Source organism: Herminiimonas contaminans (genome assembly GCF_015645465.1).
Classification (GTDB): Bacteria; Pseudomonadota; Gammaproteobacteria; order Burkholderiales; family Burkholderiaceae_D; genus Oxalicibacterium; species Oxalicibacterium contaminans.
The window spans coordinates 1-57,671 of the sequence record NZ_JADOEL010000010.1 but is presented as its reverse complement, the minus strand read 5'-3'; the positions used below and the strand labels follow the sequence as shown (position 1 = coordinate 57,671).

Annotated in this window: 56 protein-coding genes, 1 tRNA gene and 1 pseudogene; 14 read left to right on the top strand and 44 right to left on the bottom strand. The window is 54.5% G+C overall.

Annotated elements, in window-relative coordinates:
- Nucleotides 1–228 precede the first annotated feature (228 nt).
- The 10 genes from IXC47_RS12680 to IXC47_RS12635 all read left to right on the top strand — a co-directional run bounded on the left by IXC47_RS12680 (nt 229) and on the right by IXC47_RS12635 (nt 13,400).
- Nucleotides 229–3,159 carry a monovalent cation/H+ antiporter subunit A gene (locus IXC47_RS12680; protein WP_195875849.1) on the top strand — a complete coding sequence of 977 codons (2,931 nt, stop codon included), beginning with the start codon at nt 229–231 and terminating at the stop codon, nt 3,157–3,159.
- A complete protein-coding gene (locus tag IXC47_RS12675) occupies nt 3,159–3,500 on the top strand; it encodes a Na+/H+ antiporter subunit C (RefSeq protein ID WP_124574336.1) in 342 nt (113 codons plus the stop codon). The genes IXC47_RS12680 and IXC47_RS12675 overlap by 1 nt, the downstream gene beginning before the upstream one ends.
- The gene (locus IXC47_RS12670; RefSeq protein WP_195875897.1) at nt 3,500–5,128 is read left to right on the top strand and encodes a monovalent cation/H+ antiporter subunit D; all 1,629 of its coding nucleotides are present in this window, start codon (nt 3,500–3,502) and stop codon (nt 5,126–5,128) included. The genes IXC47_RS12675 and IXC47_RS12670 overlap by 1 nt, the downstream gene beginning before the upstream one ends.
- Complete coding sequence (locus IXC47_RS12665) at nt 5,125–5,616, top strand: Na+/H+ antiporter subunit E (RefSeq protein ID WP_195875848.1); 492 nt, start codon at nt 5,125–5,127, stop codon at nt 5,614–5,616. Before IXC47_RS12670 ends, IXC47_RS12665 begins: the two co-directional genes overlap by 4 nt.
- Nucleotides 5,617–5,627: 11 nt before the next feature.
- Nucleotides 5,628–5,906: a K+/H+ antiporter subunit F gene (locus IXC47_RS12660; RefSeq protein ID WP_124574334.1), complete on the top strand. Its 279-nt coding sequence runs from the start codon at nt 5,628–5,630 to the stop codon at nt 5,904–5,906.
- On the top strand, nt 5,903–6,277 hold the full coding sequence (gene mnhG, locus IXC47_RS12655) for a monovalent cation/H(+) antiporter subunit G (protein WP_175624762.1): 375 nt from the start codon (nt 5,903–5,905) through the stop codon (nt 6,275–6,277). The genes IXC47_RS12660 and mnhG overlap by 4 nt, the downstream gene beginning before the upstream one ends.
- Before the next feature lie 214 nt (nt 6,278–6,491).
- Nucleotides 6,492–9,896 (top strand): DUF748 domain-containing protein, encoded by a 3,405-nt coding sequence (locus IXC47_RS12650; protein WP_195875847.1) that lies wholly within the window; start codon nt 6,492–6,494, stop codon nt 9,894–9,896.
- Nucleotides 9,897–10,072: 176 nt separating this feature from the next.
- Entirely contained in the window at nt 10,073–12,421 is a 2,349-nt protein-coding gene (locus tag IXC47_RS12645) for a Tex family protein (protein ID WP_195875846.1), read from the top strand.
- 57 nt (nt 12,422–12,478) lie between these two features.
- On the top strand, nt 12,479–12,793 hold the full coding sequence (gene grxD / locus IXC47_RS12640; RefSeq protein WP_195875845.1) for a Grx4 family monothiol glutaredoxin: 315 nt from the start codon (nt 12,479–12,481) through the stop codon (nt 12,791–12,793).
- A gap of 1 nt (nt 12,794) precedes the next feature.
- A complete protein-coding gene (locus tag IXC47_RS12635; protein ID WP_195875844.1) occupies nt 12,795–13,400 on the top strand; it encodes a UbiX family flavin prenyltransferase in 606 nt (201 codons plus the stop codon).
- Between the two features lie 15 nt (nt 13,401–13,415).
- On the opposite strand, the gene IXC47_RS12630 is transcribed toward IXC47_RS12635, so the two are convergent.
- The 7 genes from IXC47_RS12630 to petA all read right to left on the bottom strand — a co-directional run bounded on the left by IXC47_RS12630 (nt 13,416) and on the right by petA (nt 18,919).
- Nucleotides 13,416–14,546, bottom strand: coding sequence for a branched-chain amino acid ABC transporter substrate-binding protein (locus tag IXC47_RS12630; RefSeq protein ID WP_195875843.1), 1,131 nt, complete (start codon nt 14,544–14,546; stop codon nt 13,416–13,418).
- Nucleotides 14,547–14,693: 147 nt separating this feature from the next.
- A tRNA-Thr gene (locus IXC47_RS12625) sits at nt 14,694–14,769 on the bottom strand.
- A 27-nt stretch (nt 14,770–14,796) separates the two neighbouring features.
- Nucleotides 14,797–15,312: a ClpXP protease specificity-enhancing factor gene (locus IXC47_RS12620; RefSeq protein ID WP_195875842.1), complete on the bottom strand. Its 516-nt coding sequence runs from the start codon at nt 15,310–15,312 to the stop codon at nt 14,797–14,799.
- Nucleotides 15,313–15,426: 114 nt separating this feature from the next.
- A complete protein-coding gene (locus IXC47_RS12615; RefSeq protein ID WP_124574326.1) occupies nt 15,427–16,038 on the bottom strand; it encodes a glutathione S-transferase N-terminal domain-containing protein in 612 nt (203 codons plus the stop codon).
- Between the two features lie 82 nt (nt 16,039–16,120).
- Nucleotides 16,121–16,885 (bottom strand): cytochrome c1, encoded by a 765-nt coding sequence (locus IXC47_RS12610; protein ID WP_195875841.1) that lies wholly within the window; start codon nt 16,883–16,885, stop codon nt 16,121–16,123.
- A 19-nt stretch (nt 16,886–16,904) separates the two neighbouring features.
- A complete protein-coding gene (locus IXC47_RS12605; RefSeq protein ID WP_195875896.1) occupies nt 16,905–18,311 on the bottom strand; it encodes a cytochrome b in 1,407 nt (468 codons plus the stop codon).
- Nucleotides 18,311–18,919 carry a ubiquinol-cytochrome c reductase iron-sulfur subunit gene (gene petA, locus IXC47_RS12600; protein ID WP_175624755.1) on the bottom strand — a complete coding sequence of 203 codons (609 nt, stop codon included), beginning with the start codon at nt 18,917–18,919 and terminating at the stop codon, nt 18,311–18,313. The genes IXC47_RS12605 and petA overlap by 1 nt, the downstream gene beginning before the upstream one ends.
- 276 nt (nt 18,920–19,195) lie before the next feature.
- On the opposite strand from petA, the gene mscL reads away from it, so the two are divergent.
- Nucleotides 19,196–19,615 (top strand): large conductance mechanosensitive channel protein MscL, encoded by a 420-nt coding sequence (gene mscL / locus IXC47_RS12595; protein WP_303049229.1) that lies wholly within the window; start codon nt 19,196–19,198, stop codon nt 19,613–19,615.
- A 62-nt stretch (nt 19,616–19,677) separates the two neighbouring features.
- Here mscL and IXC47_RS12590 read toward each other — a convergent pair whose 3' ends face one another.
- On the bottom strand, nt 19,678–20,385 hold the full coding sequence (locus IXC47_RS12590; protein ID WP_175624753.1) for a response regulator: 708 nt from the start codon (nt 20,383–20,385) through the stop codon (nt 19,678–19,680).
- A gap of 151 nt (nt 20,386–20,536) precedes the next feature.
- Nucleotides 20,537–21,304 (bottom strand): Nif3-like dinuclear metal center hexameric protein, encoded by a 768-nt coding sequence (locus IXC47_RS12585; RefSeq protein WP_175624752.1) that lies wholly within the window; start codon nt 21,302–21,304, stop codon nt 20,537–20,539.
- Nucleotides 21,305–21,318: 14 nt separating this feature from the next.
- Between IXC47_RS12585 and IXC47_RS12580 the strand changes: the two genes are divergently transcribed.
- Together IXC47_RS12580 and IXC47_RS12575 are read left to right on the top strand one after the other, a co-directional pair.
- Nucleotides 21,319–22,491 (top strand): Do family serine endopeptidase, encoded by a 1,173-nt coding sequence (locus IXC47_RS12580; RefSeq protein ID WP_195875840.1) that lies wholly within the window; start codon nt 21,319–21,321, stop codon nt 22,489–22,491.
- Between the two features lie 17 nt (nt 22,492–22,508).
- Nucleotides 22,509–23,171, top strand: coding sequence for a DUF2461 domain-containing protein (locus IXC47_RS12575; RefSeq protein WP_175624750.1), 663 nt, complete (start codon nt 22,509–22,511; stop codon nt 23,169–23,171).
- A 41-nt stretch (nt 23,172–23,212) separates the two neighbouring features.
- Here the strand turns inward: IXC47_RS12575 and tatC are convergent, their stop codons facing one another.
- The 29 genes from tatC to IXC47_RS12430 form a co-directional block, all read right to left on the bottom strand.
- Nucleotides 23,213–23,959 carry a twin-arginine translocase subunit TatC gene (tatC, locus tag IXC47_RS12570; protein ID WP_230089541.1) on the bottom strand — a complete coding sequence of 249 codons (747 nt, stop codon included), beginning with the start codon at nt 23,957–23,959 and terminating at the stop codon, nt 23,213–23,215.
- A 97-nt stretch (nt 23,960–24,056) separates the two neighbouring features.
- Nucleotides 24,057–24,569, bottom strand: a complete 513-nt coding sequence (gene tatB / locus IXC47_RS12565) for a Sec-independent protein translocase protein TatB (protein ID WP_175624748.1) — start codon at nt 24,567–24,569, stop codon at nt 24,057–24,059.
- A 69-nt stretch (nt 24,570–24,638) separates the two neighbouring features.
- Nucleotides 24,639–24,869, bottom strand: coding sequence for a Sec-independent protein translocase subunit TatA (gene tatA, locus IXC47_RS12560; protein WP_076593136.1), 231 nt, complete (start codon nt 24,867–24,869; stop codon nt 24,639–24,641).
- A 48-nt stretch (nt 24,870–24,917) separates the two neighbouring features.
- Nucleotides 24,918–25,292, bottom strand: coding sequence for a histidine triad nucleotide-binding protein (locus tag IXC47_RS12555; RefSeq protein ID WP_175624747.1), 375 nt, complete (start codon nt 25,290–25,292; stop codon nt 24,918–24,920).
- 54 nt (nt 25,293–25,346) lie between these two features.
- Nucleotides 25,347–25,688 (bottom strand): phosphoribosyl-ATP diphosphatase, encoded by a 342-nt coding sequence (locus IXC47_RS12550; protein WP_175624746.1) that lies wholly within the window; start codon nt 25,686–25,688, stop codon nt 25,347–25,349.
- Between the two features lie 12 nt (nt 25,689–25,700).
- Entirely contained in the window at nt 25,701–26,105 is a 405-nt protein-coding gene (hisI, locus tag IXC47_RS12545) for a phosphoribosyl-AMP cyclohydrolase (protein ID WP_124574313.1), read from the bottom strand.
- Nucleotides 26,102–26,866, bottom strand: coding sequence for an imidazole glycerol phosphate synthase subunit HisF (hisF, locus tag IXC47_RS12540; RefSeq protein ID WP_175624745.1), 765 nt, complete (start codon nt 26,864–26,866; stop codon nt 26,102–26,104). Before hisF ends, hisI begins: the two co-directional genes overlap by 4 nt.
- Entirely contained in the window at nt 26,863–27,648 is a 786-nt protein-coding gene (hisA, locus tag IXC47_RS12535; RefSeq protein ID WP_175624744.1) for a 1-(5-phosphoribosyl)-5-[(5-phosphoribosylamino)methylideneamino]imidazole-4-carboxamide isomerase, read from the bottom strand. Before hisA ends, hisF begins: the two co-directional genes overlap by 4 nt.
- 56 nt (nt 27,649–27,704) lie before the next feature.
- Nucleotides 27,705–28,343 (bottom strand): imidazole glycerol phosphate synthase subunit HisH, encoded by a 639-nt coding sequence (hisH, locus tag IXC47_RS12530; protein ID WP_195875839.1) that lies wholly within the window; start codon nt 28,341–28,343, stop codon nt 27,705–27,707.
- Nucleotides 28,344–28,397: 54 nt separating this feature from the next.
- Nucleotides 28,398–28,994 carry an imidazoleglycerol-phosphate dehydratase HisB gene (gene hisB, locus IXC47_RS12525; RefSeq protein ID WP_175624742.1) on the bottom strand — a complete coding sequence of 199 codons (597 nt, stop codon included), beginning with the start codon at nt 28,992–28,994 and terminating at the stop codon, nt 28,398–28,400.
- Between the two features lie 243 nt (nt 28,995–29,237).
- Nucleotides 29,238–30,059 carry a DNA-methyltransferase gene (locus tag IXC47_RS12520; RefSeq protein ID WP_175624741.1) on the bottom strand — a complete coding sequence of 274 codons (822 nt, stop codon included), beginning with the start codon at nt 30,057–30,059 and terminating at the stop codon, nt 29,238–29,240.
- A gap of 19 nt (nt 30,060–30,078) precedes the next feature.
- Nucleotides 30,079–31,392 carry a histidinol dehydrogenase gene (gene hisD, locus IXC47_RS12515; protein ID WP_175625199.1) on the bottom strand — a complete coding sequence of 438 codons (1,314 nt, stop codon included), beginning with the start codon at nt 31,390–31,392 and terminating at the stop codon, nt 30,079–30,081.
- A gap of 44 nt (nt 31,393–31,436) precedes the next feature.
- A complete protein-coding gene (gene hisG / locus IXC47_RS12510) occupies nt 31,437–32,099 on the bottom strand; it encodes an ATP phosphoribosyltransferase (RefSeq protein WP_175625198.1) in 663 nt (220 codons plus the stop codon).
- Nucleotides 32,099–33,349, bottom strand: coding sequence for a UDP-N-acetylglucosamine 1-carboxyvinyltransferase (gene murA, locus IXC47_RS12505; RefSeq protein ID WP_175624740.1), 1,251 nt, complete (start codon nt 33,347–33,349; stop codon nt 32,099–32,101). The genes hisG and murA overlap by 1 nt, the downstream gene beginning before the upstream one ends.
- Nucleotides 33,350–33,380: 31 nt before the next feature.
- Nucleotides 33,381–33,617, bottom strand: coding sequence for a BolA family protein (locus tag IXC47_RS12500; protein WP_175624739.1), 237 nt, complete (start codon nt 33,615–33,617; stop codon nt 33,381–33,383).
- 69 nt (nt 33,618–33,686) lie between these two features.
- On the bottom strand, nt 33,687–34,442 hold the full coding sequence (locus tag IXC47_RS12495; protein ID WP_195875838.1) for an ABC transporter permease: 756 nt from the start codon (nt 34,440–34,442) through the stop codon (nt 33,687–33,689).
- Complete coding sequence (locus IXC47_RS12490; protein WP_175624738.1) at nt 34,439–35,350, bottom strand: ABC transporter ATP-binding protein; 912 nt, start codon at nt 35,348–35,350, stop codon at nt 34,439–34,441. The genes IXC47_RS12495 and IXC47_RS12490 overlap by 4 nt, the downstream gene beginning before the upstream one ends.
- A gap of 152 nt (nt 35,351–35,502) precedes the next feature.
- The gene (locus IXC47_RS12485) at nt 35,503–35,790 is read right to left on the bottom strand and encodes an STAS domain-containing protein (protein WP_195875837.1); all 288 of its coding nucleotides are present in this window, start codon (nt 35,788–35,790) and stop codon (nt 35,503–35,505) included.
- A gap of 2 nt (nt 35,791–35,792) precedes the next feature.
- Nucleotides 35,793–36,428 (bottom strand): MlaC/ttg2D family ABC transporter substrate-binding protein, encoded by a 636-nt coding sequence (locus IXC47_RS12480; protein ID WP_175624736.1) that lies wholly within the window; start codon nt 36,426–36,428, stop codon nt 35,793–35,795.
- Nucleotides 36,429–36,625: 197 nt separating this feature from the next.
- On the bottom strand, nt 36,626–37,348 hold the full coding sequence (locus IXC47_RS12475; protein WP_175624735.1) for an MlaA family lipoprotein: 723 nt from the start codon (nt 37,346–37,348) through the stop codon (nt 36,626–36,628).
- On the bottom strand, nt 37,345–37,821 hold the full coding sequence (mlaD, locus tag IXC47_RS12470) for an outer membrane lipid asymmetry maintenance protein MlaD (RefSeq protein ID WP_175624734.1): 477 nt from the start codon (nt 37,819–37,821) through the stop codon (nt 37,345–37,347). Before mlaD ends, IXC47_RS12475 begins: the two co-directional genes overlap by 4 nt.
- A gap of 136 nt (nt 37,822–37,957) precedes the next feature.
- Nucleotides 37,958–38,734 carry a lipid asymmetry maintenance ABC transporter permease subunit MlaE gene (gene mlaE / locus IXC47_RS12465; RefSeq protein ID WP_175624733.1) on the bottom strand — a complete coding sequence of 259 codons (777 nt, stop codon included), beginning with the start codon at nt 38,732–38,734 and terminating at the stop codon, nt 37,958–37,960.
- Nucleotides 38,731–39,534 carry an ABC transporter ATP-binding protein gene (locus tag IXC47_RS12460; RefSeq protein WP_175624732.1) on the bottom strand — a complete coding sequence of 268 codons (804 nt, stop codon included), beginning with the start codon at nt 39,532–39,534 and terminating at the stop codon, nt 38,731–38,733. Before IXC47_RS12460 ends, mlaE begins: the two co-directional genes overlap by 4 nt.
- A gap of 154 nt (nt 39,535–39,688) precedes the next feature.
- A complete protein-coding gene (locus tag IXC47_RS12455) occupies nt 39,689–41,152 on the bottom strand; it encodes a glutamate synthase subunit beta (protein WP_195875836.1) in 1,464 nt (487 codons plus the stop codon).
- Nucleotides 41,153–41,254: 102 nt separating this feature from the next.
- Complete coding sequence (locus IXC47_RS12450; RefSeq protein WP_175624730.1) at nt 41,255–45,943, bottom strand: glutamate synthase-related protein; 4,689 nt, start codon at nt 45,941–45,943, stop codon at nt 41,255–41,257.
- A gap of 172 nt (nt 45,944–46,115) precedes the next feature.
- Entirely contained in the window at nt 46,116–46,829 is a 714-nt protein-coding gene (locus IXC47_RS12445; protein ID WP_175624729.1) for an REP-associated tyrosine transposase, read from the bottom strand.
- Between the two features lie 89 nt (nt 46,830–46,918).
- The gene (locus IXC47_RS12440; RefSeq protein WP_175624728.1) at nt 46,919–48,436 is read right to left on the bottom strand and encodes an HDOD domain-containing protein; all 1,518 of its coding nucleotides are present in this window, start codon (nt 48,434–48,436) and stop codon (nt 46,919–46,921) included.
- A gap of 26 nt (nt 48,437–48,462) precedes the next feature.
- Nucleotides 48,463–50,154, bottom strand: a complete 1,692-nt coding sequence (locus IXC47_RS12435) for a putative bifunctional diguanylate cyclase/phosphodiesterase (protein WP_230089539.1) — start codon at nt 50,152–50,154, stop codon at nt 48,463–48,465.
- Nucleotides 50,155–50,601: 447 nt separating this feature from the next.
- Nucleotides 50,602–51,507, bottom strand: coding sequence for a LysR family transcriptional regulator (locus tag IXC47_RS12430; protein ID WP_195875835.1), 906 nt, complete (start codon nt 51,505–51,507; stop codon nt 50,602–50,604).
- Between the two features lie 119 nt (nt 51,508–51,626).
- Here IXC47_RS12430 and IXC47_RS12425 point away from each other — a divergent pair, with 119 nt between their 5' ends.
- Entirely contained in the window at nt 51,627–52,502 is an 876-nt protein-coding gene (locus IXC47_RS12425; RefSeq protein WP_195875834.1) for a pirin family protein, read from the top strand.
- Between the two features lie 60 nt (nt 52,503–52,562).
- Here IXC47_RS12425 and IXC47_RS12420 read toward each other — a convergent pair whose 3' ends face one another.
- The 6 genes and pseudogenes from IXC47_RS12420 to IXC47_RS12395 form a co-directional block, all read right to left on the bottom strand.
- Nucleotides 52,563–53,960 (bottom strand): sigma 54-interacting transcriptional regulator, encoded by a 1,398-nt coding sequence (locus IXC47_RS12420; protein WP_195875833.1) that lies wholly within the window; start codon nt 53,958–53,960, stop codon nt 52,563–52,565.
- A 21-nt stretch (nt 53,961–53,981) separates the two neighbouring features.
- The gene (locus IXC47_RS12415; protein ID WP_195875832.1) at nt 53,982–54,338 is read right to left on the bottom strand and encodes a DUF4282 domain-containing protein; all 357 of its coding nucleotides are present in this window, start codon (nt 54,336–54,338) and stop codon (nt 53,982–53,984) included.
- 45 nt (nt 54,339–54,383) lie between these two features.
- Nucleotides 54,384–56,465 (bottom strand): pilus assembly protein TadG-related protein, encoded by a 2,082-nt coding sequence (locus tag IXC47_RS12410; RefSeq protein WP_195875831.1) that lies wholly within the window; start codon nt 56,463–56,465, stop codon nt 54,384–54,386.
- 21 nt (nt 56,466–56,486) lie between these two features.
- Complete coding sequence (locus tag IXC47_RS12405; RefSeq protein ID WP_195875830.1) at nt 56,487–56,816, bottom strand: DUF3613 domain-containing protein; 330 nt, start codon at nt 56,814–56,816, stop codon at nt 56,487–56,489.
- Nucleotides 56,817–56,860: 44 nt separating this feature from the next.
- Nucleotides 56,861–57,523 carry a tetratricopeptide repeat protein gene (locus IXC47_RS12400; RefSeq protein ID WP_195875829.1) on the bottom strand — a complete coding sequence of 221 codons (663 nt, stop codon included), beginning with the start codon at nt 57,521–57,523 and terminating at the stop codon, nt 56,861–56,863.
- A 30-nt stretch (nt 57,524–57,553) separates the two neighbouring features.
- Nucleotides 57,554–57,671 (bottom strand): annotated as a pseudogene (locus tag IXC47_RS12395) (IS30 family transposase); the annotation flags it as partial.

Genomic DNA, 57,671 nt, shown 5'->3' with positions numbered 1-57,671 from the left:
CAAGGTGCAGGCTGAAAATGAAAGTTTCAATTTCCGCTTGATGCCCCTGCCGCTCATTCTCACGCCAGGGTGACATATCAACCTGCGTCAACAGAATGACGGGCTGAGACACTGATTTTTATCAAATATAAAGGAATACACATCTATGACATACACATCCTGAACTCATCCGGTCGACGGTCGCTGATGTAACCCGACTCGCCATTTCTCCTGATTGTTTTCCTGCGCATGTATAGACTTATTCCAGAATCCTTACTGTTACTCTCCCTCGTCATCGTTCCCTTCATAGGCTGCGTAATCGCCGCCTGCATGCCTGCAAATGCGCGCAACCGCGAATCCTTGCTGGCTGGCGGTGTCGCCCTGTATGGCCTGTTGGTCTCTGCATTCCTATATCAAGAAGTCGGCTCCGGTGAAATCGTGCGTTACCAGGCAGCGTGGCTGCCTATGCAAGGCGTGGATTTTGTACTCAGGATGGATGGGCTGGCGTGGTTGTTTGTCATGCTGGTGCTGGGTGTCGGTTTGCTGGTGGTGCTGTATGCGCGTTATTACATGTCACCGGAAGATCCGGTCCCGCGTTTCTTCGCCTTCCTGCTCGCCTTCATGGGCTCAATGCTGGGCGTGGTCCTCTCCGGCAACCTGATCCAGCTGGTCGTATTCTGGGAGCTGACCAGCCTCACCTCGTTCTTGCTCATCGGTTACTGGCATCATCGTATCGACGCCCGTCGCGGCGCGCGTATGGCATTTACCGTCACCGCCGCCGGTGGCCTGTGCCTGCTGTGCGGCGTACTGATCCTCGGCCACATCGTCGGCAGCTACGATATGGATACCGTGTTGGCAGCTGGCGACAAAATCCGCGCCCATCACTGGTATGTCGCCGCCCTGGTACTGGTCGCGCTGGGCGCACTAACCAAGAGCGCACAATTCCCGTTCCACTTCTGGTTGCCGCACGCTATGGCGGCACCAACCCCGGTTTCGTCCTACCTGCACTCGGCCACCATGGTGAAAGCCGGTGTATTCCTGTTGATCCGTTTCTGGCCTGCACTGTCCGGCACCGAAGAATGGACCTGGCTGATTGCCGGCGCTGGCGTATGTACTTTGCTGATCGGTTCCTTCATCGCGATTTTTCAGCATGACCTGAAAGGTTTGCTGGCTTACTCCACCATCAGTCATCTGGGCCTGATCACCGTGTTGCTGGGCATAGGCTCACCACTGGGCGTGGTCGCAGCCATTTTCCACACGCTGAATCACGCGATTTTCAAAGCTTCGCTCTTTATGGCGGCGGGCATCATCGATCATGAAACCGGCACCCGTGACATGCGCGTACTGCGCGGCCTGCGCCATGCGATTCCGATCACGGCAACGCTGGCGATCGTGGCCAGTGCTTCGATGGCAGGCGTCCCCTTGCTCAACGGTTTCCTGTCCAAGGAAATGTTCTTCGCCGAAACCCTGCATGTAGGCGGCACCGAAAACTGGTGGATGTCGTATGCGGCGGTGGCCATGGGTATTTTCAGCGTCGCTTATTCGCTGCGTTTCATCAGCGTCTTCTTCGGCCAATTACCGAAGGACTTGCCCAAGACACCGCACGAACCGCCACGCTGGATGCGCTTCCCGGTGGAATTCCTCGTATTGCTGTGCCTGATCGTCGGCATCATTCCTGGCCTCAGCGTCAAACCGTTCCTCAATAGCGCCGTGGTTTCCGTACTGGGTGTGCAAACACCTGAATACGATCTCGGCATGTGGCATGGCTTCAACCTGCCGCTGCTGATGAGCTTCATCGCGCTCGCGGGCGGCATCGTGTTCTACATCATCCTGCGTCGCTACTTCTACCTCGCATCGCGTGAAAACGTACCTATCCTGCACCGCCTGAGCGGTGCACAAGCGTATGAATCGACCATGTTGCGTATCTCGGCTGGCGCTGCACTGCTGGTGAAATGGCTGGGCACACGTCGCTTGCAACCACAACTCTTCCTGATGATGGTGGCAATGATAGGTGTACCGCTGCTGATGGTGCGACCATTGCCGGTACTGAATGCAGCTTCGTTTGCGAATGTTGATCCGCTGTTTGCGCTGATGTGGGTTATCGGTTGCGTCTGTGCGCTCGCGGGTGCATGGCAGGCGAAGTATCACCGACTGGCTGCATTGATCCTGGTCGGTGGCACCGGCGTAGTCGTCAGCATGACCTTCCTGTGGTTGTCGGCACCGGATCTGGCACTGACACAGATGATGGTGGAAACCGTCACCGCCGTCCTGATCCTGCTCGGTCTGCGCTGGCTGCCACGTCGTCTGGTACCGCGTGAATTGAATATGCAAATCCCGCGTACGGTCTGGCTGCGTCGTTCCCGCGATTTGATCCTGGCCATCATCGGCGGTGTCAGCATCGCGGCGGTCAGCTATGCGGTCCTGACGCACCCGCAACCGTCCAGCATCGGTGACTTCTTCCTGCTGCGCGCGCTGTCCGAAGGTGGTGGCTCGAACGTGGTGAACGTCTTGCTGGTGGACTTCCGCGGCTTCGATACCATGGGTGAAATCACCGTGCTCGCCATTGTGGCGCTGACGGTCTACGCGCTGTTGCGTCGTTTCCGTCCAGCGCCGGAAAGCATGGCACCACCGGAACAGCAAATCAGCAATATTGACCTGGCCACACGTCAAACCCCGGCCGAACAAGTCGAAGTCGGCTACCTGATGGTGCCTGGCGTCTACCTGCGCTTCCTGCTGCCGTTCATGGCGATGATCGTGGTGTACTTCTTCATGCGCGGCCATAACCTGCCCGGCGGCGGCTTTGTCGCAGGCCTGATCTTCGCGGTCGCCATCATCGTGCAATACATGCTGGCCGGTACCACCTGGGTCGAAACCCATTTGCACCTGCGCCCACTGCGCTGGCTATCGTTCGGTCTGGTCACGGCCTGCTTCACTGGCCTCGGTGCCTTCCTGCTCGGCTACCCGTTCCTGACGAGCCACACTGCACACCTGCATTTGCCTGTACTCGGTGAAATTCATGTCCCGAGTGCCTTCTTCTTTGACCTCGGCGTATTCGTCGTCGTGGTCGGTGCCACCATGCTGATCCTGGTTGCACTGGCCCACCAATCGATACGTAGTCGTCGTCCGCAACAAGGTAGCGCTGCCGAAGCAGCTACCACCAACAAGCGAGGGATCGTCTGATGGAAATTGTTATCTCTCTCGCCATCGGTGTTCTGTTTGGCTCCGGCATCTGGCTCATCCTGCGTCCGCGTAGTTTCCAGGTGTTGACCGGCCTGATGCTGATGTCTTATGCAGTCAATCTCTTCATCTTCATCATGGGTCGCCTGTGGGTGAATCGCCCACCGCTGACCCTGGGTGACGCCATTCCTGATCCGGCGCAGTTCACTGATCCGGTGCCGCAGGCACTGGTGCTGACCGCGATCGTGATCGGCTTTGCTACCACGGCTCTGTACCTGGTTGTCATGATCGGTTCGCGCGGCCTGACCGGCACCGATCACGTAGACGGCGAGGAGACCGATTGATGAAGCTGGAGTGGATACAACATTTGATCGTCCTGCCGGTACTGTTGCCGCTGCTGTGCGGTGCGCTGCTGATACTGGTGAATGAAAGCCGACATCAATTCAAGTTCTTCGTGAACCTGACTTCGGTCTTGCTGCAACTCGCACTTGCCATCGTACTGATCCGGCTGACCGACAACGGCGACTGGATGGATGGCATAGGCGTCTACCTGGCCGCCAACTGGTCGGCACCGTTCGGCATCGCACTGGTCGCGGATCGCCTGGCGGCAATGATGCTCTTGCTGACGGCAATCCTCGCAACTGCTGCCTTGCTGTATTCGATGATGCGCTGGAGCCGCATCGGCGTGCATTTCCACACCCTGTTCCAATTCCTGCTGATGGGGATTAACGGTGCATTCCTGACACACGATCTGTTCAATCTGTTCGTGTTCTTCGAAGTCATGCTGGCCGCTTCCTACGGCCTGGTACTGCACGGCTACAACACGGCACGCATACGCGCTGGCATGCAATACATCGCCATCAACCTGGCAGCCTCGTTGTTGTTCCTGATCGGTGTCGCGCTGATCTACGCCAGCACCGGCACGCTGAACATGGCCGATCTCGCCGCACGCATACCGCAGGTCGATGCAAATGATCTGGTGTTCCTGAAGATAGGTATCGCGGTACTCGCCATCGCCTTCCTCGTGAAGAGCGCAATGTGGCCACTCGGTTTCTGGCTGCCAACGACTTACTCCGCAGCCTCGCCACCAGTCGCTGCGATGCTGGTACTGATGACCAAAGTCGGTGCTTACGTCATCCTGCGTTTGTGGTTGCTGATCTTCTCGCCGGACGCCGGTGCGGTAGCAGGTTATGGCTATGACGCGCTGCTGTGGGGCGGCATGGCGACCATCGTCTTTGGTGCGGCGGGCATGCTGGCCAGTGAAGGCCTGGGACGCATGGCCGGTTACGGCGCGATTGTTTCGTCTGGCACGCTGCTGGCCGTGATCGGTTACGGCCAGGCTTCGCTGGTAACAGCAGGCTTGTATTACCTGCTCGGCTCGACCATGGCGATGGCAGCCTTCGTGCTGTTGATCGAACTGGTGGAGCGCATACGTTCGCCCGGTGCCAATATGCTGGCGCTGACCATGGAAGCGTTTGCGATTGAAGAGAAGCCGGAAGAAACTGCCGGTGTCGGCATCCCGGGCGCACTGGCTTTCCTCGGTCTTGCCTTCGCTGGTTGCGCGCTAATCATCGCCGGTTTGCCGCCACTGTCCGGCTTTGTCGCCAAATTCGGCCTATTCCACGCACTGCTGCATCCGGACGCCAGCAACATCCTCATCAGCTCGACTACCTGGGCCCTGATGACGCTGATCGTGCTGTCCGGCCTTGCCGCAATTATTTCACTGATGCGCTTTGGCGTACGTACTTTCTGGGCCTCCGGCGCGATTGCTTCGCCACGCCTGCACTTGAGTGAAGTCCTGCCTATCAGCGCACTGCTCCTGCTGTGCGTGATCCTGACGGTACAAGCCGGGCCGGTATTCGCTTACCTGGAACGCACCAGCAATGATTTGCATAAACCATCGCAATATATAGACCGGGTTATTTCCGAGCCTGCGGTGCCGAATGCTTCTGTTTCCGGAGGTCGCCCATGAAGCGCTGGCTACCCTCACCGCTGATGTCCTGCATCTTGTTCCTGTTCTGGCTGCTGCTGAATGAAAGCCTGGAAGCATCGACGCTGCTGCTGGGCGCGATCCTGGCGATCGTCATTCCGGTCCTGACGCAGCCTTTACAACCGCTGGGTTTCCCGCGCATCTCCAAGCCGCTGACCCTGTTCCGTTTGCTCGCCATGGCGCTGATAGAAATCGTGCGCTCCTGTATCAACGTGAGCCGCCTGATTTTGTTCACACCGCGTAACAAACTGAATTCGCAATTCATACGCATCCCGCTGGATATCCGTAATCCTTACGGCCTCGCGCTGCTGTCCTGCCTGATCAATTCGACGCCGGGTACCGTCTGGGTAGAGATCTTGCCGGACACCCATGAGCTCGCGCTGCACGTGTTCGACTTGCACGACGAACAGTGGTGGATAGATACCATCAAGACGCAGTATGAGCGTCCGCTGATAGAAGTTTTTGAATAGGAGAATATGACATGACGCTATTGCTGGAACTGTCGGTCAAGTTCGCCTTCCTCTGCATCATCCTGGCGATGCTGTGCTGCACGATACGCTTGCTGATAGGCCCGACCGCGCATGACCGCGTGCTTGCGCTGGACACTTTGTGGATGTGCGCGATGTTGCTGGCCCTGATGCTGGGCATACGCTTCGGCGACCTGATTTACTTTGAAGCGGCGATGATGATAGCCCTGCTGGGCTTTGTCTCGACCATCGCCCTGACCAAATTCCTGATGCGCGGGGAGATCATAGAATGAGCGGATTTGAAACCTTGCCAGCCTGGGCCGCACTGCCGGTGGCGATATTGCTGATCGTAGGCGGCGCTGTCATCCTGATCGGCGCACTCGGCCTGCTGCGCCTGCCCAGCTTTTACCAACGCATACATGGCCCAGCCATTACGGTGACGCTGGGCGCTGGCTGCCTGTTGCTGGCGTCCATGCTGTACTTCACCGTGCTGCAATCGCGCCTGGTGATCCATGAACTCATCATCTCTGCCTTCATCCTGATGACGGCACCGGTGGTCGCCATGCTCATCATGCGCGCCGCCGTCTACCGCGACCTGCGCGCGGGCAAGCGCAATGCCGGAGCCGATGCCGGAGCGGTCTACACCTTCCCGGAAAAAGAGTAAGTCCTCCCGCCCGGGTGCGCACTGCACCCGGCGACCCGCCTCCTTTGCTGCTTTACAGTTGTCAATACCCAGTGTTAACGCGGTTTTAACGCCGTTTTGGCAGCACCTCGACGTTTGCATAAACTCACATAATTACGTATTCAAATCAGCAACATTGCTCTACGGCCGCTGGTAGAATTAACTCACCCTCACTCCCGGCTTATGCTGAACTCCCATGGCTAACCTACGCACTGAGCAGCTGACGCAATCCGTTCGCAAATTCTCGGGCAAACCCGCCGTGCGACGAACCCTGATTGGTTTGCTTGCATTCATCGTCCTGCTTGGCCTGTTCGGCTTCTTTGCGTTGCCAGGCATCATCAAGTCGCAGGCAGAACAAATCATTACGGAAAAGCTGCACCGCCAGACCACTATCGGCAAGGTCGAGGTCAATCCGTATGCGATGCGACTGACCATCCATGACATGAAACTGATGGAGCCGGAAGGCGATGTCACCTTCGCCAGCTTTGAAAAGCTGATGGTCAATGTTTCGTACAAATCATTGCTGCGCTTTGCACCTGTCATCGAACAAGTCCAGCTCAACACACCGTATGTGCATCTGGTACGCAAGGATGCCGCCAGCACCAACATCGATGACATCATCGAACTGATCAACAACCAGCCACCGTCACCGGAACCAGCTCGCTTCTCGGCCTTCAATATCGAAATCGACAAAGGACATATCGAGCTCGACGACAAGACCGCGCAAACCAAACATGAAATTACCGACCTGAAACTGGGCGTACCGTTCATCTCGTCGCTGCCATCGCAGGTCGAAGTCTTTGTCGAGCCTCTGCTGAGCGCCAACGTCAACGGCTCCCCCCTGCTGATCAAAGGTAAAGCACATCCGTTTGCCGATCCGGTGAATGCCGTGGTCGACCTTAACCTGGACGATGTAGACCTGAGCGATTACCTGAAATACGTACCCGGCACGCCGCACTTCAAACTGCCAAGCGCCAAGCTCGATGTGCACCTGACCGCCGATTTCCGCCAGGAAAAAGAAAAAGCCCCGGCCCTGCTGATCAGTGGCAACATCAAACTGAAAGCACTGCAGCTCAACGATCAAAACGACAAATCGATAGTGAAACTGCCTGAACTGGCCGTCACGCTGAATGAAGCCAAGGTACTGAGCGAACGCTTTGAAATCGCCAAGCTGGAAATCAATGGCGTGGAAGCGGACATTACGCGTAATGCGAATGGCCAGTTCAACTTCGACAATCTGCTGACACCACCGACACCGTCCAAAACTGCAGCAGCGAATAAACCTGCCGCCGCTCCTGCCGCACCAGTTCCTGCACCTGCAGAGCCAGTCGCAAAAACAGCCGACAGTGCACCGCCAGCAGACTCGACCACCGCAGCCGCACCGACCAAAGCAGCAAGCAAAGCCCCCGCAGCCTTTACCCTGGCATTAGGCGAACTTGCCATCAACAACGCCGCGCTGCGCTATAGCGACACACAAGGCGAACGCCCGGTAAACGCCAGCATAGAAAAATTCAATCTGGCCGTCAGCAAGGTCGAAGTCGATACCGGCAAGAAAGCGGTCACAGTTGAGGAAGTGTCATCCAACCAGGCCGGTTTCGATTTGCAGCAAGGCAAACCACGCAGCAACGCTGCACCTGCGAAGAAAGCCAACAGTACCGACACACCAGCCAAAACCGCAAGCAAAGCCAACGATGCTCCGTACACGGTAGATATCAGCAAGATCGCCATCAGCAACTGGTCGGCGCGCCTGGAAGACCGCAGCCTGCCCAAAGCGGCGGTCACCACCATCGATCCTTTGACACTGTCGCTGCAAAACCTTTCGACCAAGGCGAATGCGCGCGGCCAGCTCGACCTGAAAGCAGCCGTCAACAAAAACGGACAGCTGGCAGTCAACGGCAGCATAGGCATGACACCTTTGCACACTGATCTCGCGCTCGACTTCAAGAGCGTAGACATCATGCAACTGCAGCCTTACTTCACGGACCAGGTCAACATCCTGCTGACCCGCGCCGACGTATCCGGCAAGGGCAAGCTGCAAATCGACCAGGGTAAAGGCGATGCACTGATAGGCGGCTTCAAGGGTGACCTGACCGTAGGTAACCTCGCCACCATCGACAAACTCAGCAGCAACGATTTCCTGCGCTGGAAATCACTCTACTTCGGTGGCATGGATGTACGTCTCGCACCATTTGCACTGAGCATAGACCAGGTCTCGCTGAGTGACTTCTTCGCGCGTATCATCATCGACCCGACCGGCCGTATCAATCTGCAAGACGTCAAACGCAGTGAGACCGTCGGACAGAAAAGCGTGACCGAGGAAGCCAAACCAGCGACGCCGAATCCGCCGGTAGCTTCGTCCAAAACGGTCGTATTGCCGCCACCGACCAAAGCGGCCAGCGACATCCCGCCGATCAAGATTAAAAAGCTGACGCTGCAAGGCGGACAGATACGCTTTACAGATAACTTCATCAAACCGAACTACACCGCCAACCTGATGAAATTCGGTGGCACCGTCAGTGGCTTGTCGTCGGATCCGAATAGCAATGCAAATGTCGACCTGAAAGGCCAGGTCAACAGCGCACCGCTCGCCATCGCCGGTAGCGTCAACCCGCTGAAAGGTGATTTGACGCTGGACCTGAAGGCCGAAGTGCACGGCATGGAACTGGCACCGCTCTCGCCTTACTCAGGCCGCTACATCGGTTATGGCATCGAGAAGGGCAAGCTATCCTTTGAAGTCGCCTACAAAATCCAGGATCGCGTCCTGAGCGCACAAAACCGTCTGATCCTGGAACAGCTGACACTCGGCAACAAAGTGGAGAACTCAACCGCAGGCGACCTGCCGGTTAACTTTGCGCTGGCCTTGCTGCGTGATCGCAACGGCGTGATCGACATCAATCTGCCTATCGGTGGCTCACTCGACGATCCGCAATTCTCGATAGGCGGCATCATCGTCAAGGTCATCGTCAACCTGATTACCAAAGCGGTGACTGCACCATTCGCGCTGATCGGTTCGTTGTTTGGCGGTGGCGAAGAGCTGTCCAATCTGGAGTTCGCAGCCGGTCGTTCAAATATCGATGACACGGGTGAAACCAAACTCAAGAGCATGGCTAAGATGCTGACCGACCGCCCTGCACTGAAACTCGAAATCACCGGCCGCAGCGACCCTGAAACTGATCGTGAAGGCTTGAAACAGGCATCGATAGATCGCAAAGTGCGCGCCTTGAAACTGAAAGATATGGTGTCGCGCGGACAATCAGGCGACCTCGATAGCCTGACGATTACACCGCAGGAATATCCGGCCTTGCTGAAACGCGTCTACAGTGCGGAAAAATTCCCGAAACCGCGCAATATGATCGGTCTGCAAAAAGATTTGCCAGTCGAAGAAATGGAAAAACTGATGGTGACTAATACCACTGTCAGCGACGATGACCTGACTGCATTGGCGAATCGTCGCGCGCAAGTGGTCAAGGACTGGCTGCTGCAAAACGGCAAAGTCCCGGAAGACCGCCTCTTCATCCTGGCCTCCAAATCCGGTGCTGGTGCGGCGAAAGAAGGAACTGCCAGCGCCAAGGCCAGCCGCGTTGATTTTTCCTTGAAGTAAATCCCAACCGCGCCTGCGATGCTGCATCGGCATCGCAGGCATTCCACCGCAACAGTTGCAAGAGAGAAAACATCCGGCTATACGCGGATATTTTTCTCTGCTGTCAAGACTGGCGCATTCGCATTTATTGCGTATCATCTACCGCTCGTTGCACTTATTTTTCATTCTGATCATTCATGCTGCCTTCAATCGAACAACGTCTCGCCGTCGAACTCGTCGCCAAACCCAACCAAATCGCTGCTGCTGTCGCCCTGCTGGATGAAGGCGCGACCGTCCCGTTTATCGCCCGCTACCGCAAGGAAGTGACCGGCGGCCTGGACGATACGCAATTGCGCCTGCTGGAAGAGCGCCTGCGCTATCTGCGCGAACTCGAAGACCGCCGCGCCGCCATCGTCGCCTCGATCGAAGAGCAAAAGAAAATGACGCCGGCCTTGCTCGAAGCGATCATGCACGCAGAGGACAAAACCCGCCTCGAAGACTTATACCTGCCGTACAAACAAAAGCGTCGTACCAAAGCACAAATCGCAGTCGAAGCCGGACTCACGCCGCTGGCCGATGCGCTGCTGGAAAACCCGGCGCTGAATCCGGAAGAAGAAGCAGCCAAATACCTGAAGCCCGCCTTCACCGTAGACGGCGTGGAGAATCCGGGTGTGGCGGATACCAAAGCCGCACTCGATGGCGCCCGTCAAATCCTGATGGAGCGCTTCGCGGAAGACGCGACCTTGCTGCAAGCATTGCGTGAATATCTGACCGAACACGGCATCGTCGAATCCAAAGTGGTGGAAGGCAAGGAAGACGCAGGCGCGAAATTCGCCGATTACTTCGATTACTCGGAAACCATAGGCACCATCCCGTCGCACCGCGCACTGGCGATGTTCCGTGGTCGCCGCGAAGAGATGCTGAACGTTAACCTGCGTCTCGACAGCGAAGAAGAAAAACCGAAATGGGACGCACCGCATAACCCATGCGAAGGTCGTATCGCATCGCGCTTCGGCATCAGCAACCAGGGTCGTCCGGCGGACAAATGGTTGTTCGATACCGTGCGCTGGACCTGGCGCGTCAAGGTTTTCATGCATCTGGAAACAGAGCTGATGACCAATCTGCGCGAAAAAGCGGAAGTCGAAGCGATCAATGTCTTTGCACTGAACCTGAAAGCCTTGTTGCTGGCCGCACCTGCCGGACCACGCGCCACCATGGGACTGGACCCGGGCTTGCGTACCGGCGTCAAGGTTGCAGTTGTTGACGCGACCGGCAAGGTAGTCGATACCGCCACCGTTTATCCGCATCAACCGCGTAACGACTGGGATGGCACGCTGCACACGCTGGCGCAGCTGGCAGAGAAACACAAAGTCGCACTGATCTCCATCGGCAACGGTACTGCTTCGCGCGAAACCGACAAGCTGGCGCAAGACCTGATCAAAATGCGCCCGGAACTGAAACTGACCAAGATCGTTGTGTCGGAAGCAGGCGCATCGGTGTACTCGGCATCCGAATTCGCTTCGCGCGAATTGCCGGATATGGACGTCTCCATCCGTGGCGCGGTCTCCATCGCACGCCGTTTACAGGACCCATTGGCTGAATTGGTGAAGATCGATCCAAAATCCATCGGCGTCGGTCAATACCAGCATGATGTCGGCCAATCCCAATTGGCACGCTCGCTGGACGCTGTAGTCGAGGATTGCGTGAATGCGGTGGGCGTCGACGTCAACACCGCGTCTGCACCACTGCTGGCGCGTGTATCCGGCCTGAATAACAGCGTTGCGCAAAGCATAGTCAGCTATCGTGATATGAAAGGCATGTTCACTTCACGTGCCGACCTGCGCGCGGTACCACGCCTGGGCGACAAGACCTTTGAGCAGGCAGCAGGCTTCCTGCGCGTGATGTCCGGCGAGAATCCGCTGGATGCATCAGCAGTCCACCCTGAATCCTATCCGCTGGTGGAAAAAATCCTGGCTGATATCAAAAAGGATGTGAAAAGCATCATCGGCGATGAAAAAGTCTTGAAGTCGCTGAGCCCAGCCAAGTACGCAGATGAAAAGTTCGGTATCCCGACCATTACCGACATCCTGAAAGAACTGGAAAAACCAGGCCGCGATCCGCGCCCGGAATTTACCACCGCGACCTTCAAGGATGGCGTCGAAGAAATCAAGGACTTGCGTCCGGACATGATCCTCGAAGGCGTGGTCACCAACGTCGCCGCCTTTGGCGCATTTGTTGACATCGGTGTACATCAGGATGGTCTGGTGCATATTTCCGCCCTGTCCAACACCTTCGTCAAAGACCCGCACACCGTGGTCAAGGCCGGACAAGTTGTTAAAGTGAAAGTACTGGAAGTCGATGAAAAGCGTAAACGTATCGCTTTGACAATGCGTTTATCAGACTCGGCACCAGTCGCTGGCAGCAAACCGGAGCAGCGCGGCGACCGTAATGACAGCCGTCGCCTCTCGCAGCACCAGAACCAGCAGAGCCGCCAACCAGAAGCCGGTGGCGCGATGGCGGCAGCGTTCGCCAAACTGAAGGGATAAGCAGCAAGTTTTCCCGGATTTTCTTATAATGTCGGATTAACCCATAGTGAGGCGGCAATGAGCGACGACGTACAATCCTGGATCAAGGAAACCGTAACCCAAAATCCAGTCGTTTTATTCATGAAAGGCACAGCACAATTTCCACAGTGCGGCTTTTCCGGCAAGGCAATTCAATTGCTGAAAGAAAGTGGCGTGCAGGATCTGGTCACGGTCAACGTGCTGGATGATGCTGAAGTACGCCAGGGCATCAAGGACTTCTCGAATTGGCCTACCGTACCGCAGCTGTACGTCAAAGGCGAATTCATCGGCGGCTCCGACATCATGAATGAGATGTTTGAATCCGGCGAACTGCAAGCATTGCTGAAAGCCTGATGTGACAGCGTCTGCTGACGCTGCTCAGACGCAGCATCGGAAGCGATTAATTATCGCCATCACCGGTGCCACCGGCGTCATCTACGGCATACGCCTGCTACAAGTACTACGCGATATCGCAAGTGTGGAGACACACTTGCTGATATCCGAAGCAGGTGTGCTGAATCTCCACCAAGAACTTGATATGAAGCGCAAGGATGTCGAAGCGCTGGCTGACGTCGTGCATAACGTGCGCGATGTGGGCGCGGCGATCGCAAGCGGTTCATTTCAATCCGACGGCATGATCATTGCGCCGTGCTCGATGAAAACGCTGGCGGCCGTGGCACACGGCTTTTCCGACAACCTGATTTCACGCGCTGCTGATGTAGTGCTGAAGGAACGTCGCCGCCTGGTGCTGATGGTGCGTGAAACGCCGTTCAATCTCGCGCATCTGCGCAATATGACAGCTGTCACCGAAATGGGCGGCATCATCTTCCCGCCATTACCCGGCTTTTATCACCGCCCTGCTTCGATCGCAGAGATGGTCGACCACACCACAGGTCGCGTACTGGATTTGTTTGATATCCAGCACAGCCTGACGCCACGCTGGAATGGTTTGAAAGACTAAGGTCGCTCTACCAGCTTAGTTCGCCAGGCGTCGCTTGCCATCCTGGTAAGTGTAGATAGAAATCGTCGGATTCTTGATCTCGCCACGCTGGTCGAACTGCACGTTCGACATCACCCCCGCAAAATGCACCTTGGCCATCGCAGGCAGATACTTTTGCGGCTCTACGCTATTGGCAGCCTGCATCGCTTTGGCGACGGCCAGTACCGCGTCATACGAGTACGGACCATGCATCTGGAACTGGCCCGGGAATTTATCGTCGTAGCGCTTCTTCCAGGCGCGGCTGGCGGCATTACGATCGAGTGCAATGCCGCTATGCGCGCACACCAGGTTATCTTGCACCTTCATGCCTTCGGTACGCTGCTCCATGCCCTGCGTACAGATGCCGTCACCGCCGATGAACTTCTGCCGCGTCAGACCCAACTGCTCCATTTGTCGCAACATCGCGCTACCTTGCGGGTCCATGCCCCCGAAGAAAACGCCATCCGGATTGCGCCCTTTGATGGCAGTCAGGATCGCGCTGAAATCGACCGCCTTGTCGTTTGTGTATTGCTGGGTAACGACAGTCACCGGCGTGTTGCGCAAAGCAGTCCGGAACGCATCGGCCAGACCCTGACCATACGCACTGCGATCATCCACCACAGCTATCGTCTTCAACTTCAGCACATTCACCGTGTAAGCAGCGAGAGCCTGTGCCAATGTGCTGTCATTCGCCAGCATGCGGAAAGTGGTGTTGTAAGCGGACTTGGTCAACTCGGGGCTGGTGGCCGATGGCGACAGATTGGGCAAGCCGCATTGATGATAAATGCGTGCGGCCGGAATCGCGGTACCGGAATTGGTATGGCCTATCACTGCGTTCACATGCAAATCACAAAAGCGCTGCGCAACTGCTGCGCCCTGCTTGGGATCGGCAGCATCATCTTCTGACAGCAATTCAAAACGCAGTTGCTTACCTCCGACCACGATTTTCTTTTCATTCAATTCATCGACGGCCAGGCGCGCGCCATTCTGGCTGTCCTTGCCGTAAAACGCTTGCGGCCCGGTCAGCGGTGCGGCCAGACCGATTTTGACGGTTTGCACTTCTTGTGCCTGAACCAGCGTAGCAGCGGAGAACAACAAGGGAGCAATGAGGAATGAACTTGATTTCATGGGCACTGAAGAAAAGGATGAAATGAATAGCCCCCATTCTAGCCGCAGATAGGGCCGGGACTGAACCATGCAAAACTACCGGGCATGAATGAAAAGCGAACAAACAAGAAAAAACCCCTCATAGCGAGGCTATAAGGGGTTTTTATTTGGTGCCGACTGCCGGTTTCGAACTGGCCACCTGATGATTACAAATCAACTGCTCTACCAAATGAGCTAAGTCGGCTAAACTTTTGCAGAGCAGTATTATACTCTATTTGATGCGTGTGAGGGTAGGTCTTCCACCTTTTTTCGGTGGATCCGGTACATCGTCGTTACCATCACCACTTGCATCATGGTCTTCGTGCTTGTGCGGTGCCGTCGGAACCGAGGTTAAGGCAGGCGCAGTATGGGCTGGCGCTGTATCTTCCGCAGTTGTATCTTCGACTTCTTCCTCAGCTTCTTCTGCACCGGCCTTGTTGGTGGCTTCAAACGCCATGCCCTGCCCGTTCTCACGCGCATAGATGGCCACCACATTATCAACAGGAACCGTGATATCGCGGGAGACACCGCCGAAACGGGCGCTGAAGCGGATCAAATCATTTTCCATCTTCAGGCCACTGGTGGCGCTGAAGCTGATGTTCAGAACGATCTCACCGTTCTTGACGAATTCCATCGGGACCCGTGTGGCACCGTCTACGACAGCAGCCATGTAAGGGGTATAGCCGTTATCAGTACACCATTCGTAAATGGCGCGCAGCAAATAAGGTTTGGTTGAAGTTTCAGACATGATGGCGATCAGCTCTACACGGCTAAAAAGTGTGCCACGAAACCCCGGCGCTGTCGTTGATTGAAACATAAGGTTTCAATCAACGACACGACCGGAGCCCCGCAGCGCAGTTTTTTAACGGCGCATGACCTTTTCAGAAGGCGTCAATGCTTCGATATAAGCCGGACGCGAGAAGATGCGTTCAGCGTATTTCATCAGCGGTGCAGCGGTTTTCGACAACTCGATGCCGTAATGATCCAGACGCCACAACAACGGAGCAATTGCTACGTCCAGCATCGAGAATTCATCGCCCAGCATGTATTTGTTCTTCAGGAACAATGGAGCCAGCGTGGTCAGGCGGTCACGGATTTCATTCCGTGCTTTTTCCTGGACCTTTTCACCGCTGCGACCCTTGTCGTTTTCCAGCGTGTGTACGTGGATGAACAATTCTTTTTCAAAATTGAAGAGCATCAGACGCGCACGTGCGCGCATCAACGGATCTGCCGGCATCAGTTGCGGATGCGGGAAGCGTTCGTCGATGTATTCGTTGATGATGTTTGACTCATACAAAATGAGGTCACGCTCAACCAGGATAGGTACCTGGCCGTACGGATTCATGGTCGAAATATCTTCCGGCTTGTTAAACAAATCTACATCGCGGACTTCAAAGTCCATGCCTTTTTCAAACAGAACCAGACGGCAACGTTGAGAGAATGGGCAGGTTGTACCCGAATAGAGAACCATCATTTTTATAGTTCCTTAGAAACAAAAGGGTGAGACGTTTTACGGCTCACCCTAAAACAAACCCCGCAAACTGCGGGCAAGAAAATTACTTGATATCTTTCCAATAGGAAGCATTCAAGCGCCAGGTGATTACGATGAATACACCCAGGAACAGCAATACCCAAACGCCCAGGCGTTTACGGGTATTTTGCGCCGGTTCGGCCATCCAGGTCATGAATGACACCAAATCGGCAACAGCTTTGTCGTACTCCAGCGGGGTCATGAGACCAGGAGTAACTTGTTCAAAGCCAGCAAACTTGTGCACGACCTTGCTAGCGTCATGCGGATCTTTCTCTTCGACAAACTTGGCGTCGCGGATACCTTGCAGTTCCCACAACACATGCGGCATGCCGACGTTAGGGAAGACCATATTGTTCCAGCCAGTCGCCCGGGTGTCGTCTTTATAGTACGAACGCAGGTAAGTATACAACCAGTCGGGACCACTGCCTGCACCGGATGCTTTGGCACGGGCGATGACGGACAAGTCTGGCGGAACTGCACCGAACCAGTTTTTCGCATCTTTCGGTGCCATCGCGATGGTCATCATGCCGCCGACCTTGTCCGATGTGAACAGCAGGTTGTTCTTGATCTGCTCTTCGGTCAGGCCGAGGTCTTGCAACTTGTTATAGCGCAGCGATGAAGCAGCGTGGCAGCTCAGGCAGTAGTTCACGAACAAACGTGCACCGTTCTGCAGTGCTGCCAGATCCTTGGTACGGTCCGGTGCAGGATCCAGCTTAAAGTCGCTTTCCGAAGCCAGCACCAAGCCTGGCAAGAGCACCAGAGACGCAATCAGTTTTTTCAGCAATGTCATGATTCTGTTATCCCTTGGCTTAGTGCGGATGGAAAACAACACGATCCGGTACAGGCTTGAAGGTACCCATAGCACTCCACCAAGGCATCAGGAGGAAGAAGCCGAAGTAGATGAAGGTACCTACCTGTGCGATTGCAGTACCGATTGCGGTCGGCGGCTGCACACCCAGATAACCGAGAACGACAAAAACAATGCAAAACAGGATGTACACGTATTTGTGCCAGTCAGGACGATAACGGATCGATTTGACCGGCGACACGTCCAGCCATGGCAGGCCAAACATGATCATGACGGACACACCCATCAGCACCACACCCCAGAACTTCGCATCAAAGATGAACATGCCTGCGATAGCGACCAGACCCACCACTGCAGCAGCGATCTTGAACTTGCTGGCCAGACGGGTCTTCAGGATGATCAGCGCGACATAAGCCGCGACACCTGCTGCCAGCCAGATCATGAAGTCGGAAGTGGTTGCACGCAGGATCGAATAGAACGGCGTGAAGTACCAGACCGGCGCAATGTGCGGTGGCGTTTTCAGCGGATCAGCTGGAATAAAGTTGTTGTACTCGAGGAAGTAGCCACCCATTTCCGGCGCGAAGAACACCACAGCGGTGAACACGAACAGGAAGATGGTCACGATGAAAATATCGTGTACCGAGTAGTAAGGATGGAAAGGAATGCCGTCGAGTGGCACACCTTTTTCATCTACTTTTTCCTTGATCTCAACGCCGTCCGGATTGCTCGAACCTACTTCGTGCAAGGCAACGATGTGCGCTACCACCAGACCGATCAGGACCAGCGGGATCGCAATCACGTGGAATGCAAAGAAGCGGTTCAGCGTAGCGTCGGAAACCACGTAATCGCCACGGATCCACAGCGACAGGTCAGGGCCGATGAAAGGAATCGCGCCGAACAGGTTGACGATAACTTGCGCGCCCCAGTACGACATTTGGCCCCATGGCAGCAGGTAGCCAAAGAAGGCTTCCGCCATCAGGCACAGGAAAATCGCGACGCCGAACAACCAGACCAGTTCACGCGGTTTGCGATACGAACCGTACAACAGGCCACGCAGCATGTGGATGTAAACCACGACGAAGAATGCCGAAGCGCCGGTCGAGTGCATGTAGCGCACCAGCCAGCCCCAAGGCACATCGCGCATGATGTACTCCACCGAAGCAAACGCCAGGTTTGCGTCCGGTTTGTAATGCATGACGAGGAAAATACCGGTCACGATCTGGATCACCAGCACCAGCAGTGCGAGCGAGCCAAAAACGTAGAGGAAATTGAAATTCTTAGGAGCGTAATATTCGGAGAGATGGGCTTTCCAGGTCGATGACAGCGGAAAACGGGCATCTACCCAGTTCAGTGCCTTGTCAGCGATAGGTGCATCGGCAGGAAGCTGCTTTTCGTGGAATGCCATGATTACGCCTCGCCTTTCTCATCTTTACCGATGACCAGTTTGGTGTCGCCTTCGAACATATATGGCGGAACCTGCAGGTTGTCTGGCGATGGTTTATTTTTATAAACACGACCGGCCAGATCGAAGGTCGAGCCATGGCATGGACACAGGAAGCCGCCGTGCCAGTCGTCAGGCAACGATGGCTGGGCACCGGTCTGGAATTTGGCAGTCGGGGAGCAACCCAGGTGAGGACAGATACCAACTACGACCAACAGGTCTTTTTGACGGGAGCGCCATTCATTCATGGCGTATTCCGGGGTCGTAGAGAATTGCGTACGGGAAGACGAAGGATCGGCAAGTTCATTATCTGACTTGCCCAGAGCAGCGACCTGCTCTGGTGTGCGCTTCAAAATCCAGACTGGATTGCCGCGCCATTCGACGGTTTTCATCTCGCCCGGAACGAGGCTAGAAATATCGACTTCGACAGGCGCACCAGCGGCTTTTGCGCGCTCCGATGGCTGAAACGTAGAGACTAATACTCCAGTTGTGGCTAAGCCAGCTACGCCACCCGCCGCACATGTGGCGACGAGCAAGCCTCGCCGACCGGAATCGACCTGCTTTTCGTTACTCATACCAACCCCAATCAGTCAAAATGCGAAATCTGTACGAAACTTCTAGCAACCTTAGATTATAACGGAGCCAACGTTTGTTTTAAAGCAAATAGCATGCTTCAAGATAATTTTGCGGAACTTTTGAGCAATACGGCAACATGTAATTATTTTATTTGGGACGCATTATCCATCGAAATTGACAAAATTTGAGGAAATTTAATTTGACGTTTTTTGCGCCTAAATCTAGGATACGTTGGCGCATTGCATTTTTACAAACAAGTTAAACGGAGGATTGCCATGGGCATGATGCAGGAATTTAAGGAATTTGCGGTCAAGGGAAATGTGGTCGATTTAGCGGTCGCCGTCATTATTGGCGCGGCTTTCGGCAAGATCGTCGATTCGCTGGTACAGGATGTCATCATGCCGGTCGTCGGCAAGGTTTTCGGCGGTCTGGACTTCAGCAATTACTATATTGCGCTGAATAATCAGGACCCCAACCTGACACTGGTCGAGGCAAAAAAACTGGGCGCGGTCCTCGCCTACGGCAATTTCATCACAATTGCGCTTAATTTCATCATATTGGCCTTCATCATTTTCCAAATGGTGCGCTTGTTGAACAAACTGAAAAGAACCGAACCAGCTGCGCCGGAACCGGAAGCAGCCACTCCGGAAGATATCGTGCTGTTGCGTGAAATCCGCGACTCACTGAAAAAATAAACAAAAAGGCCGCTGATTCAGCGGCCTTTTTTATTTGTTGCAACGAATCCCGCTGCAAATTTTCAACGTTTGGATTTCAATTGATCCATCTGCAATAAACCACGGCGATTCGCTTCGTACACCGCTTCGCCACGCGAGTGCACCGATAATTTATCGTAGATGTTTTTGATATGGGTCTGTATGGTGCCGACCGACAACGAGAGTTGTCGCGCCACTTCACCGTAGCTGTCACCACGCGCGATCAAATCCAGGATAGTCGATTCGCGTTTGGTCAGCGCCACTTGCTCGGCCGCATCTTCAGCCGCCGCCGCATCAACCGATCGCTTGCCATCACGTATGCGCCCCAACACCTTGCGCGCTATCGAAGGACTCATCGGGGAACCGCCGGCATGCAGGTCCAGCAAGGCACTGACGATATCAAGGCGATCTGCATCTTTCAACACATAACCGGAGGCACCCGCTTCTATGCTGTCGAGTACATTATCCTGATCACTGGACGTGGTGATGACCATGATGTTGCACGCAGGATGGCGGTGCGCGCAATAACGAATGATGTCGATGCCGGAGCCATCCGGCAAACCCAGATCGACCAGCAAGAGTTCTACCGACTGCTGTTCCAGCCAGCCCAATGCGGATTTCACATCACTGAGTGCAGCCAGCAATTTCAGTGACGGCTCCTTCTCGATTGCAAGACCCAAGGTACGACGCGTAAGCGCGTCATCCTCGACAACTAGGACTGTAATCGGCCCATCGGCTACCGGTTCCTGCATTGATCCGTACTCCTCTCCGTGCCCGACACGCGAACAAAAACGCGCCTGTATTTTTTGCCAATATTTGTAGTTATACCATAGACACAAATTGCCATGCAGCATGATTACGCAAGACATGCATATATGTCTGTAACCATGTTCTGAAAATGCATCAGACTGGATTATCTATATCGACGAAATGGTGCGTTATGCCGAACGTATTTGCGATGTGCGCACCCAAAGCCTGCACACCATAGCGTTCAGTTGCATGATGCCCGCAGGCAAGATAAGCGACGCCACTTTCGCGCGCCAAATGTACGGTGGGTTCAGAAATTTCACCACTCAGATAAACCTGCGCACCGGCAGCGATCGCATCACCGAGGTAGCCCTGCGCGGCACCGGTACACCAGCCGATTGCGCCCAGCTTCTGCGCCGGATCGCCTATCAGCAAAGGCTTGCGCTGCAAACGTTTTTCTATTTCCAGCGCCAGTTCACCAACTGTAGTCACGGCAGGATTCGCGCTCTTGCCCAGCCATCCAAGGTCATCTTCGGCAAAACGTGATTCGGCTTGCAGCCCGAGGCGGGCAGCCAGTTGCGCGTTATTACCAAACTCGGCATGCATATCCAGCGGCAGGTGATAGGCAAATAAATTTACATCATGCGTCAGCAATGTTTTCAGGCGTTGATGCTTTTGCCCGATCACGCGCATGTCTTCGCCGCGCCAGAAATAACCGTGATGCACGAGAATGGCATCTGCACCTTTTTCTACCGCTGCCTGCAACAAGGCCATGCTGGCGGTGACGCCAGTAACCAGTGTTTTGATTTGCTTGCGCCCTTCGACTTGCAAGCCGTTTGGGCAAAAATCTCGAAAACGGGTAATATCAAGCGTTCTCGCTAGATATTTGGCTAGTTCATCCCTATCTATCGTTCCCTGACCCATTTTTCCTACCTTTTATGCGACGTCTTTGGCTGTTGTTTGCGCAAACCGTAACCGTCGGTTTGGCAATTTTATTCATTGTAACGACCTTGAAGCCTGAATGGACGAGCGGCGTACTGAGCGGCACGCAAAAGGTGCGCAGCTCAACCTCGGTTTCCATGCTGGAAGCGCCACCGAATACCGCACCGACACAAGGTTCATTCCGCGATGCAGCCAAGCTGGCGATGCCATCGGTCGTCAATATTTTCACCAGCAAAACCGCCACGCCATCGCAAAATCCTTTCATGGATGATCCGTTCTTCCGGAAGTTTTTCGGCGATCGCTTCGATGAACAACAGGAAAAACAAGTCAGCCTCGGCTCCGGCGTCATCGTCAGCGCTGAAGGTTACATCCTCACCAATAACCATGTAGTGGAAGCAGCGGATGAGATCGAAGTTGCGCTGACAGATGGCCGCAAAGCCATTGCCAAGGTAGTCGGCTCCGATCCTGAAACCGATCTGGCTGTCATCAAAATCAATCTGGACAACCTGCCTGCGATCACGCTGGGACGTGTTGAAGAAGCACGCGTTGGCGACGTTGTACTGGCTATCGGCAATCCTTTCGGCGTCGGCCAGACCGTCACCATGGGCATTATCTCGGCACTGGGACGTAACCACCTCGGCATCCTGGATGCATTCGAAAACTTCATCCAGACCGATGCCGCGATTAATCCGGGCAATTCCGGCGGCGCCTTGATCGATGCCAACGGCAACCTGCTGGGTATCAATACCGCAATCTATTCCCGTAGCGGCGGCTCGCTCGGTATCGGCTTCGCGATTCCGGTGACAACCGTCAAATCCGTGATGGATGGCATTATCAAAAACGGCCACGTGGTACGTGGTTACATCGGTGTCGAACCACAAGACATCACGCCAGAACTGGCTGAGAGCTTCGGCCTGAAGAAAAGTACAGGCGCCATCATCGCCGGCGTATTGAAAGGCGGCCCGGCCGATAAGGCAGGTATGCAACCTGGCGATATCCTGGTATCGGTCGAAGGCAAAAACATCACTGATATGGCCGACATGCTGAACCAGATCGCACAACTGTCACCTGGCACCAAGGCCAAGGTAGTGGTCTTGCGCCGCAACCAGGAAACCAATCTGAACATCACAGTCGGCAAGCGTCCACGTGCAGCACAACGCTCCGAGTAAGCACAGGCAAGACAACCATGCATATACGCGATCTCACCCAATTCCTGGCCGAGCTGGCCGAGAACAATAATCGTGCATGGTTCGTCATGAACAAACCGCGCTACGACATCCTGCGCGCTGAATTCCTGGAACTGGTGACAAAGTTGATCGCAGATCTCGGCAAGTTTGATCCTGCGGTTGCTGGCTGCAATCCGAAGAAAGCACTGTTTCGCATTAACCGCGATATGCGCTTTTCCAAAGAAAAGATTCCGTACAAAACGCATTTCTCGGCTGCGATTAATGCCAGCGGCTTGAAAAGACCGCATCAGGGTGGCGGCCCGACTTACTACTTCCACATCAACGAAACCGGCACCCTGCTGATAGCAGCCGGTGAATGGATGCCGCCACCGGAACGCCTGCGCGCGATCCGCCAGCACGTGATAGACGATGCTGCGGGCTTTACCAAACTGTTGAAGAACAAGAAGTTGAAAGAGACTTACGGCGAGTTACAAGAGGAAGGAAAGCTGAGCCGACCACCGAAAGGCTTTGATGCGGATGTTCCGCACCTCGAATACATCAAGCTGAAGAACTTCATCGTCTGGCACGAGCTGGACGTCAGGAAAGTGGCCGATCTTGGGAAAATGCTGGCGTCCGACTTCAAGGATGCTTACCCGCTGGTGACCTGGCTACGCCAGGCGTAAGCACCACAGCAAGCGCAGGCTGAGTGCCTGCGCGTCAGTTCTTAAATCGATTCGGATTCTTTCGGCGCCTGCGTAATACGGACGAACATCGGCGCCAGCAACAAACCCACCTCGTACAGCAGACACAGCGGCACTGCCAGCAGCAACTGGCTCATGACGTCAGGCGGCGTAACAATCGCTGCGATCACAAAGGCACCGACGATCACATAAGGGCGGATTTGCTTCAGCTTCTCGACCGAGACCAGCCCCATACGCACCAGCACAATCACGATCACCGGCACTTCAAAGGTCAGGCCAAAGGCGATGAACATGGTCATCACAAAGCCGAAGTAGCTATCAATATCCGGCGCGACCGAAATCGATTTAGGCGCGAAGTTATTGATGAAGTGGAAGATCACACCGAATACAAAGAAGTAGCAAAACGCCACACCGACCACGAACAGCGCCGACGACGAGATAACCAGCGGTGCGATCAGCTTCTTTTCATGCGTATACAGGCCAGGCGCGATGAATGCCCACAATTGGTACAGTACCCATGGCAGCGACAGCAGGAAGGCCACCAGCATGGTCACCTTGACCGGAATCAGGAACGGCGTGATAACACCTGTTGCGATCATCTTGCTGCCTTCCGGCAGCGCCAGCATCATGGGACGTGCCAGAACGTCATAGATGTCGCCAGCCCAGGGCATCAGGCACAGGAATATCACGATGACTACCAGCGAGGCTTTCATCAGCCTGCTGCGCAGCTCGATCAGATGCGAAATGAATGAGTCTTCGGTACCGGTCATGTTCTTTTCTTCATTCATTATGGCGTGACGGTATTCATCTCAGGTATCCGGGGAGGCAGTTCAAACACTGCACTGTGCTGCGCACCCGCTCCGGTCATCAATGAAAAAAAGGCGAGGATTTACGGGCATGCGCAGGCGTATGTTTCGCCATACGGGCCGCACCGGAAATAACGCGCGATTTTTGGCCGCTTTGACGCTTGTACCAGGACGGAATCGCCGAGGTATGTGCGAGTTTCTTTTTGCGGAAGGTTTTGGATTTGGCCGCGGCCTCATCGTAGGTCGGCGGCTCCATCAGCGGATTGAGCTCCACATCGGCTGAAGATGCGACGTCGTCCCATGCCGAATTCAGCGAACTCTCGGCTTGCGATACACCCTGCGAAATCGACCGTTCGACATCGCTGGCAGCAGACTGCACCTCCTGGTGCATCTTGCGCAACTCGTCGAGCTCCATCTCGCGGCTCACTTCGGATTTGACGTCATTGATATAACGCTGCGCACGGCCGAACAAAGTACCGGCCATGCGTGCCACTTTCGGCAATTTTTCCGGGCCGATGAAAACCAGTGCCGCAACACCAATGATCGCGAGCTTGGAGAAGGCGATATCGATCATATGATTAGCGATAGGCTGTACATAGTGCGGGCAAGTTCAGGCCGGATGGCCGCCCTGCCCACAAGATGATCAGCTATTCGACTTTTCTTTCACTTCAACATCGACGGTGCCTTTGTCGGCAACCTGCGATGGCGCAGCGTTCTGGGCAGCAGGCTTGTCGTCTTCGCCCTTCATGCCGTCTTTAAAACCTTTGACTGCCTTACCGACGTCCGAACCCATATTGCCGAGTTTCTTGGTGCCGAATACCAGCATCACGATGACCAGTACAATCAACCAGTGCCAGATGCTAAATGAACCCATCATTTTCTCCTTGTTAAGCGTCGCCGCCCTAATTCTAGAATTATTGTTTTAAGCCAGTGATCTGCGCCACGGACGCGGTCCGCCTATCACGTGCATATGCAGATGGTACACCTCTTGCCCACCATCCGGTCCGGTATTGAACAGCGTTTTGAAACCACCGGTACCAGGGCCATTACCATCCGCCTGGTAACCAACTCCCTGCTCCTGCGCCAGCTTCGGCGCGAGCAAAGATATTTTACCCAACAAAGCAGCATCCTCAGCCGTGCAATCAGCCAGGGTAGCCACATGTTTTTTTGGAACAATCAGGAAATGGACTGGCGCAGCAGGATTAATATCTTTGAATGCGAGCAGATCGTCGTCTTCATAAATAATCTGCGCGGGAATTTGTTTCGCGGCAATTTTACAAAAAATACAATTATCCAAATGAAACTCCATCGTAGTTGATTCTCAACGCCAGCGTATCAGATGTAGGGATAATTAGTCTGCTTTGCGCGCAGCTTTTTCTTCAATTCCGGAGATGCCCTCACGTCGTGCCAGCTCATTGAGCACGTCTTGTGGGGTCAAATCGAATTGTGCCAGCAGGACAGCCGAGTGAAACCACAGGTCGGCGCACTCGTACAGCACCTTGGATTTGTCATCGCTTACGCGCGCATCCTTGGCCGCCATCACCAGCTCGGTCGCTTCTTCGCCGATTTTTTTCAAAATCGCGTCGTCGCCCTTCTTGAACAAGCGCGCCACATACGATTTTTCAGGATCGCCGCCATTCGCCGGTTTGCGTGATTCAATCACGGCTGCCAGGCGCTTCAGTGTTTCACTCATGCGACTCTGCCTTTATTTGTATATCGTTTCCGGGTTCTTCAGCACAGGCTCGACGGTTTCCCAGTCGCCGTCTTTCGCGCCGCCTTCAAACTTCTGGAAGAAGCAGGAATGACGTCCGGTATGGCAGGCGATCGCGCCGACTTGCTCGACCTTGAGCAAGACCACGTCTTCATCGCAATCCAGGCGCACTTCATGCACTTTTTGCGTGTGGCCGGACTCTTCGCCCTTGTGCCACAGCTTCTTGCGCGAACGACTCCAGTAGATCGCTTCGCCCGACTCTATGGTCTTGGCCAGCGCATCACGATTCATCCACGCAAACATCAGCACATCATTGGTGCCGACTTCCTGTGCGATGACCGGCACCAGGCCGTGCTCATCCCACTTCACCTTATTCAGCCATTTTGCATTGCTGCTCATACCAACCTCATTGGAATACCTTGATCTGCCATGAAACGCTTGGCTTCCTGCACCGTGTGCTGGCCGTAATGGAAGATGCTGGCAGCCAGCACCGCATCAGCGCGACCGACTTTGACGCCATCTGCCAGATCCTGCAAACCGCCGACACCGCCTGAAGCGATCACCGGGATGCTGATCGCATCCGACACCGCGCGTGTCAGGTCCAGGTCGAAACCTATCTTGGTGCCGTCTCTATCCATGCTGGTCAGCAGGATTTCACCAGCACCCAGGCTTTGCATTTTCTTGGCCCATTCGACTGCATCCAGCCCGGTCGCCTTGCGACCGCCATGCGTGAATACTTCCCAGCGGCCATCCGAGGCCTTCTTCGCGTCGATGGCCACGACTATGCATTGCGAGCCGTACTTCTGCGATGCATCGAATACCAGTTGCGGGTTGCTGATGGCCGAGCTGTTGATACCGACCTTATCGGCACCGGCGTTCAGCAAACGGCGCACATCGTCCACCGCGCGCACACCACCACCAACCGTCAATGGAATAAACACTTGTGACGCGACCGCTTCGATGATGTCGAGAATCAGATCACGACCATCCGAGGTCGCAGTAATATCGAGAAACGTAATTTCGTCTGCGCCCTGCTCGTCGTAGCGACGCGCGATTTCTATCGGGTCACCGGCATCGCGCAACTCGAGGAAATTGACACCCTTGACGACGCGACCAGCGGTGACATCGAGACAGGGAATAATGCGTTTTGCCAGTGTCATGCGTCCGCTTCCGGTGCTTCGTCTGTCAATTCATCCGCCCGGTCCTGCGCCGAGCGCAAGTCCAGCGTACCTTCGTAAATCGAGCGACCGCAGATCACACCTTCGATACCTTCGTCCTGTACCGCGCACAGTGCTTCCACATCCTTGATGTTGTGCACACCGCCAGATGCGATCACCGGGATCGTCATGCTTTGCGCCAGCTTGACCGTCGCTTCAATATTCACGCCGCCCATCATGCCGTCACGGCCGATGTCGGTGTAGATGATGGATTCACAGCCGTAATCTTCAAACTTCTTCGCCAGGTCTATCACTTCGTGACCGCTCAGCTTGCTCCAGCCATCGGTTGCGACTTTGCCATCCTTGGCGTCCAGGCCAACGATGATCTGGCCCGGGAAGGCGCTGCAGGCGTCATGCAGGAAGCCTGGGTTCTTGACCGCAGCGGTACCAATGATGATGTAGCTCAGGCCGTCATCCAGGTAGCGTTCTATGGTGTCGAGGTCGCGGATGCCGCCACCCAGTTGCACCGGAATTTCTTCGATGCCGTTTTGCTCAGCGTATTCACGCACTGCCTGCAAAATCGATTTGACGGCCGATTCGTTCTTCGGCTTGCCGGCAAACGCGCCGTTCAAATCAACCAGATGCAGTCGACGCGCACCTTGCAATAACCAGTGACGCGCCATTTCGGCAGGGTCGTCGGAAAATACGGTGGCCTGGTCCATATCGCCTTGTTTCAGGCGAACGCAGTGACCGTCTTTGAGATCGATGGCAGGTATTAGCAGCATGGATACGTTTGGAGTATGAGGTTGTAAGTAGAAAAGAAAGCGATAAAGAATAAGGCTTACGGATTCCAGTGAACAAAATTCTTGTATAGCTGCAGTCCGGCCGTAGCACTTTTCTCCGGATGAAACTGCGTCGCAAAGATGTTATCGCGTGCAATCGCGCTGCAAAACGGCGCGCCGTAGGGTGTTTCACCTACCATGTGCGCAAGATCGGCAGGAACCGCGTAATAACTATGCACGAAATAGAAGTAACTGTCGTCAGCAATCTGGTTCCACAGCGGGTGTGACTGCGCCTGACGCACGCGGTTCCAGCCCATTTGCGGGACTTTAAAGCGGGAACCGTCTTCCTGCAATTGGTCCTCGAGGCGGAACTTGATTACCTTGCCAGGGAACAAGCCAAGGCCGGCCGTATCGCCTTCTTCGCTCCAGTCGAACATGAGTTGCTCACCGACACAGACGCCGAATAAAGGTTTGTTACGCGCGGCATTGAGCAGGGCTTCCTGCAAACCGGATTCCTGCAGCGAACGCATGCAATCCGGGATGGCACCCTGCCCCGGCAAGACCAGGCGGTCCGCCGTATGGATGTCATTAAGCTCACCCGAAATGCGGACATCCGCTTCCGGAGCCACTTTACGCAAAGCCTGGGCGACCGAGCGCAGGTTGCCCAGGCCGTAATCCACTACAACAATTTTGTTCATACCGGTTGATTCAGATTTCAGTGTATTGAAATTCTCTTGCAGGCCGCGAGCAGCTTACAGGCTGCCTTTGGTCGATGGAATCGTACCAACGGAACGCGGATCCAGTTCAGCGGCCATGCGCAATGCACGGCCGAAGGCCTTGAATACGGTTTCGCACTGATGGTGGGCATTCACGCCACGCAAATTGTCGATATGCAAAGATACCAAGGCGTGATTGACAAAGCCCTGAAAGAATTCGTGTGTCAGATCGACATCAAAGGTGCCTATCATCGAACGGGTAAACGGGACATGGAATTCCAGTCCTGGACGACCCGAGAAGTCGATGACAACGCGCGACAAGGCTTCATCCAGCGGTACGTAGGAATGACCGTAACGACGGATGCCTTTTTTGTCGCCTATCGCTTTGGCAAAAGCCTGGCCCAGTGTAATGCCGACGTCTTCCACCGTATGGTGGGCATCGATATGCAGATCACCTTTGGCTTCGATATCCAGATCGATCAGGCCGTGACGGGCGATCTGATCCAGCATATGGTCAAGGAAAGGCACGCCGGTATTCAGTTTTTGCTGACCGGTACCATCGATATTGATCGCAACGCGGATTTGCGTCTCGTTGGTATTGCGCGTGATTTCTGCAGTGCGTGGCGTAGACATATTCAATTAACAACCAGTTATGACGAAGAGGGTAATGCTGGTACAGCATCGAGATATAAATCACTTTGCCACTTCAGAGGCAAAGCTGAGCCAAGTTTATGGCAATACATGCATTTTACCCACATTTTCAACGAGGACTTTAGCTTCGGGCACCTGTTTCGCCAGATACACGCCTTTTTAGCCCGAGAATCGCAGGAATCTGCATAAATGCGCGAACTCTTGGCAATTCCACATCGAAATTAATCAGATTTCTTCCGACGCCGATTTTTGCTCCTGCCCGCTCAAAACCGGACTGCCAGCTTCTTCCTGCGGTGTCAGCAGCTGCAAACGTTTTTCTATCATCTCGCAATATTCGGCATTCAGCTCAAAACCCACGAAATGGCGGCCGCATCGTTTGGCCGCCGCTGCCGTGGTGCCACTGCCCATGAAAGGATCCAGCACCACTCCGCCGGGTGGACACGAAGCCTTCAACATGCGCTCAACTACTTCCAGTGGCTTCTGGGTCGGATGGTCAGCGCGCTCGCGATGCTCTTTATGCAAACGCGACACGCTCCAGACATCTTTCGGGTTGTAGCCCATCTCCAGCCATTTGGCACCAACGAAGATAGAACGCGAACGTGCTTTCTTGGTTTCCGCATCGTAAGGGATGCGCACCGCATCCAGATCGAAATAGTAATCCTTGGCTTTGGCAAAGAAACCTATGGTGTCATGCACCGAAGAAAACTTGCGGGTACCGCCGCCCATCGAAGGCACACGACGATCCCAGATGATTTCATTGAGCATGGTCATGCGCTTCTTCAGCATGACGAATACTTCCGGCGAATAGCGCCAGGTCAGGAAAATGTACAGACTGCCATTCGCCTTCAGCTTGGGCAAAGCGGCATCTATCCATTGCTCCATCCAATGCAGGTAGGCATCGGCATCCAGCTTGTCGGAATCGTTGCCGTAATCCTTGCCCAGTCCATACGGCGGATCGGCAATGATCAGGTCGATCGCACCATCGGGTATCCGCGCCAGCCCAGCCAGCGCATCTTCACAGAAAATGCGATCACGCCAATCCGTCATGGCTGGGCCCGGAGCAATTTCATTTCAGGCGATATTCTGCAGAACGGGCGTGGGCTTGCAAACCTTCGCCGTACGCCAGTTCAGCGGCAACCTTGCCGAGAGTCTGCGCGCCACCCTGGCTGACCTGCAGCATGCTGGAACGCTTCTGGAAGTCATACACACCCAGTGGCGAAGAAAAACGTGCAGTGCGCGAAGTCGGCAACACATGGTTAGGACCCGCGCAATAATCACCCAGCGACTCGGACGAGAAACGACCGAGGAACATGGCGCCAGCGTGGCGGATTTTATCGGCCCATTGCTGCGGATTCTCGGTCGAGATTTCCAGGTGTTCCGCCGCGATCATATTCGCGATCTCGCATGCTTCGTCCATATCGCGCACTTTGATCATCGCACCGCGATTGGTCAGCGAAGTGGTGATCACTTCCTTGCGTGGCATATCCGCGAGTTGACGATTGACGCTCTCTGCCACTGCATCCAGATAAGCCGCATCCGGGCAGATCAGAATGGATTGCGCCAGTTCGTCATGCTCGGCTTGCGAGAACAAGTCCATCGCGATCCAGTCCGGATCGGTCGTACCGTCGCACACCACCAGGATTTCCGATGGGCCAGCGATCATGTCGATACCCACGGTACCAAACACGCGGCGCTTGGCTGCGGCCACGTAGGCATTGCCCGGGCCGACGATCTTGTCTACCTGCGGGATAGTCGCCGTGCCGTACGCCAGCGCAGCGACAGCTTGCGCGCCACCGATGGTGAAGACGCGATCGACACCGGACATCGCCGCCGCTGCCAATACCAATTCGTTCTTCACGCCATTCGGGGTCGGCACCACCATGATGACTTCCTGCACGCCTGCGACTTTGGCAGGAATCGCATTCATCAATACCGATGATGGATAAGCTGCTTTACCGCCCGGCACATAAATACCGACGCGATCCAGCGGTGTTACTTTTTGTCCGAGGATGGTGCCGTCTGCTTCGGTGTAGCTGAAGCCGTTGGAACCAATCTCGGCTTTTTGCCGTTCGTGATAAACGCGCACACGATCCGCTGCAGTCTGCAAGGCGGCGCGACGTACCGGCGACAGTTGCGCCAGTGCGGCTTGCAATGCTTCGCCGCCGATTTCCAGCGCCTGCATGCTGCCTGCTTCGACATGGTCGAATTGCTTCGTATATTCAAGCACAGCAACGTCACCGCGCTTCTTCACATCCTCCAGGATGCGCTGCACGGAGCGATCAATCGCTTCGTCTTCGCTGGCTTCGAACGCCAGTACATCCGCGAGCTGTTGCTTGAAGTCGGGATGTGTGGAATCAAATTTGCGTATCTGTATGGACATCATTTTCCTCAATCAGGCCATGTAGGAATTAAATACTGCCGACATCAAGAGTGACGTTTCGACGCTTGTTCAAACGCTTCCAGTATCGGTTGCAGGCGCTCACGTTTCAGTTTCAGTGCAGCCTTGTTAACGACCAGGCGCGATGAAATGTCCATGATGCGTTCCACTTCAACCAGATGATTGGCGCGCAGGGTGCTGCCAGTGCTGACCAGATCGACGATGGCATCGGCCAGGCCTACCAACGGCCCCAGCTCCATCGAACCATACAGCTTGATCAGATCAACGTGCACACCTTTGGACGCAAAATGTTCACGTGCAGTTTCTACATACTTGGTCACGACGCGCAGGCGCGCACCTTGTTGCACGGCGCTTTCGTAATCGAAGCCATCCTTGACCGCGACCGACATACGGCATTTCGCGATATGCAGGTCGATAGGCTGGTACAGGCCTTCGCCGCCATGCTCGAGCAAGACGTCCTTGCCGGCCACACCGAAGTCAGCGGCACCGTATTGCACATAGGTCGGCACGTCGGATGCGCGCACGATGATCACGCGCACATTTGCATCATTGGTTTGCAGGATCAGCTTGCGCGAGGTTTCCGGATCTTCTGTCACCTTGATGCCTGCGGCTTCCAGCAGCGGCAAGGTTTCTTCGAAAATGCGGCCCTTGGACAGCGCCAGTGTCAGTTGTTGGTTCTCTTGCGTCATCATTTCACTCGCTGTATATCTGCGCCGACGGCGGACAATTTGACTTCCATACGATCGTAACCGCGATCCAGATGGTAAATGCGATCTATCAGTGTTTCGCCTTCGGCAGCCAGAGCAGCAATCACCAGCGAAGCCGAAGCGCGCAAGTCGGTGGCCATCACCGGTGCACCAACCAGCTTATCCACACCATTGATGATCGCAGTGTGACCTTCAATCGTAATCGCAGCGCCGAGGCGATTCATTTCCTGTACGTGCATGAAACGATTTTCAAAAATCGTTTCGATTACGCGGCTGCTGCCTTCTGCAACACAGTTCATGGCCATGAATTGCGCCTGCATGTCGGTCGGGAAACCCGGGTATTCAGTGGTACGGAAGCTGACTGCTTTCGGACGCGATGCCATTTGCACACGTATCCAGTCGTCACCAGACGTCAGGATCGCACCGGCTTCGCGCAATTTGTCGAACGCCACATCCAGCGTATCAGTACGCACATTGCGCAAAGTAACATCGCCACCGACCGTCGCCACTGCGCACATAAAGGTTGCGGTTTCGATACGGTCAGCAATCACTGCATGGCTGGCGCCGTGCAAACTCTCTACACCCTGGATCACCAGGCGATCCGTACCTATGCCTTCGATCTTCGCACCCATCGCCACCAGCAGATTTGCCAGGTCGGTGACTTCCGGTTCACGTGCAGCATTTTCGAGTATGGTCTCACCTTCTGCCAGCGTCGCCGCCATCAGCAGGTTTTCGGTACCGGTGACGGTAATCATATCGGTCACGATGCGCGTACCTTTAAGCTTCTTGGCTTTGGCATGGATGTAACCGGCCTCTATCGTGACCTCGGCACCCATCGCCTGCAAACCCTTGATGTGTTGGTCTACCGGGCGCGAACCGATCGCGCAACCACCAGGCAAGGAGACCCGGGCTTCGCCGAAGCGCGCCAGCAAAGGTCCCAGTACCAGGATGGACGCACGCATGGTTTTCACCATTTCGTACGGCGCTTCCAGCTTATCGATGGCGCTGCCGTTGAGGCTGACTTTATCGCCGTCCTGCTCGGCGCGCAAACCCATCTGGCGCAACAGGCGCAAGATAGTCGTTACGTCCTGCAAATTAGGTACATTACTCAGCTGTACCGTATCGGCCGTCAACAAGCCCGCGCACAAGATAGGCAGCGCTGCATTCTTTGCACCGGAAACAGTGATCTCGCCGGAGAGACGATTACCGCCCCGAATTAAAAGTTTATCCATTTAAAGCTGGTCCGTTCAAATATGCAGTTACTTACTTCTGGAATTCTTCTGGCGTCAGTGTCTTCATCGACAAGGCGTGGATTTCTTCACGCATGCGATCACCCAAAGCGGCGTACACCAATTGATGACGCTGGATCAGGCGCTTGCCTGCAAACGCGTCCGATACGATCACAGCTTCGAAATGCGCGCCATCGCCGCTAACCTCGAGGTGTGAACAATTCAAGCCTGCCGCGATATAACTTTTAACTAATTCCGGTGTGGGCAACATGATTCTGCCTTTATCTAATATGGTGATGATGAGGTGAATAAATAGGGTGTACGGTTTATATCCGGATGATTAATGGCGCAGCTTGTAACCGCTCTTCAGCAGCGACATACCTACGCCTGCCAGCAGCACCAGGAAAAACGCGACGACAGTAGAACTGACCATCGGATTCACATCGGACTGACCGAAGAAGCCATAACGGAAGCCGTCTATCATGTAGAAAAACGGGTTCATATGCGACACGGTTTGCCAGAACGGCGGCAAGGAATGTACCGAGTAGAAGACGCCGGACAGGAACGTGGCAGGCATGATCAGGAAGTTCTGGAATGCTGCGAGCTGGTCAAACTTCTCCGCCCAGATGCCCGCGATCAGGCCCATGGTGCCCAGCATCGCTGCGCCCAACACGGCAAAGATCACTATCCACCACGGTGCGACGAAAGACATGTCGGCAAACCACGCAGTCACGATAAACACGCCGCTGCCAACCACCAGGCCGCGCACGACGGCCGCCATCACATAAGCGCTGAACAACTCCCAGTGCGACAACGGTGGCAACAGGACGAACACCAGATTACCGGTAATCTTGGACTGAATCAGCGACGACGATGAGTTGGCAAATGCATTTTGCAAGACGCTCATCATGACCAGCCCAGGTATCAGGAAAGCCGTGTATTTCACGCCTGGATAAACCTGCACATGGTCTTCCAGCACATGCCCGAAGATCAGCAAGTACAGTACCGCCGTCAGGATAGGCGCGGCCACAGTCTGCGTCGCGACCTTCCAGAAGCGCAGCATTTCTTTATAAAACAGGGTCTGGAAGCCTATCATTTCTCACCTTCCATGATCTGTATGAAAACATCTTCCAGATCTGCCTGCTGCAATTGCATATCCTCTATCGTCACACCCGCCTGGCGTAGCTTTGCCAGTATCGGCTCGACGTCGTTGTAATCGTTGACGCGCAAGGTGTACTTGTTACCGAAGGCCAGTTCTTCCGGATGCGAAACCAATTCCTTCAGTTCGTCCGGCAAACTGCCTGCAGCCAGCTTTACCACCAGTTGCGAACCGGAGATGCGCTTAATCAGCGTGGAGGTGGTATCCAGCGCTACTACCTGCCCACCCTTCAACATGGCGACACGGTTACACAGCGCCTGCGCTTCTTCCAGATAGTGCGTGGTCAATACGACGGTGTGGCCTTCGCGATTCAGGCGTGAAATAAATTTCCACAAGGTTTGACGCAACTCGACATCGACACCCGCAGTCGGCTCATCCAGCACAATGACCGGTGGTTTGTGTACCAGCGCCTGCGCGACCAGCACGCGGCGCTTCATGCCGCCGGACAATGCGCGCATATTTGCGTCGGCCTTGTTGGTCAGGTCGAGGTTGTGCATGACTTCATCTATCCATGCATCGTTATTCTTCAGGCCGTAATAGCCCGACTGCATGCGTAAAGTCTCACGCACGGTAAAGAAAGGATCGAACACCAATTCCTGCGGCACGACGCCGAGCAACTGGCGCGCCTTGCGGTAATCGCTGACGACGTCATGGCCCTGGATGGTGACGTTACCCGAGTCGGCACGGTTCAGACCGGCGATGATGGAGATGAGCGTGGTTTTGCCCGCCCCGTTCGGGCCGAGCAAGCCGAAAAATTCACCTTCTTCGATAGAAAGTGAAACGCCATTCAACGCTTTCAGCGTGCGATAGCTTTTTTCGACATTGTTAATTTGAATTGCAGCCATGGTGGCTCAGAACACTTTACGCAAGAATGGAACGCTGACGGCGGCGCAATTCACGCTACCGGATGCGAAAACCTTTGATTATATTGGATTTTCACGTTGAACCCCTGCACGAGGGGCTGTGAAACGTAGTACGCGGGAAATTGACGACGGGGTCAATGATGGGGCAAATCTGTGCGCGCGGAGCTGGAACCGATCAATTCGGCCACATCATAGAGGGAAATCAGGCTGCGCAGATTCCCTGGCAGATTGTTGAAACTGAGGAAAACGGCGCGGGCGCTGGCGGTACGACGCCAGGCCAGCATGGTGGCAACTGCCGCTGAATCGACAGTTTCCACTTTAGCAAAATCAAATTCCGTCTGCCCGGCAGCAATCGCCTGCAAACCAGCGTTCAATGCCGTTTTGGCATTGTCGAAAGTGAGCGATGTACCGGGCTGGAACATTATCAGGAAGCCTTAGCTGGTTTTGCCGAGCTGGCGGCAAGCTTTTTGTTCTTTTCTGCGAGAGTCTTGATCAGGCCATCAACGCCCGATTTGCTGATTTCTGCGGCAAAGCTGCCTTTGTAGGTTTCAACCAGCCATGCACCCAGCACGTTGACGTCATAAATCTTCCAGCCAGCTGCCGATTTCGCCAAGCGATAGCTCAACTGGATAGGCTCACCACGTTGCTGGATAACCTGTGTGTTCACGATGACTTCGGTGTCAGCAGGATCAGCACGCAAAGGGCGATACTCGAGTTTTTGATCACGGATTTGCGAGATAGCGCCCGAATAGGTGTACATCAGCAAGCTGCGGAATTCGTGGGTCAGCTGTTTTTGCTGATCCGGTGTTGCATCACGCCAGTAACGACCGGCAGCCAGCGCTGTCATGCGTTGGAAATCAACATACGGCAAGATTTTTTCATCAACGACTTGCTGGATACGACGTGGATTGCCGCTTTGGATTTCCTTATCGGATTTAGCGGTCGCCATCACATCTTCACTGATGCGCTTGATCAAGACATCCGGTGCTTCCTGCGCTGCGGCATAGCCAGCGAACATCAGAGCTGCAACTGCGAACGACAATTTCTTAAATATATTCATATTTCCCTAACCCAATTTCTGACCGGTTGAACGGCATGGCGAATTACATAAGAGCAAGCACATGCCGCGATAACCGGATTACACCCACATGCGTGCAACCGGCTCGTTTGCATGCGATTCGACTGCTTTCAGCACACGTGGTTCAACAATGATGCTTGCGCCCCGCTACGAATCTGTAACAAGAAGCAAGCAGTTGATTAGCTTTGCGGGCCAATTGCCTTGTCGTTGGTCGGTTTGGCATCCGCACCGTCACGCACCTGGCTTTCACGACGTTGCAAATAAGCACCGCGGATGAAGGTGTAACGATCCAGCGCCACATCTTCCAGCAAGTTGGTTGCGTTCAATGCCGAAGCACGCAGATCGATGACGCGTACCACTGCACCTACGTTACGTACGTCAACAGGTGTGACGTATGTCCATGCATCGCCGTAGATATCAACTGGCAAGGCAGCAGTATCACGCAGGGTCGAAGGACCAAACAAAGGCAGGACCACGTACGGACCGGAACCTACGCCCCATTTACCCAGGGTCTGACCGAAATCTTCCTTGTGCTTCTGGATACCCGCTTCAGACGCGATATCCAGGATACCGCCGAAACCGAATGTGCTGTTGACTGCGACGCGCATCACGTCGGACAGACCTGCTTCGCCTTTTCCTTGCAGGAAATTATTGACCATGGTCCAGACGTCGCCGATGTTGCCGAAGAAGTTATTGACGCCGGTCTGTACAAACGAAGGCAATACATCCTGGTAGGCAGTCGCAGCTGGTTTCAGCGCCACACGGTCCACGGTGTCGTTAAAGCTGAACATCGCACGGTTAAAACCTTCGAGCGGATCAGCCTGATTGTTGGCGGTGCTGCTGGCACATCCGCCGAGCAGCAATGCGGAAGCTAACAAGAGTGTTTTGCTGGTATTTTTCATTTTTGGTCTTCTTTCCCTTCGGTTGCCTTGCTGAAGAGGAACTGACTAATCAAGTTCTCCAGCACCATGGCCGATTGTGTCATTGTAATTCTGTCACCTGCTGCCAGGTTGACGGTATCGCCACCTGGTTCCAAACCTATATATTGTTCGCCCAGCAAGCCCGAGGTCAAAATTTTGGCCGACGAGTCTTTCGGGAAAACATAACGACTTTCAATATTCAGGGTAACGGTCGCCTGATAGCTTTTATCATCGAAGGAGATATCGGCTACGCGTCCCACCACCACGCCGGCACTTTTTACGGGTGCGCGCGGCTTCAGTCCGCCGATATTATCGAATCTTGTCACGACCGGATAAACCTGCTCGAAGGACATCACCGATCCCATGTTCCCGGCTTTCATCGCCAAAAAGAACAGTGCGGCAGCGCCCAGCAGCACAAACAGGCCAACCCATAAGTCTAATGATTTTCGTTGCATAAACAGATACCTCAAATATGGGAGAAATCGCTATTTATCAAAAATAGTGTCTCATCCATCACACGAACAAAGCGTCGGAGGGGCGCACATTTTAATCTAAAAGTGCATGAGCCGCTCCGCGCCCCTTTATTGCAACTTAGCTGAACATCAGTGCCGTCAACAGGAAATCCAGCCACAACACGGACAAGGACGCGATTACCACGGTACGCGTCGTCGCGCGTGCCACGCCTTCCGGCGTTGGCTGGGCTTCATACCCCTGGTACAAGGCCACGAAGGTTACTGCGAAGCCAAATACGATACTTTTAATCACGCCATTGACGATGTCATTCCAGACATCCACACCGCCCTGCATCTGCGACCAGAAAGCGCCTTCGTCCACGCCTATCAGTTGCACACCGACGATGTAACCACCGAGGATACCAACCGCGCTGAAGATGGCGGCCAGGATAGGCATCGCAATCACACCGGCCCAGAAACGCGGTGCCAGCACCCGCTGCAGCGGGTTCACCGCCATCATTTCCATTGCCGACAATTGCTCACCGGCTTTCATCAGGCCAATTTCAGCTGTCAACGAAGTACCGGCACGTCCGGCAAACAGCAATGCGGTCACCACCGGACCCAGTTCCCGCGTGAGCGACAAGGCAACCAGCAAACCCAGCGCCTGCTCGGAACCGTATTTATTCAGTGTGTAATAGCCCTGCAAACCCAGCACGAAACCGACAAATAACCCGGATACCGCAATCAGCACCAGCGAATAATTGCCGATGAAGTGGATCTGGCTGGTGACCAGGCGAAAACGACGCAGCAAACCACCAGACGCACCGATGATGCCGAAAAAGGTGCGGGTAGCAAAACCGATATTGACTACAAACTCACGAACCAGACGTCCCAGCGTCTCCAGCAACCAAATCATGAACGCGCCCCCAGCCCCAGATCATCGGCCAGCGACTTGCCCGGATAATGGAAAGGCACAGGGCCATCCGGCTCGGCATTGACGAACTGTTTCACATACGGGTCGCTGGAAGCCATCATCTCGGCTGGCGTACCTTGCGCGACGATGGTGCCTTTGGACAGGAAATACACATAGTCGGCAATCGAAAACGATTCGTGCACATCATGCGAAACCAGGATGGTGGTCGAACCGAGCGCATCATTGAGCTTGCGGATCAGGTTGGCCGTCATGCCCATCGAAATCGGATCGAGACCGGCAAACGGCTCGTCATACATAATCAGTTGCGGATCCAGCGCTATCGAACGCGCCAACGCAACGCGTCGCGCCATCCCGCCGGAAATTTCTGAAGGCATCAACTGGGCAGCGTTACGCAGGCCGACAGTGTGCAACTTCATCAACACCAGGTCGCGGATTAACTCCTCGGATAAGTCTGTATGTTCGCGCAACGGGAAGGCTACGTTCTCGAACACAGAGATATCCGTGAACAAAGCGCCATGCTGGAACAGCATGCCCATCTTGCGACGCAATTTATACAAAGCCTTGGTATCGAGCTGATGCACCACCTGCCCGTCTACCGCAACATGCCCGGCTTGTGGGCTTAACTGCCCGCCTATCAGGCGTAAAACCGTGGTTTTACCTGAGCCGGAGCCACCCATGACGGCAATTACTTTGCCACGTGGGAAGTCCATGTTGAGCTCCGACAGTATCGGACGCTCACCATAACCAAAATGGAGATCGCGGATTTCTACAAGATTAGGCACTAGGGGGAGTATTTCTTTTGCAATGTCATAATTGTAGTGCAGAAAACGAAATCTCTCCCAAGGCCATTTCTTTTGAGCAGCTTACATACGCCAAACGTTGTAAAAAAACCCACCGGTCTTGCGACTCGGTGGGTTTTCTGTACATAAACATTCTTTAGCGTGGCAGTACCGATTCGCCCATCAGGAACGCGTCAACTTCACGCGCGCACTGGCGGCCTTCTCTTATTGCCCAGACCACCAGCGACTGACCACGGCGCATGTCGCCAGCTGCAAACACTTTTTCGACCGAAGTACGGTAGCAGCCTTCACCATCGGTAGTCGCCTTGGCGTTACCACGTGCATCCTTGTCGACACCGAAGGCGTCCAGCACTTGCTGTACTGGCGAAACAAAGCCCATGGCCAGCAGCACCAGGTCGGCTTTCATTTCGAATTCCGAGTTCGGTACTTCCTGCATGCGGCCGTCTTTCCACTCAACGCGGGCAGCGATCAGTTTCTCGACTTTGCCGTTTTTGCCTTCCAGGCGCTTGGTTGCAACCGCCCAGTCACGCTCGCAGCCTTCTTCGTGCGACGAAGATGTGCGCAGCTTGGTTGGCCAGTAAGGCCAGACCAGCGGCTTGTTTTCTTCTTCCGGTGGCTGTGGCAACAATTCGAACTGAGCGACCGATGCTGCGCCGTGACGGTTCGAAGTACCTACGCAATCGGAACCAGTATCACCGCCACCGATCACAACCACGTGCTTGCCGGTTGCCATCAATTGGTCTTTGACTTTGTCGCCAGCGTTGACCTTGTTTTGCAATGGCAGGAATTCCATCGCAAAATGCACGCCCTTCAATTCACGGCCTGGTACAGGCAGATCGCGCGGCTGTTCTGCACCGCCAGCGATGATGACTGCATCGAAGTCTTTATTGATTTGCTCTGGCGAGATGGTTTCTTTTGCCCAGTTGATGATGTTCGCAGGGAAATCCTTACCAACCAGCACGCCGGTGCGGAAGGTCACGCCTTCTGCTTCCATTTGCTTGACGCGCAAATCGATGTGGTTTTTCTCCATCTTGAAGTCAGGGATGCCATAACGCAGCAAACCACCGACGCGATCATTCTTTTCAAATACGGTGACATCGTGACCGACGCGCGCCAATTGCTGCGCTGCTGCCATACCGGCAGGACCGGAGCCAACTACCGCGATTTTTTTACCGGTTTTGACGCTAGGCACTTGTGGCACGACCCAGCCGTTATCCCAGCCCTTGTCGATGATGAAGTGTTCAATCGATTTGATACCGACCGGATCTTCATTGATACCCAGTGTGCATGCGGATTCGCATGGTGCCGGGCAGATACGACCGGTGAATTCAGGGAAGTTGTTTGTTGAGTGCAGGGTATCCAGCGCTTGCTTGTATGCGCCGCTGTACACCAGGTCATTCCAGTCAGGAATGATATTGTTGACCGGGCAGCCGTTATTGCAAAACGGAATACCGCAATCCATGCAGCGTGCTGCCTGTACTTTTGAATCTGCATCGCTCAGATGCATGGTGAATTCTTTGTAATGCGCGGTACGTTTTTTCGGCTCCTCGCTTGCTTCCCGCAAACGCTGGAATTCCATAAAACCGGTAATCTTTCCCATGTTTCTCTCGCCTTCTAAACCATTCGTTTCGGCCCGATCATCCAGTGACCGGGCCATGACATCGTTTGTGAACAGTGCTGCTTACAGCCTTATCAGCAACTGTTAAACCGCAACCTTGGTTGACACGGACTGCTCAGCTTTGGCTGCATGCATCTCGGCCAATGCGCGTTTGTATTCCGACGGGAATACCTTAACGAACTTGCTGCGCGCGGTGCTCCACTCATCCAGCAGTGCACGTGCACGTGTGCTACCGGTGTATTTGAAGTGACGCTCGATCAAACCTTTGAGGATAGCTTCATCGGTTTGCGCATCTGCGCCGCGTACATGGCTATGCCAGGAAGCGTGTTCAGCCTTGTTTTCCTGTTCAGACGCCGATTCCACAGGATGCAGGGCAACCATCGCCATGTTGCACTTGCTGGCGAAATCACCTTTCGGATCGTAGACATACGCGATACCGCCCGACATACCGGCAGCAAAGTTACGTCCGGTATCACCCAGCACAACCACGGTGCCGCCTGTCATGTATTCACAACCGTGATCACCGGTACCTTCGACCACTGCAATCGCGCCCGAGTTACGTACCGCGAAACGCTCGCCGGCGACGCCGTTGAAGAACGCTTCACCGGCAACCGCACCGTACAGCAAGGTGTTGCCGCTGATGATGTTCTCTACTGCGCGACCGCGGAATTCGGTGTTAGGACGCACGATGATGCGACCACCCGACAAACCTTTGCCGACGTAATCGTTACCTTCGCCCACCAGGTCCAGCGTAATGCCGTGTGCCAGGAACGCGCCAGCCGATTGGCCTGCAGTACCTTGCAACTGAATGTGGATGGTGTCGTCAGGCAAACCTTCATGGCCGTATTTCTTCGCGACCTGACCGGATAACATCGCACCAACGGTACGGTTGACGTTTTTGATGGTCGAGATGAACGAGACTTTTTCACCGTTTTCGATCGCTGCCTTGGCTTGTGCGATCAGCTTGTTATCCAGTGCTTTTTCCAGCGCGTGATCCTGACCTTCAACGTGGTAGCGAGCAACGCCTTCCGCGACTGCAGGTTGATAGAACATGCGGCTGAAATCCAGGCCCTTGGCTTTCCAGTGCGAGATAGCTTTCGATTTGTCGAGCAGGTCGGCACGGCCGATCAGCTCGTCAAATGTACGGATACCCAGTTGCGCCATGATTTGACGTGCTTCTTCTGCGATGAAGAAGAAGTAGTTAACCACGTGCTCTGGCTTGCCGGAGAACTTGGCACGCAAGACCGGATCTTGTGTCGCCACGCCGACCGGGCAGGTGTTCAGATGGCACTTACGCATCATGATGCAACCTTCGACCACCAGTGGTGCAGTCGAGAAGCCCATTTCATCTGCGCCCAGCAAAGCAGCGATGACGACGTCACGGCCGGTTTTCATCTGACCGTCAGCCTGTACGCGGATACGTGTACGCAAGCCGTTCAGGATCAGGGTCTGCTGTGTTTCAGCCAGACCCAGTTCCCATGGCGAACCAGCGAATTTCACCGACGACAATGGCGATGCGCCGGTGCCGCCGTCATGGCCTGCGATCACAACGTGATCAGCCTTCGCTTTAGCCACACCTGTAGCAACTGTACCGACGCCGACTTCCGCTACCAGCTTGACCGAGATCGAAGCGCTAGGATTGACGTTTTTCAGGTCATGGATCAGCTGCGCCAGATCTTCGATCGAGTAAATATCGTGATGCGGTGGCGGCGAGATCAAACCTACGCCAGGTACCGAGAAACGCAGACGTGCGATGTACTCGGATACTTTGTGACCTGGCAATTGACCGCCTTCACCTGGTTTCGCACCTTGCGCCATCTTGATCTGGATTTGCTCAGCCGAAGTCAGGTACTCGGTGGTGACACCGAAACGACCCGAAGCAACTTGCTTGATCTTCGAGCGCAGCGAATCGCCAGGCATCAAAGGCATGTCGACTTCAACCACGTCTTTACCGATAACCGACGACAGGGTCGAACCATCCTTGATAGGAATACCGCGCAGCTCCGAACGATAACGCTTGGTATCTTCGCCGCCTTCACCGGTGTTCGATTTACCGCCGATACGGTTCATCGCAATCGCGAGGGTTGCGTGCGCTTCGGTCGAGATCGAACCCAGCGACATTGCGCCGGTAGCAAAGCGTTTGACGATTTCCTTGGCTGGCTCAACTTCATCCAGTGGAATCGCGCTGGCTGGATCGAATTTGAATTCGAACAAGCCACGCAGTGTCATGTGACGCTTCGACTGATCGTTGATGATCTGTGCGTATTCTTTATAGGTGCTGAAGTTGTTGGCACGGGTCGAATGCTGCAATTTGGCAATCGCATCCGGGGTCCACATGTGCTCTTCACCGCGGGTACGGTATGCATATTCACCACCAGCGTCCAGCGCATGTGCCAGCACTGGGTCAGCGCTGAATGCTGCACGGTGCAGGCGCAACGCTTCCTCCGCCACTTCAAATACGCCGATACCTTCTACGTTGGACGAAGTGCCTTTGAAGTATTTTTCGATCAGCGATTTGTTGAGGCCGATGGCTTCAAAAATCTGCGCGCCGCAGTAGGACATATAGGTAGAGATACCCATTTTCGACATGACTTTCATCAAGCCTTTGCCGACTGCTTTCTGGAAGTTGGCGATCGCTTTTTCTGGCGACAAGTCACCTGGCAAGCCTTTCGCCATTTCGCTGACGGTATCCATCGCGAGGTACGGATGAATTGCTTCTGCACCGTAACCTGCGAGCAGCGCGAAGTGATGTGTCTCACGTGCCGAACCGGTTTCCACTACCAGACCGGTCGAGGTACGCATACCTTTGCTGACCAGGTGCAAGTGGATCGCCGAAGTTGCCAGCAGCGCTGGAATCGCGACGTGGTTTTCATCGATCTTGCGATCGGAGATGATCAGGATGTTGTGGCCGGATTGAACTGCATCGACTGCCTGCGCGCACAGCGAAGCCAGGCGCGCTTCGATGCCCTCCTTGCCCCATGCGGTCGGGTAGCAAATGTTCAGCTCATGCGATTTGAACTTGCCGCCGGTGTGTGCGCCGATGTTGCGCAACTTGGCGATATCCGCATAGTCGATCACCGGCTGCGACACTTCCAGACGCATAGGCGGGTTGATGTTGTTGGTGTCGAGCAGGTTAGGCTTAGGACCAATGAACGACACCAGCGACATCACCATTGCTTCGCGGATCGGATCAATAGGCGGGTTGGTGACTTGCGCAAACAACTGACGGAAGTAGTTGTACAGGGTCTTGTCTTTGTTCGACATGACAGCCAGCGGCGAGTCGTTACCCATGGAACCGGTTGCTTCTTCAGCGGTGGTTGCCATAGGCGACATCAGGAATTTCAAATCTTCCTGGGTGTAGCCGAATGCTTGTTGCAGGTCGAGCAAGGCGGTTGCCGGTTTGGCTTCCGCTGCTTCCTTGTTCAGTTCATTCAGTTTGATACGTACCGACTCAATCCATTGTTTGTATGGTTTGGCGTTAGCGTAGGTATCTTTCAGTTCTTTATCGTCGATGATGCGGCCTGCATCCAGATCGATCAGGAACATTTTGCCTGGTTGCAGGCGCCATTTCTGGATGATCTTCGATTCAGGGATAGGCAGGACACCGGATTCCGACGCCATTACGACCAGGTCGTCGTCGGTCACGATGTAACGTGCTGGACGCAAACCGTTGCGATCCAAGGTACCGCCGATATGGCGACCATCGGTAAATGCCATTGCTGCCGGGCCATCCCATGGCTCCATCATGGCAGCGTGGTATTCGTAGAACGCGCGACGGTTGTCATCCATGGTGGTGTGGTTTTCCCACGCTTCCGGAATCATCATCATCATCGCTTGTGCGATCGGGTAACCAGCCATGACCAGCAGTTCGAGCGCGTTGTCGAAGCATGCGGTATCCGACTGACCTTCATAGATCAGCGGGAACAGTTTTTTCAGGTCGTCGCCCAGCACAGCCGACTTCATCACGCCTTCGCGTGCGCGCATCCAGTTGAAGTTACCTTTAACTGTGTTGATCTCACCGTTGTGCGCCAGCAGGCGGTACGGGTGAGCCAGCGGCCATTCAGGGAAGGTGTTTGTCGAGAAACGTTGGTGCACCAGCGCCAGTGCGGAGACGCAGCGTGGATCTTGCAAGTCTTTATAGTATTCACCGACTTGGTCAGCCAGCAGCAAGCCTTTGTAGACCACGGTACGTGCCGACATCGATGGCACGAAGAATTCCTGGCCGTGCAACAAGCGCAGTGCCTGGATCGCGTGCCCCGAAGCCTTGCGGATGACATACAGTTTGCGCTCGAGTGCATCGGTCACCATGATGTCCTGGCCGCGACCGATGAAAATCTGGCGGATCACAGGCTCTTTGTCGCGTACGGTAGGCGACATCGGCATTTCTTTGTCGACCAGCACATCGCGCCAGCCCAGCACGACCTGGCCTTCAGCCAGAACCGAGCGTTCCAATTCTTGTTCGCAAGCGATGCGGGAAGCGTTTTCCTTAGGCAGGAAAACCATACCAACGCCGTATTCCCCTGCTGGTGGCAGGGTTACGCCTTGCTTGGCCATTTCTTCGCGGTAGTACTGGTCCGGGATCTGAATCAGGATACCGGCACCGTCGCCCATCAGCTTGTCGGCACCGACAGCGCCGCGATGGTCGATATTTTTGAGGATGAGCAAACCTTGCTCAACAATAGAATGGCTCTTCTTGCCTTTGATGTGGGCGACAAAACCTACGCCACAAGCATCATGTTCATTAGCCGGATCGTACAAACCTTGCGCATGCATAGCCTTCTCCACTACTTTTCAATGAGCCTGAAGGATAGTGCAGAGCAATCTCAATTTCAACCTCAACAAATAGGGTCAGTGTCAATTAAATTTTCCCTACTTCGGAGTCAAATTTTAAATGGGGACAGAGTAATTCATTTTTGCACCAAAATGGTTCAACAGCGTGATGAAATCAGGAGCTTTTGGTGCCGACCTCCACGCTCTGGCGCGACGGCCTGCCCCGCTTTACTTGCCTAATCCGGCGTTGAGTTTGTTTCTCTAATGACAATTTATACTGCTCACTGCCCAAAGCCCAACCCTTCAAAGTGGCATCGCTGACCGCCGCCACCTCGTCCGCACTCAAGCCCTGCTCTATCAATGCCTTGTATGCCGCCTCGCGCTCAAACGGTGTGTTGCCTAAAGCCCAATACAAGGGATGATCAGTGATGACAGGATCGGATTTCAGCCCGATGTGGTGCGGATAACTGGACCAAGGGTAATCACCGGCCGCGGCGACCAAGCCACCACGCACCGGATTGGTTTCTATATAACGGCAGCAAGTCATCAGGTAACGCTCGGCGTCGACCACCGTGGCCTTGTAGCGTCCTTGCCACAGCGTGCCGCTGCGCTCGTATTTACGGTTGTAGTAAGGGACGTAGTAGCGCCCCAGCCATTGCATCATGCGCGACATGCCGTCCTGGTCGCTGGGCGTTGCCAGCAAATGCAGGTGGTCCGGCATGAGCACATAAGCATGGATGGCGACCTTGAATTGCTTGGCCGCTTCACGCAGGCGCGCCAGGAATTCGACGTAATCGGCGGTTTCGCGAAACACCAGTTGATGGTCGTTGCCGCGCTGGATGATGTGATGGGGCTGGTTGGGAACAACCAGCCGGGGAAGTCGGGCCATGGCTTTGCACCTGAGTTGATTTACTGCATATTAAATCAACTCTGACCCCAATTACGATATTTCTGTCGCAAGCCCGGTACCGGCCCGCATTAACGCATGGTACGGGTCCAGGCTGGCTCGTCGTTTTTATTGCGGTAGCCGATGGCTTTCACCACCAGCGCACGCAATTCATCCAGCAAGACTACTTCCTGCTGCGAAATCTTCGCCGGGGGCAGTTCGGCATCCCAATCGCCATACATAAAGCCGACCGGATGGAAATTCAGCATCAAGGGCAGGATGACGAAGCTGCGCGCTGTCGACAATTCGTCGCGCCACCAGCGTGGCAGCTTGCTGAGGAAGCCAGGTGCTTGCGCATCTTCGACAAAAATCATTTTGTCGTTGGCCAATGCAGCGTGAAATACATCCGGCTGGTAAGCATCCTTGAAATGCAGGCGCGCCAGCATTTCTTCGGTACATTCGCCGAAGCACATACGCGCTACATATTGGCCCTCATCGTGGTTACGCAGGAAGGCTACCGCGCGCGTCAGGCCCAGACCCTGATACACCGTTTCCAGCGCCACGGTCATGACCTGGCCGGTACTGGCAGTCGCTACTTCGTCGTGCATATCGCCGACGCCACGCTTGAGGATATTGATCGAATCCACCGGCTTACCCAGCGGCAGGGACATTTGTGCTTCCGGCTCATTGGCCTGCTTACCCTGGTGCGCCAGGGTTTCATCTTCCGAAGCCTTTTGCGCGGCATCCACGGCAGACAACACGACTGCCGAATCCAGGCCCAGCATTTCTGCGTAGTTTTCGGCGATCTCAGCCAAATCAACTTCAGCCGATGCCGCATCGTCTTCACACAGGACACCGGCACAACGGGTCGACATGGTCGAAACCGCGGCCAGCCATTCCGAATGTTCCAGCGGTTCGTGGCTGGCGTCGGCGTCGATGCGCGGCGGCATTTCCTTCAGGCTCGCCACCAGGCCGCTAGGCAAACCCCAACGCTTACCAATCAGGCGACCGATTTCATCCAGCTCCAGCCCGAGCACATCACGGGCAGCTTCGTTTTCCGAGATATCGTTGCTAATCGCACGCTCCTGCACTTCTGCCCATTGCTCAGGCAGATAGAAGGACACCATCAGGCGACCCAGCGAGTGCAGTATGGAACATACGACCACTTCTTCGGTATCCCGGCGCGTCGTTGACGATGCAACCTGACGCGCGATCTGCCCAGCCATCACCGCCCGTTCCATTTCGCTGCGTGTATCGGAGCTGCCGAGCGAAGCCGCCGACAAACCGTCGATCAGCTTCAGGCCCAATGCCAGATGACCTATGGTTTCGGTGCCGAGCACGATCACTGCCTTGGAAACGGTATTGATACTTTGGCCGAAGGCTGAATACATTGCGCTATTGGCCAGGCGCAGCACGCGCTGCGTCAATGTCGGATCGGACAAGACTGTCCGCGTCATGTTGAACTCTCTATCGTCTTCGCCTTGCATGGCCCCGACAATAGCGGTCACTACTTTGGAAAATCCGGGCAAGTCACCGCGTTGGCGGACGCGTGTCCACAGCAAGTCCAGTGTTCTTTCTGGACTGATAGCGGGGCTGATTTGGTTCGTCATGAATCGATGTCTTTGGACTTGGCGAGTTAATTTTGCAGAGCCAAGGCATCTGCTTTCAGTATATCGATCAGTGCATCCGGCAATAATGGGAAGCCGGTGTGAAAGCCCTGTATCAGTGAACAACCCTGTGCAGATAAAAATTCCATTTGCCGTTCGTTCTCCACCCCTTCCGCCACCGTCATCAGGCTAAGGTGATTGGCCAGGCTGAGAACCACGTTACAAATCGCCGCATCCTTGATGGAGTCGGGCAAGTCCTTGATGAAGGTACGGTCTATCTTGAGTGCAGCGATCGGGAAGCGTTTGAGATAAACCAGCGACGAATAACCGGTACCAAAATCATCAATCGCGATACGCACACCACGTGCCGTAATTTTGGCAAGCAAGGTTTCCGCATGCTCCGGATCCGACATCAGGATGCCCTCGGTAATTTCCAGCATCAACTGATCGCCTTCCAGGTCCGACAACTTGAGCGCATCATCCATCATGCTGATGAATTGATCACTGCGGAACTGGCGTGGGCTGACGTTCACGGAGACATATAACTTGCGTCCAGCGGCTTCTTCAAACCGTTTCAATTGCACGCATGCGGACTTCAGCGCCCATGCACCGAGCAAATTGATGAGACCGTTATTTTCCGCCATCGGGATGAATTGATTCGGCGGCACCAGGCCGATATCAGGCCGCATCCAGCGCATCAATGCTTCAAAGCCCATAATCTGGCGCGTATGTGCATCCACGATAGGCTTGTAGTGCAACAGGAACTCGCCATTGCGCACCGCTTCAAACATCGCGGCTTCCATCGTCACATCGTGTTCCACCTGGTTGAAGCTCAGATGGTTATAAATAATGCAGCGCGCTTTACCGGTTTCCTTCGCGCGGTACATCGCGCTATCGGCATGCGCCAGCAATTTGACATCGGTCTCGCCGTGCGCCGGGTAAATCGCCACGCCGATCGAGGTGCTGACATAGAGTGCATTGCCATCGATTTCAAATGGCAACTGAATGGCGGCGATCATTCTGCGCGCCACATTGTGTATTTCCACTTCGTCGACTGCGCCGTGCAGTACGGCGACAAATTCGTCACCACCAACACGTGCCAGTGTGTCGACATCGCGCAAGGTTTCGCGCAGACGCGCCGCCGCCACGCGCAATAAGGCATCGCCGACCGGATGGCCGAGCGCATCATTGACCTTCTTGAAACCATCGAGGTCCAGCGCCACCACTGCAAAGCCGCGATCAGTGCGACGCGACTGTGCGATCGCCATGCGCAAACGGTCTGCCAGTAAAGAGCGATTCGGCAAACCGGTTAATTCGTCATGTGTCGCCATATGACGCAAGCGCTCTTCCGTCGCTTGCTGCCCGGAGATATCGTGACCGACCACCAGCACTGCAGCTTCGGCGTCGTCATCGTAGGCAATCATTTGGAGTTCATACCAGCGCAGCACTGCGCGGGTCGCCATCTGCACGCTCACGCGTGTTACTTCGCGCGAAGCGATGGCTTGCCTCAGGGCCGCTTCAATTGCATGTCGGTCCGATAAACGCACCAGTTCGAACAACTTCATCCCCGCCAATGGCGAGCCGTGACCGATCAAAGCGTCAGTACGCTTGCTGACGTGGAGTATCTCTCCGCGTGTATTAAGTCGCAGCACTAGCTCCCCAGCTATTTCCATCAGACTGGATAGCTGGTTATCGGATGAATCGTTACGCTTTAGGGACATGCTTAAACGGCTAGAGTATTAATGGGCCGAGACTGGTTTTCTTTAGAAAACCGCCTCAGTTATTTTTGTAACAATGCAATTTTCAACTCCACACTGACAAAATGTAAATTTTCTGCGTGGAAATGTAAAAACATCAAAACGTAACTCTCAAATCTTAATGCAGCGAAAACGAAAAGAATAGAAAAGATTGCAGCAAAAAAACAAAAATGTGCATTTAGTGATTTTTCGTAAATACTGTGCTTTTTATGCGTCAACAAAGGCCCTGAAGGCAATGCACGTTATACCCAGAACCCGTTGTTTTTAGCGCTTTTGCCATGCTTTACCACCACGATAACAACTACCACCAGAACAGCCGCCCGACAGATCCATTAGCTTGCAAACAACACTTATGGCGCTAAAGACTGTTTTGACCTGGTTTACGCCTACAATTGTTTAGAAAAAATCATGTCAATCCTCGTTTAACGCCTGAAAACGCTCGGCCAAATAGTCGATCAGCGCCCGTACCGACGGCAATACGCCACGTCGTGACGGGAATACCGCATGCACGATTTCACGCCGTGGCGCCCAATCCGGCAACAAACTCAGCAAGCTACCGTCCGCCAATTGCTCCCGTATCATCATGCGCGGCAACTGCACGATACCGACGCCGGCCACCGCGGCATCGCGCAAAGCCATCATGTCGCCAGTCACAAACCGCGGATGGTGATGCAAGGACACATGTGCACCGTCAGGCCCGAATAAATTCCACACATGCGTCTGCTGCGGCGAACCCAGCGCCAGGCTGGGCCAGTCTGCGATATCGGCCGGGGATACAGGCCGCTCCTGCTTATTAAATAAAGCAGGGCTACCAACCAGGCACTGCCCGCGATCAGACAGCACCCGCATCACCAAATCACTATCCTGTATCGGCGGCGGCCGCACCCGGATCGCGACATCCATGGCTTCCGCCACCACATCGACACGCCTGTTGGTCGCCTCCAGATGCACAGTCACATGCGGATTCAAAGCCATGAAATCAGCCAGCATGCTGCTGACATGGGCGTGCAACAAAGTAATCGGACAGGACAGGCGCACCACGCCGCGCGGCTCTGCGCGCGTCACATCGATCACATCCTGCGCCGCCTCTGCCTCGACTAGCATCGCCTTGCAGTGTTCGTAATAGGTTTGCCCGATCTCAGTCACCGAAAACTGCCGCGTCGTACGCTGGATCAGGCGCACGCCCAGTCGCTCTTCCAATAGCGCGATGCGGCGACTCAGCTTGGACTTCGGGATGCCCAAGGCACGCCCGGCCGGCGCGAAGCCGCCGTGATCGACCACCTGGACGAAGAAATAAAGGTCGTTCAAATCCTGCATTTGCACTCCATCGTTCACCAAATAGGACACTCATGCCTGATTTTACTGCCTACTCAAGCCATCGTCCCTGCACTATCCTTAATCCAGTTAAATAATCTCGCACCCGAAAGGAAACAATCATGAAAAACATCATTGGCGTCTACAGCGCTCCTCGCCCACACTGGGTCGGCGACGGCTTTCCTGTGCGCTCCATGTTTTCGTATCAAAGCCACGGCAAACAACTCAGCCCTTTCCTGCTGCTGGACTACGCAGGCCCAGCTGAATTCAGCCCGGCACAACGTCCGCCTGGCGTCGGCTCCCATCCGCACCGCGGTTTTGAAACAGTCACCATCGTCTACAAAGGCGAGGTCGAGCATCGTGACTCAACTGGCCAGGGCGGTGTAATCGGTCCCGGCGATGTGCAATGGATGACCGCTGGTTCTGGCATCCTGCATGAAGAGTTCCACTCCGAAGCCTTCACGCGTTCCGGCGGCGCGCTGGAAATGGTGCAGCTCTGGGTCAACCTGCCAGCCAAGGACAAAATGACGGCACCTGGCTATCAGGCCATCGTCGACCGCGACATTCCAGCGGTGGCGATGCCGGACGGTGCAGGCACGGTGCGCGTGATTGCGGGTGAGTATCAGGGCCACGCTGGACCGGCGCACACCTTCACGCCTATGCATGTATTGGATGTGCGGCTGAATCAGGGCAGCATCAGTGAATTGCCGGTGCCTGAAGGCTGGAATGCAGCCCTCATCGTGTTGCGCGGTACGGTCTCGGTGAATGGCGATGCAATTGCACGCGATGCGCAAATGGTCTTGCTCGATCGTGCAGGCAGTGGCGTCACGATAGAAGCCAACAACGATGCCGTTGTACTGTTGATCAGTGGCGAACCTATCGATGAAGCTATCGTTGGTCATGGTCCGTTTGTCATGAATACCCATGAAGAAATCGTGCAGGCAATCGACGATTTCAACAGTGGCCGCTTTGCGCAAATCCCGGCGCGTGCCGAATAAAGGCAGTTGAACACGCAACATCCAAAAGCCATGTCGCTTAACGCGGCATGGCTTTTTTCTTCAGGGCTCGACCTCACCCGGCTCGGGATCACCGTCTATGATCTGGAACTTGCGCATTTTTTCCCACAAGACCTTGCGACTCATTTTCAAATGATTCGCCGTATCCTGCCTGCGCCAGTTATGCGCATCCAGCGCTTCAATAATGCGATTGCGATCAGCCGCGTCCCACTTCTTGCGGGCGCCGCCCTGCTCTTCGTGATCACACTCCACCTTCAAGTCCTGCAAAGCATGGAACACGCGATCTATCGCACCTTTATCCCAGTCACCGAGCTGCCGGTGAATAATCGTGATGCGCTCGGCAATATTGCGCAGCTCGCGCACATTGCCACGGAAGCGCGTATGCGCCACCATGCGCAATAACCAGTCAGGGACTTCCGGCAATGGTGCAGAGTCGCGCGCTGCGTTCTTGAATATCTGATTCACGATACCGCTGAAAATCGCGATCTTATCGACCTCGCCGCGCTCCTCCAGACTGGGAACCCGCAGCTCTATCACCGCCATCCGGTAATACAAATCGGAACGAAACATTTCCTGTTTCACCAGCTCGCGCAAATTACGATTGGTCGCCGCCACCAGACGAAATTCGACATCGACCTCCACCGCGGAACCGAGACGCGTCACCTTGCTCTGTTCCAGCACGCGCAATAGTTTGACCTGTTGATACAAAGGCAGATCGCCGATCTCATCCAGGAACAAAGTGCCGTTATCTGCCTGCTCGAAATAACCTTTGTGCGCCAGCATCGCACCGGTAAACGCACCCTTCGCATGACCAAAGAAATGCGACTCAAACAAACCATCCGGTATCGCACCGCAGTTGACCGCGACGAACGGGCCCTTGCTGTAGCGTTGATGGTTTTCATGCAGCAGGCGCGCAATACGTTCTTTACCAACCCCGGTTTCACCGGCGATCAACACATTCGAATCACAATCAGCAAACGCCACAGTCTCCTTGAGCAAGGTCTTCATCACATCGGATTCGGCGATCAGCGGATCGCGCTCCTGCGCCGACTTCGCTCCACCATGCAGCTCGCCCGCCAGGCCAAACACCAGGCGACGCAATTCGGCGCAAGTGAAATCCAGCATGAGGATGTGGGAATACTCAGGCGGGTAAACACGCGAATCGAAAGCACGCGGCGCTTCCGCGACCCAGATCACGGGCATGCCATGCGCTTTTTGCCAGTCATTGGCATTAAAGCGACCGCCATCTATCATCGTCACTGAAATAATCGCGATCGATGGCGACAGCTTGGGTTGATCCGGCATCAGATCCATATGATCGGCGCGCATCACATCCACCTCGGAACTCACCAGGCAGCGGACGATGCGGTCGTAAATATCTGATTTACCTTCCCAAACGTAAATATCGATATTCTCTTGTGGTGCTTTAATTTTTTGCATTGAGTATTTACACAGTTTCCGTCATTCGTTATTCAAGGCACGCACACTCGGCACTTTGCGATATGCATCCATACGTTCCTGCCGACTCGACAGCAAATTGCGTATCTCAACCAGCCGCGCATAAATATTGAAAGCCAGGATCAGCAGTTCACACATCAGACGCCAGAACAATAAAGACAGGACCGTCGCGATCAGGGCCAGCAAGACGCCACCAATCCCGCGCTCCGGCATGGCAAAGGTGGCGAAGAAACCACCGATGCCGGCACTCACGATCACCAACACGCCAACCCAGTAAATTAGCTTGATCAAAAACGGCGCGATGAAATGATCGAAGCCGAGATAGCCGAACCACTTTCCAAACGAAGATTTATTTTTCATGGGCAAGTATCAAGAGTCGAAGTATTGAGATTCGTTATAAGACATTTAGTGAACCAGTCTGGCGGTATCGCCGCCTCCACAATTCAAATCAATCAGAGTGACGTCAACCTGGCCTAACTGAGTTCCAAGCAGCGCTTCAAGTTGAGTTGCCAGAGCCAGACCCAAGGCATCAAGGACGGGCTTGAGCAACTCCGTCACCATGCTCAATATGGTCAGCAAAACTTTGCTGATAGACCCCTGATCTCCAGCCAGTTGGTTCCCGAGTATGCACTGCTGGTTACCCAGACAAAATACCGCCGTTAAAAGATTACCCACGACATTTAACAGGCCATTCGCCAGGGTTCCTACTGTGCTCAATAATCCGGTTACAACGCCACCCAGCAAACCCGCCAAACTGCTATTTGCATTCACACCAGTAGCGAAATTTCTTAAACCCGTGAGCATGGTCTCAACTTTCGCCAACGCGTTATTCAAAACATTTCCCGTCTGACTCACTGCACCCAGCAAGGGACCGGCCAGATCGTTGCTGGTGACACTTCCTTTTCCTTGATTAAAGACAGCGCTAATCAACTTGGCGATGAGTCCACTCATCAGGTTCGATACGGTTGTGCCGAATTGCAGGTCATTTCTGCCTATCGATTTCGTTTGCCCTTTTACAAAATCCTGACTATCCGTGTTTGGCAGCGCATCGACGGTGAAACTTGTATTGACACTTAATTTCCCGTTTAACACGTTCAATAAAGTATGGTTTTGCAGATTGTCACTACAGGTTGAGGTTTTCGAAAAGGCGCTGCTTGAATTGAAATCACCGACACAAAGTTTCAGCAGTGGCGCACTTATCGCAATCGTCGCGACGTCTTTACCATCAACTTTCCTGGTGCACATATCGGTGATAGTGCCTATCCCATTCACGACATCTATCGCCAATGGAATATCTGCCGATAGCAAGTTCGCATTGAGTAAACCAACATTCAAAAGATTACTCTTGGCTTGCGCGAATACCCGGACTTGCGATGTGACGGCAGTCGTTCCGATTCCGCCGATACCAATTGATGGCGGTTCCACAATTCCTATCTTGGTATCTACGCTCACCAACGATGGAAGATTAAGGTTTACTCCGGCGGCAACGGCAGGATGATTGCTATTCGCAAGGACTATTGCCGTGCTCAACAACTCAGCTGATTTGATATTCGCCTCCAGCACCGATTTGCCGTTCGCGAGATCCACTAAGGTCATCAATCCTCGTCCACCCGCATCTGTCAGCAATTTAACGGAACCGGATTGAATACCGAGAGCGTTGATCAGATCGCTTTGTCCACCGACTGTGCTCATTGCGCCCAACAGCTCATTTAACGGGCATACACCACTGGGACACTTGGGTGTTCCTAATGCGATCAGGTTTTTGATCGTTCCGACATCCGCAGTCAAAGGTATATTGAAACCGAGAGCCCCTAACAAGCCCCCAGCCGTTACCTTGGCATTGGCTATACCGTCATATGAAAGCAGGGAAGTCCCCTTGATGTCCACGCCCAAATCCGCCAGCAACTTGGGGACGGTTCCATCCTTGATGCGCAACAGTCTGGACTCTACCGAGAACACGGCAATCGGCGCACCAGCGGTTGCAATCGCCATAGCAGCCACATTGCGATTGGCCCATGACCCAAAGAAACTGTGAAATGAGCGGCTAACCCACACGCGTACCGCAGAGGCCGGAGGATTGCCTGAGGGCGTTACACCACCTGCATATGCCAGGTAATGCGGCGCAGCAGTGATGACAGCCGGATCCCATCTGCCGCAGGTAGAAGCAAATTCGCTGGCGGAAAAAGCCTGAGACACTTGCGCATCCGCATTGGCCTTGGCGACGGTCACCGCCGACGCGCAGGGATTAGGCAAGGTAGATGATCTGGCGAGTTGCTGCGCCCCCGCCAGTGCAGCCAGGTCGGCAACTTTTTGCAGATCACGCTTTTGGTAAAACAGGTAACCAATATCTATCGACGCCAACACGATGATCATGGTTGAAATGCCTATCGCTGCGATAACTGCAATCGATCCACGCTGATTCGACGCCATCATCCTGCGCGGATGGGCGTCCTCCTTCAATGCGCGAGATTGCAGAAAAATGCTCATACATCGCCTATCGACACAAGGTCATTGACTCGTATTACCTTTACTGACAGCCCGTTCAAATGATTCCGGAATTCTGTATTTGAAGCTGTCTTTGTAGCGCTCCCAGCTAATCGAGCTGGTCGCCCCCAGCATGGGAAGCGCCGGACCGGCAGCGCTGCCGTTTACCTGCATAGCCAACAAAGAAGACGTGAGCTCGCCTATCTGCCGCGCAGGTTTTTTCTCCTGAACCATCGGTTCCTGCACCTGAACCGAATCCTGCGCACTACATATCGATGTAAAGCAAGATGACAGCGCAATTGCCAGCAAGATGCCGGGTTTCATTTTCATCAACTCCAAAAGTGATTGGTACATATATCCTCCTCAAGACTTATGCAGAAGAAACTCCTTGCGCATAACTATTCGCTACGCGCGACAACCGCCGGACTCGGCGACAGCAATTGCAGCTGCAGCTGTAATTGCATACCACTGCCACCGGCAACTACCGGCATGGTTCGATTACTGCCCGCCGCATTCGCGGCCAGGGACGCATTCCTGCTTAGGATCTCGTTCTTCTGTTTGAATATTTCAGTCCGCAGATCCGCTGGCATACCAGCTTCTTTCATCAACGATTCCGCTTTAGGTGCATCACCGGAAAGCAAGAAGAACAAGGCGAGATTGCTGATCACTTTACGATTGCCAGGAGCAAGTTCGACCGCTTGCATCAAAGGCACGCGCGCAGCATTGGTGTCACCGGTATTCAACAAGGCATAACTCAAATCGCTCAGGACGATCGCATTAGTCGGATTCAGACGGCTGGATTCACGCAGATTGGCAATCGCCAGCGCGGAATTGCCACGTTGCGCATCAAGCAGGCCCAGGCCATGCCAGGCGGCGGCAGATTCGGGGCCGTTCAGCAGTGCCTTGTATTGTTTTTCCGCTGCAGCATCCTGGCCGGTGGCACGCAAGGCATCCGCATACAAGCGCTGTATTTCAGGCGAAGTGCCATAGGTCTTTTGATAGGAGTCTATGTGCGCAATCGATGCAAAATACAAGGAGCGATCCTGCATCTTTTTGATCATGTCCAGATATACCTGCTTGTTGTGGCGGTTTCAACCGGTGGATGCAACAGATTGATAAAACCGTTGAGCCGGTGTTTCGTAGTTTAAGGTTTTTCTCGGTCGTTCATTGAGTTGTCTGGCAACAGCATTCAATTGAGCCTGCGAGTAA

Coding starts and splice junctions, on each gene's coding strand:
- IXC47_RS12680 (WP_195875849.1), top strand. CDS start 229: ATGTATAGACTTATTCCAGAATCCTTACTGTTACTCTCCCTCGTCATC.
- IXC47_RS12675 (WP_124574336.1), top strand. CDS start 3,159: ATGGAAATTGTTATCTCTCTCGCCATCGGTGTTCTGTTTGGCTCCGGC.
- IXC47_RS12670 (WP_195875897.1), top strand. CDS start 3,500: ATGAAGCTGGAGTGGATACAACATTTGATCGTCCTGCCGGTACTGTTG.
- IXC47_RS12665 (WP_195875848.1), top strand. CDS start 5,125: ATGAAGCGCTGGCTACCCTCACCGCTGATGTCCTGCATCTTGTTCCTG.
- IXC47_RS12660 (WP_124574334.1), top strand. CDS start 5,628: ATGACGCTATTGCTGGAACTGTCGGTCAAGTTCGCCTTCCTCTGCATC.
- mnhG (WP_175624762.1), top strand. CDS start 5,903: ATGAGCGGATTTGAAACCTTGCCAGCCTGGGCCGCACTGCCGGTGGCG.
- IXC47_RS12650 (WP_195875847.1), top strand. CDS start 6,492: ATGGCTAACCTACGCACTGAGCAGCTGACGCAATCCGTTCGCAAATTC.
- IXC47_RS12645 (WP_195875846.1), top strand. CDS start 10,073: ATGCTGCCTTCAATCGAACAACGTCTCGCCGTCGAACTCGTCGCCAAA.
- grxD (WP_195875845.1), top strand. CDS start 12,479: ATGAGCGACGACGTACAATCCTGGATCAAGGAAACCGTAACCCAAAAT.
- IXC47_RS12630 (WP_195875843.1), bottom strand. CDS start 14,546: ATGAAATCAAGTTCATTCCTCATTGCTCCCTTGTTGTTCTCCGCTGCT.
- IXC47_RS12620 (WP_195875842.1), bottom strand. CDS start 15,312: ATGTCTGAAACTTCAACCAAACCTTATTTGCTGCGCGCCATTTACGAA.
- IXC47_RS12615 (WP_124574326.1), bottom strand. CDS start 16,038: ATGATGGTTCTCTATTCGGGTACAACCTGCCCATTCTCTCAACGTTGC.
- IXC47_RS12610 (WP_195875841.1), bottom strand. CDS start 16,885: ATGACATTGCTGAAAAAACTGATTGCGTCTCTGGTGCTCTTGCCAGGC.
- petA (WP_175624755.1), bottom strand. CDS start 18,919: ATGAGTAACGAAAAGCAGGTCGATTCCGGTCGGCGAGGCTTGCTCGTC.
- mscL (WP_303049229.1), top strand. CDS start 19,196: ATGGGCATGATGCAGGAATTTAAGGAATTTGCGGTCAAGGGAAATGTG.
- IXC47_RS12590 (WP_175624753.1), bottom strand. CDS start 20,385: ATGCAGGAACCGGTAGCCGATGGGCCGATTACAGTCCTAGTTGTCGAG.
- IXC47_RS12585 (WP_175624752.1), bottom strand. CDS start 21,304: ATGGGTCAGGGAACGATAGATAGGGATGAACTAGCCAAATATCTAGCG.
- IXC47_RS12580 (WP_195875840.1), top strand. CDS start 21,319: ATGCGACGTCTTTGGCTGTTGTTTGCGCAAACCGTAACCGTCGGTTTG.
- IXC47_RS12575 (WP_175624750.1), top strand. CDS start 22,509: ATGCATATACGCGATCTCACCCAATTCCTGGCCGAGCTGGCCGAGAAC.
- tatC (WP_230089541.1), bottom strand. CDS start 23,959: ATGACCGGTACCGAAGACTCATTCATTTCGCATCTGATCGAGCTGCGC.
- tatB (WP_175624748.1), bottom strand. CDS start 24,569: ATGATCGATATCGCCTTCTCCAAGCTCGCGATCATTGGTGTTGCGGCA.
- tatA (WP_076593136.1), bottom strand. CDS start 24,869: ATGGGTTCATTTAGCATCTGGCACTGGTTGATTGTACTGGTCATCGTG.
- IXC47_RS12550 (WP_175624746.1), bottom strand. CDS start 25,688: ATGAGTGAAACACTGAAGCGCCTGGCAGCCGTGATTGAATCACGCAAA.
- hisI (WP_124574313.1), bottom strand. CDS start 26,105: ATGAGCAGCAATGCAAAATGGCTGAATAAGGTGAAGTGGGATGAGCAC.
- hisF (WP_175624745.1), bottom strand. CDS start 26,866: ATGACACTGGCAAAACGCATTATTCCCTGTCTCGATGTCACCGCTGGT.
- hisA (WP_175624744.1), bottom strand. CDS start 27,648: ATGCTGCTAATACCTGCCATCGATCTCAAAGACGGTCACTGCGTTCGC.
- hisH (WP_195875839.1), bottom strand. CDS start 28,343: ATGAACAAAATTGTTGTAGTGGATTACGGCCTGGGCAACCTGCGCTCG.
- hisB (WP_175624742.1), bottom strand. CDS start 28,994: ATGTCTACGCCACGCACTGCAGAAATCACGCGCAATACCAACGAGACG.
- IXC47_RS12520 (WP_175624741.1), bottom strand. CDS start 30,059: ATGACGGATTGGCGTGATCGCATTTTCTGTGAAGATGCGCTGGCTGGG.
- hisD (WP_175625199.1), bottom strand. CDS start 31,392: ATGTCCATACAGATACGCAAATTTGATTCCACACATCCCGACTTCAAG.
- hisG (WP_175625198.1), bottom strand. CDS start 32,099: ATGACGCAAGAGAACCAACAACTGACACTGGCGCTGTCCAAGGGCCGC.
- murA (WP_175624740.1), bottom strand. CDS start 33,349: ATGGATAAACTTTTAATTCGGGGCGGTAATCGTCTCTCCGGCGAGATC.
- IXC47_RS12500 (WP_175624739.1), bottom strand. CDS start 33,617: ATGTTGCCCACACCGGAATTAGTTAAAAGTTATATCGCGGCAGGCTTG.
- IXC47_RS12495 (WP_195875838.1), bottom strand. CDS start 34,442: ATGATAGGCTTCCAGACCCTGTTTTATAAAGAAATGCTGCGCTTCTGG.
- IXC47_RS12490 (WP_175624738.1), bottom strand. CDS start 35,350: ATGGCTGCAATTCAAATTAACAATGTCGAAAAAAGCTATCGCACGCTG.
- IXC47_RS12485 (WP_195875837.1), bottom strand. CDS start 35,790: ATGTTCCAGCCCGGTACATCGCTCACTTTCGACAATGCCAAAACGGCA.
- IXC47_RS12480 (WP_175624736.1), bottom strand. CDS start 36,428: ATGAATATATTTAAGAAATTGTCGTTCGCAGTTGCAGCTCTGATGTTC.
- IXC47_RS12475 (WP_175624735.1), bottom strand. CDS start 37,348: ATGAAAAATACCAGCAAAACACTCTTGTTAGCTTCCGCATTGCTGCTC.
- mlaD (WP_175624734.1), bottom strand. CDS start 37,821: ATGCAACGAAAATCATTAGACTTATGGGTTGGCCTGTTTGTGCTGCTG.
- mlaE (WP_175624733.1), bottom strand. CDS start 38,734: ATGATTTGGTTGCTGGAGACGCTGGGACGTCTGGTTCGTGAGTTTGTA.
- IXC47_RS12455 (WP_195875836.1), bottom strand. CDS start 41,152: ATGGGAAAGATTACCGGTTTTATGGAATTCCAGCGTTTGCGGGAAGCA.
- IXC47_RS12450 (WP_175624730.1), bottom strand. CDS start 45,943: ATGCATGCGCAAGGTTTGTACGATCCGGCTAATGAACATGATGCTTGT.
- IXC47_RS12445 (WP_175624729.1), bottom strand. CDS start 46,829: ATGGCCCGACTTCCCCGGCTGGTTGTTCCCAACCAGCCCCATCACATC.
- IXC47_RS12440 (WP_175624728.1), bottom strand. CDS start 48,436: ATGACGAACCAAATCAGCCCCGCTATCAGTCCAGAAAGAACACTGGAC.
- IXC47_RS12435 (WP_230089539.1), bottom strand. CDS start 50,154: ATGTCCCTAAAGCGTAACGATTCATCCGATAACCAGCTATCCAGTCTG.
- IXC47_RS12430 (WP_195875835.1), bottom strand. CDS start 51,507: ATGCAGGATTTGAACGACCTTTATTTCTTCGTCCAGGTGGTCGATCAC.
- IXC47_RS12425 (WP_195875834.1), top strand. CDS start 51,627: ATGAAAAACATCATTGGCGTCTACAGCGCTCCTCGCCCACACTGGGTC.
- IXC47_RS12420 (WP_195875833.1), bottom strand. CDS start 53,960: ATGCAAAAAATTAAAGCACCACAAGAGAATATCGATATTTACGTTTGG.
- IXC47_RS12415 (WP_195875832.1), bottom strand. CDS start 54,338: ATGAAAAATAAATCTTCGTTTGGAAAGTGGTTCGGCTATCTCGGCTTC.
- IXC47_RS12410 (WP_195875831.1), bottom strand. CDS start 56,465: ATGAGCATTTTTCTGCAATCTCGCGCATTGAAGGAGGACGCCCATCCG.
- IXC47_RS12405 (WP_195875830.1), bottom strand. CDS start 56,816: ATGTACCAATCACTTTTGGAGTTGATGAAAATGAAACCCGGCATCTTG.
- IXC47_RS12400 (WP_195875829.1), bottom strand. CDS start 57,523: ATGATCAAAAAGATGCAGGATCGCTCCTTGTATTTTGCATCGATTGCG.